The following is a 55,321-nucleotide window of genomic DNA, read 5'->3' on the forward strand; positions in this document are numbered from 1 at the left end:
GCCCCGCGAACGTACGCGTTCGGGCCGACCTCCGAACCGGGCAGCAGTACGACCGGGCCCTCGATGCGGACCCCCTCGCGCACTGTCGCGCCCTCGGCGACGACGACGTCTCCGTCCAACTTCGCGTCCTCCGCGACATCGCCCCGAATATCCCGCTCGATCTCCGCTAAAAGCAACTCGTTCGCGCGCAACAACTCCCACGGGCGGCCGACGTCGAGCCAGCGGCCCTCGTACTCGACGACCGAGATATCGTGCCCGTCCGAGAGCAGCAGCTCCAGCGTGTCGGTGATCTCGTACTCGCCGCGCTCGCTTCGCTGCGTCCGGTCGATGTGCTCGAACACCTCCGGCTCGAACGCGTAGCAGCCCACGTTCGCGAGGTTCGTCGGCGGATCGGCGGGCTTCTCGACGATCGCCGCCATCGAGTTCTCCGAATCCACGCTCACGACGCCGTAGGAGCGCGGGTCTTCGACGGGCGTCGTCGCGATGGCGTAGCCCTCCGCCTCGGCGAGCGCGCGCGGCAGCTCGGGGTCGACGAGGACATCGCCGTTGAGGACGATAAACCGGTCGTCGACGACCTCGCGGGCCTGCTCGATCGCGTGCGCGGTCCCCGCGGGGTCCGTCTGTTCGACGTAGCTGACGGGCGTGCCGCGGTACTCCTCGCCCAAGCGTTCGACGACGTCCGACCCTCGGTAGCCGATCACGACGACGAACTCGTCGACGACGTCGACGCAGGCGTCGAAAACGTGTTCGAGCAGCGGGCGACCGGCGGCGGGAAGTAGCGGCTTCGGCCGGTGATCGGTGAGGGGGTGCATTCGGGTACCCTGTCCGGCCGCGAGCACGACTCCGTACATACGAGTGACAGACGGGATACCGCCGTATAGATTCCGTGGTCGTCGACGGCATCACTCGGGAGTCACTGACTCGCCGGAGTACGCGTCGAGGAGTTCCCACTCTTCTCGCATCAGTTCTCGAACCCCGTGTTCGAGAATCCCCTCACCGAGCGAGGTCGCACGGTAGTATGAATAGAGCCCGTCGCTGGATGATTCCTTGCGCTTTCGGTTTGCGACGAGGCCGACATCGACGAGCGTATCGAGGTGATAATGGAGGGTGTTAGATTCGATATCGAGCGCCTCTTTGAGCTCTGTCGCGCTTTGGTCACCCGATTCAACGAGACGATTCAGTATCCGAAATCGGGTTTCGTTTCCGATTGCCTGCTGCATTTCGAGATACTCTTCGAGCGAGAGCAGGCTGTGCTCAGGGAGCAATCTCGGGTGTTCGCCCGAATCGTGAGTCGATCGGTTCGTCTCGGCCATACCTCGGATTGAACACCACGGGCAATAAGCATTCGCTGACTCAGCGAGTGCTGAATACTACATTTTTTATATATTGAACTGGGTAGTGGCGATATGCGCGAGCGAATCAGGGAAACCCTCGGCGATCTCGCTCACTCGGAGTTTCTGGTGTATCTGATGGGGCCGTACAAGGCATTTGATATTGCAGAAACCATCAAGCTATCCGAAGAGGCTGGTGTAGCAACGAAAATCCCAGAGAGCGTCGATTTTGGGACGCTCGTAGATTCCGATGTTGCCCTCGATCAAGACGAAGCTGTACTCGATCTGCTACTCGATGTTCGGGACCGGCTTCGAACGAATCCCGGTGTAAACGCGTTTCTCGCGATCGATATCGATATTCCCCTCGAAGAGATGGACGCGGGAACACAGAGCATCGAGTTTGCGCTTGCGAGCAATGCGATAATTTACCTCGTACCGAGGGTCGGAGATAATCTCGGGGTCGGGATCGAGACTGGCTCCGTTTTAGAAGCAATCTATCGCGACGGTCAGACGACTGATGAGGAAACAGCGAACAGCCACACCGAACGTGTCGCGTTCGTCCACGAGTCTGGCGTTCGAAGTGCGATGATCGCAGCGCTCCAAGAGCGATGGGACGCACGCGTCTACTCCTACACAGACCGAGACGACCTCACGCGACAGATTCGGCTCTTCGTCCGTGACCTCGCTCGCAGAGAACAACGCGGGGAGCTACCGGAATTATAGTGGCGTTGGCACCTGATCGCGCATCCGACCGCACGCTGTCGTGCGATCCAGTGAACGAAGACGTGCAAACGCTACGATATATCGCTCTCTGCACAGCAATCCGGAACCCCTTTGATGCAGCCCCGTGGCTGTGTCAACGATGGATTACGACGACGTCACGGTCCTCGTACCCACGTACAACGAGGCCGAGACGATCGGCCAGGTGATCGACGACTTTCGCGATCACGGGTTCGACGACGTCCTCGTCGTCGACGGCGGCTCCGACGACGCTACCGACGAGATCGCCGAAGAGCACGGTGCACGCGTCGTCTACCAGTCCGAGTCAGGAAAGGGACAGGCGGTTCGAGAGGGCGTTGACGAACACGTCGACCGCGAGTACGTCCTGATGCTCGACGGCGACGCGACATATCGAGTCGAGGACGCCGACGCGATGCTCGAACCGCTTTTCGAAAACGAGGCCGAGCACGTCATCGGCGACCGCTTCGCAGATCTGCGCGAGGGCGCGATGACGCGTTTCAACCAGATCGGCAACCGGATCATCAATCGCGGGTTCGCGTACGTCCACGGCGAGAACTTCGGCGACATCCTCTCGGGCTACCGCGCGTTCACCCGCGAGTCGTTCCTGCGGATGACGCTCACCTCCGACGGCTTCGGCGTCGAGACGGAGATGGCCGTCGAATGCGCCAAGCGTGGCATCCGCACGACGGTCGTCCCGATCACCTACCTCCCGCGGCCGTCCGGATCGGATACGAACCTCAGACCCGTCCGCGACGGTGGGATCATCTTCTTGGAACTGTACCGCCGCGCGAAGACCAATAATCCGCTCTTTTACTTCGGAAGTCTTGGCGTCCTCTCGACGCTCACCGGCCTCCTCATCGCCGTCTACGTCCTCGTCGAGTGGGTCACCGTCGGGATCTCCCACGAGGTGATGGCGGTCGTCTCCGGCTTCGGGATCATCGTCGGCGTCCAACTGTTGATGTTCGGTGTGCTCGCCGACCTCATCCTGACGCTGCATCGCGACACGCTGCAGAAGATCGACGAGGAGACGCAATCCGAATAAGCGGCTGAAACGCGACTATCGAGCACCATCGTTTGACACCGCGAGGCTCGCGTTGCGAGCCGAGCGGCATTTTTCCCTCTAGGTTTTTGCGCGGAGGGGTCCGCAGGACCCCTCCGTGGAAAAAGGTGGGTTAGAAGGGTAACAACGCCCGAAGCTGCGAGAGAACGCCGCCGCTCGCCGCTCGATACTCCTCGAAGACGGGATGCAGCGCGTCCAACAGTTCCCGTTCGGTGTCGAACCGACTCGGCCCGGTCGCTTCGAGCGCCGCCGAGAGGGGAATCGAGTTCCCGCTGGCGTCGTAGGGGATCTCGGGATCGCCGAGCGCGCGCACGACCTCGTCGCTCGTCGCGGGGAAGGAAAGCTCCGCCTCCGAGAGATACGGCGTGAGCGCCGCGATGCCGAATTCGAGCGAGTCGGGCTCGTCGCCGCCCTGCTGCGGTGGTCTGACAGCCATCGACGCCGGCTACGGCTCGGGGGATGGAAAAACCCCCGGCTCTGTGTCGCGGTCGACTCCACAGGGTTTTGTCCGTTCGTCGCCTCGGATCCGCCAGACGATGACCGAGTACACGACCGTCTCGATCCCGAAAGACCTCGCAGAGCGGGTCGACGAGACCATCGAGGGGACCAGCTTTTCGAGCACCAGCGACCTCGTTCGCTTCCTCCTGCGGAGCATCGTCATCCAGTACCAGCGGGAGGGCGAGCTCACCGAGGCGCAGTTCGAGGACATCGCAGAGCAGCTCGCTGATCTCGGCTATCTGGATCGCTGACGGGACAACATCGTTTTCTGTCCGCTATCCGGCGACCGACTCCTCGGGCGGTTCGACGTCGAGCACGTCCAACGGGAGTTCGCCGCCGTTGCGATCGAACGCCGCGCACGACGCGTCGTCCCACGGCGGCACCGCGACCACGATCGCGGCGGCGAAGGTGTCCTCCCGCGTCGGCTCCAGCGGCCCCTGTGGATGGGAAACGAACCGGGCGCGGCCGCGGCCCGCTGGCGTCCCGAGGTCGACGCCGAAGACGGCCGTGACTGAGCCGCTGGCCTCCGGGAAGTAGAAATGGGTGAGCACCGGCGTCTCGGCGTCGAGAGACAAGTCGGCGTCGAATTCGCCGGCGGGCGTCGACGCGAGGACGACGCTGACTGACGACGGTTCTTCGTCGTCAGCCATCTCCAAGAGCGCGTCGAACAGCCCGCGCGTGATGTAAACCACAACCGGTGTGACGACCGCCCCGGTAAAAACGTCGTCGGCGTCGCGGTCTTCGCGTTAGGACAGCAACTCTCGGAGCGCGCGGCCGTACGCACCGGGGAGGTTCGTCCGCGCGTTCGCGAGGGCGTCGCGGAGCGCGGTCGTCGCGTCGGTCATCACGCCCGCGCCGTGGCCGACGAGCACGCGCTCCGGCTCGAACCGGGACAGCGCGCGTCGCGGCGGCGCGGGTCGGAGCATCGGATGGACGCCGAGTCGCTCCCCGGGCGCGCAGAAGTACGCGACGGTCCCGACGGCCTCGGGAACGACGAGCGTGTCGTCGCCCGAGTGATACAGCCCGACCTCCTGCCACGGCGGGACCGTCGAGTCCCGGACTCGAAACGCCTCGAATCCCGAGTCGGCGAGTTCGGCGTCGAAGCGCTCGACCGGGGCGTCGAGTTCGTCTGCGACGCCGGTCATCCACCGCGGGACGTACACCGGCGCGTCGTGTCGGCGCGCGAACGCGGCCGTGTCGCGCTTGTGTCGGTCGAGGCCGACGATCACGCCGGCGACGTCACCGAATTCCGACACCAACGCGTCGATGTCGGGCGCGTCAACGGGATCGATCAGCCAGACGCCGCCGTCGTCGCCGACGAGCGCGTGGCTCGCGCGCTGCATCGTCTCCTCCGGGTAGGCGATCCAGCCGACGCCCCGATCCCACCGGTCGATCTCGCGGTACCCGTCGGTCTCGTCGCCTTTCATCGGCATACCTGTGCTTCCGGACGGGACACGAATAAAGCTCCTCGCCGATCGGCGGGCCACGAACGGGTTCTCGTCTCGGATTATCGATGCGGGGGGTCTTTGAGGGGATGCCTCGTACCGGGGGAATACGTATGTCTGACGCGCGCCCGGACGTCCCCTCGATGAGACGGGTCCAAAGATCGATGTACGACGTCGTTCGTGAGGCCTTCATCTCCGGGCTCGCGGTCGTGATCCCACTCGTCATCACCATCGCCGTCTTCCTCTTTCTGTTCAACGCCGTCTACGGCTATCTGAACCTGTTTTCGGACGCGGTCGTCGTCCTTCCGGTCGTCTCACACATACCCAACGCGTTGAACGTCAGCACCGAGACGCTCATCGAGGTGTCGGCCCCGATCATCGTCTTCGGCTCCGTCCTCGCTATCGGTCTCGTGGTGAACAGCTCTCGGTACGGCGAACGCGCCGTCGAACAGTTCGATTACGTCATCGCGCAGATCCCGGGCGTCGGTTCCGTCTACGAGAGCTTCCGGCGAATGAGCGACGTGGTGCTCGAATCCGACGCGGAGAACTTCCGCGAGGTCAAACTGGCCGAATTCCCGCACGAGGGAGCGTACACCCTCGGGTTCGTGACCACGGAAACGCCCGAGGTGCTTCGGACGGCCGCGGGCCACGAACGGATGCTCACGTTGTTTCTGCCGCTCGCACCCAACCCGGTGATGGGTGGCCACCTCGTCCATCTCCCCGAGAGCCGCGTGGTGGACGTCGATATGACCGTCGAGGAGGGCGTACAGGCGATCGTCACGAGCGGCGTGGCGATGACCGACCGCGACGACGGGCTCTCGCGGGAGGAACTCAACTCGCTGACCGATGCGAACCTCTGCGGGGACGGAGAAAACGAGGTGTCCTCCAACGATGACGAGACAGACGGGATGCCCTCCGACGAGAACCCACAATCGTCCGCGGCCGCGACCGATCCGGAGTCTCGCTACGACGAGCGAGTCGATCCCGCACACGTCGAGACACCGCACGAGTTGGCTCGTCGCGAGCGCGGACTCGACATCGGGGACTCGACCGCGGAGGCCGAAGACGACCCCGACGAGCACTGATCGGGGAGCGCCCGGCGCGTCCGATCGGAAGACACAGGCCGTGGGGGCGGGTCATTATGGGTATGTCCTTCGAGCTTCGCGAGCACACCGCCGACGTCGCCGTCGAGGCGATCGCGCCCGACCTCTCGACGCTCTTCGGCCACGTCGCAGACGGGCTCGCGGCGGCCTCCTGCGAGAAGATTCCCGACCCCGCGCCCGACGCGGCCGAAACGTTCGCGGTCGACGTCGCCGCCGAGGGCCTGCAGGCGCTGTTGTTCGATTACCTCGATCAACTGATCTACGAGCGCGACGTGCGGAGCGTCCTGCCGGTCGGGAACCGGGTGCGAATCGAACAGAGGCGGGACAGGCAAGCAAGCGGGACTGCGGAAGCGGCGGACTGGCACCTGTCCGGCACTTATCGGGGCATTCCGCTCGAGGACCTCGACGCGCGCGAGGTGAAAGCCGTGACCTACTCCGAAATGCGCGTCGAGGAGGCCGATACGGGATGGGTCGCGTACGTCGTATTCGACATTTAAGTGTTCGTTATCTCACAAAAGGTCACTCGGAACTTGTTTGTGCCCCCCGGTTCGAGATAGCTACGAGATGACCGACCGCGCAGTGCGTGTCTTCTGTGTCGCCCTCGTCGTCGTCGCCCTCGTCGGGGGCGTCGGCGCGGCGACGCAGGACGCGTCGGCGCAGACGACGGAGACGATCGCCGGATCGCAGATCGCGCCGGACGACGTCTCGATGCGAGTCGCGCTCACGCCCGAGGGCACCGCGGCGTGGACGATCGAGTATCGGGTTCGCCTCGACGACGAGAACACCACCGAGGCGTTCGAGAGCCTCCAGACCGATATCAGCAACAACGAAACGGAGTACACCGCGCAGTTCCGCGATCGGATGGCCTCGACCGCGGCCACCGCGGAGAACGCCACCGGCCGAGAGATGGCGATTCAGGACGTCTCGGTCGCTGCGACCCGACAGCAGTTACCACAGGACTACGGCGTGGTAACCTACACCTTCGTCTGGACGAACTTCGCGGTCGCCGACGGCGGCGAAATCCGCGCTGGCGACGCGATTGCGGGGCTCTTCCTCGACGAGGAGACGACCCTGCAGATCTCGTGGCCGGACGGCTACACGCTCGATACGGCACAGCCGGACCCGGACGACACGCGCTTGGGTTCGCGACTTGTCGTCTGGAACGGCCCGCTCGACTTCGGGCCCAACGAACCGACCCTCGTCGCCGTCGAATCGACCGGCGACGGCGTGACCACCACGCCCGCCGACGACGCGGGAGCGGGCGACGGAGCCAACCCGCTCCGCTATGACGTTGTCGCGCTCGTCGTCGTCGCCGCTGGTGCGGGTGGCTGGCTGCTGTACCGACGTCGCGGCGGGAGATCGCACGTCGGCGGCGACTCGACGGGTGCGGACGCGACCGGGTCGTCGACGGCGACCCCGACCGCCTCGACCGCCGACACTGGCGCGGTACCGGATTCCGACGGGAATGCCGCCGAGACGCCCGAGGACGCGACGAGCGACACCACGGCGGAGTCCGCAAGCGCCGCCGCGGCGAGTGGAGGCGAGACCGACGAGACGCCCCCGTGGGAGGACGAACTCCTCAGCAACGAAGAGCGCGTGCTCGCGCTCGTCGAACACGAGGGCGGACGGATCAAGCAGCAGGAAGTCGCCCGTACGCTCGACTGGACCGACGCGAAAACGAGCCAAGTCATCCGGAAGATGCGCGATGCGGACAAACTCGACGCGTTCCGCTTGGGCCGCGAGAACGTGCTCGTCCTCCCCGGGGAGAGCTTGGCTCCGGGCGGTCCCGACGACGAGAGTGGAGACACGAGCGGAAGCGAGGATACGGACGGAGCCGGGGACACGAACGAAAACGGGGACACGTGACTGTGAATCACCCCCGGATCAGGCCCCGAGGCGCTCGGCCCGTTCCGTCGGTAGATGCCAATGCGAGGTGTAGCGGTTCTCTCTGGGCACTCCACTCGGCGTCTTTGCGGTACCCCGCTTCCGTCCCCGAAACAATCCGGATTAACCCGGCGAAAATGGGCCAAAGGATGGTGGAGGTATATGGCGATACGTGATATAGCGATATCCGTGATGCGATCCGAACTGACGCTACTCGTCGCCCTCGTCGTCGTGCTCGCGATGGTCCCCATCGGCGCTGTCGCGACGGCTGCCGACTCGCCGGCGTCACTTGCTGCCGAGTCGACATCGGCGCAGGTGGACGGTACCGACACGGCGACGCCGCAGTCGAATGAGACGGACGAGACGGCGTCCGAGGAGGACGAATCGTCGTCGCTCAGTCCGGGCGCACAACTCGCGGGGGTGGTGGCAGTCCAGCGAACGGAAATCGATAGCGAAGTCGGTTCACGGGCCTTCGGGCAGCGGGTCGCCGCCGCGGCGACGAACGACTCCAAGGCGGCGGTCATCGCGACCGACGTCAACGACAGCCGCGAGCGGATCGATCGGCTCCGCGAGCGACTCGCCGAACTGGAGCGCTCTCGCGAGGCCGGAAACGTCTCGGAGGGTCGCTACCGCGCGAACGCGGCGCAGCTGACCGCCGAGATCAACGCGATCGAGCGGCGACTCGAACAGGCCAACGAGAGCGCTTCGACACTGCCAGAGCCGGTGCGCGAGGCCAACGGCATCAACACCTCGAACATCGAACGCCTTCGGACGGAGGCCCGAAACCTCTCGGGTCCCGAGATCGCCGAGATCGCCCGCGGCATCGCCGGTGATAATGCCGGTCGAGGAATGAGCGCCGCCGCACCGGGGCGGAGCGGTGGTCTCCCCGGGCAGAGCGATAGCTCACCGGGAGAGCGCGGTGACGCACCCGACCGCAGCGGTGACCAGTTGGGAGACGCAACCGGTAACGCAACGAACGACAGCGAGCGTGATGCGGGGGGAAACGGGAACCCGGTCGCCTCCGGCGGCCGTGATCGAGGGAGTCAGTCGACGGACCTCGAACGCGGGTCTGCATCGATCGGTGACGGCGGTGAGGCGGAATCGAACGCGACCCGCGGAGGGGCAGCGAATAACGGTTCCTCGGGCGAGACAGCGCGTGAACGGGAATCCGGTTCCAGCGAGCGAGACGGCATCACGTCGGGCGTTCACTCGTCCGACGATCCCGGCCAAGGCGAAGACGTTCCGGGACAGAGCGGTGACGTTTTCGGACAGCGCGGGAACGCCTTTGCATCCACCGCGACGGATCTACTCCGCGCCGCGGCCTCGGTGATGGATTGATCCGCCGGAGCGCGTGAAACTCAGTTTTGATACCAAAGGAGTAGCGTTATATTCACTCCCGGAGAGAGCAGAACCAATGGAGTATGCGTACCCGATCGTCGGGTTCTTTGTGGGGATGACGCTCATCGCCACGAGCGTCTTCTCCGCGTTCGTCTACACGCCGACGACGTCTTCGATCGTCGATACGGTCCTGACGGCGTTCACCGGCGTCACGCTGCAGATCGGCGACTTTCTGGCCGTTTCGTCGGTGGTCGCAATCGTGTTCAACCTCCTCTCAACCCAACTCGGTGTCCGGTTTTCACTTGCGGTCCCTTTCGTCATCGGCTATACGTTCACTCACGTCATCATCTACTACTCGTCGCTGCGGATTACCGACGTGCAGAGCCAACCGATGGATCCGAACTTCGACATTCGTGAGAATCCGCTCCAACTTGCCACCCTCGCGATTCCGGGCGCGTTGGTACTTCTCCCGGCGGGTAGACGGCGATAAAGCGATGGGTAAAACGGTTCTTTGAACCAAAGGCGCATTTACGTGTGTCTCCCCCGTAGTCGAATCTGCCCCGGTTGGGCCGCCCGCGATTCGGTCCCCGCCGACGCGACCACCCACCCGATTCGGCCCGTCCCTCCCCCCGGCCCTCCACGCCGAATCGGCGGCCGCTTCCGGGCACCCCGCTGACGCAGGCCCTCTCCGCTGACCTTCGCGGCCTCTCCAAACGGTTTCTTCGACGCTGGTGCTCCCGTAACGGCTCCCGCCTTCGAATGTTGTGTACGTTCGAACCCAGTGAACTGCTTTTCTAGTGGGCTTCGAAACGCCTGCCTCGACGTGAGTCTGCGGTGTCGCGGTCGAGAAGAGCCAGGGGTGGGATTCGAACCCACGAAGTCTCGATTACAAGTCGAGTGCATGAACCGCCCATGCTCCCCTGGCGCGTGTCGACGTACTCGGTCCTCTTTTGAATGTGTGTCGTTTTCGGCGGACGGCTCGACAGCCGATCACTCCGACGCCGAGTCCGCTGTCTCTCCTTTTTCGATCCGCTTCTCGAACTGTATCCGGTGGGGACTGTACCCCCGTCCGCGGTAGAACTCGCGGGCCCGTCGGTTCGCCGCCATCGCTTCTAGGGAGATGACAGTCGCGTCGGCCTCCCGAAGCGCCGCTTCGGCCTCGTCCATCAGCGCGGTCCCGACGTCGGCACCGCGGTACTCCGGGTCGACGTAGACGTTCCGGACGACGCCCCGCGTCTCGTCCTGCGCGTACGCCCCGCGCTCGATATCGAACGTCACGAAGCCGACGACCTCGCCTCCGCTTCGGGCGACGCGGACACCGCCGCTCACCGCCTGTCGCGCGATCGTATCGCGGACGACAGGCCGGTTTTCCTCCGGGAGGATATGCGAGTCGTGCGCCCGCTGGTCGGTCGCGAGCGCGACCCACAGGTCGACGAGCGCGTCGACGACCGACGGGTCCGGACGGTCGATCGACACGGCGGATGCGTCGCTCACGGCGTCTGTGGCCGGTCCGCTTGCGTCGGATCCCTCCATACACCCGATTCGGTCGACGAACGGATATATCCGTCTGCTCGGGGAGCCGACGACGACTTCGCCGCTTCGAGTGCGACACAGACGACGGCGCGCCGAGTGCGACACAAACCACCGCGAGCGACGCGTCTTTGTCCGCCCGCTCCCGACTGTCCGTCGATGGACCCGATCCGGACCGACCCGAAGCTGGGGCCGTTGGTGGAAACGCACGGCGAGCTGCCGATCGGCACCGCCGACGACGAGTTCGAACGCTTCGTCGTGTCGATCGTGAACCAGCAGCTCTCCGTCGAGTCGGCGGCGGCGATCCGCGAACGGCTGTTCGATCGCGTCGACGTGACGCCGGCGGGCGTGCGGGACGCCGACGACGCGACACTCCGGGACGTCGGGCTCTCGGGGCAGAAGATCGAGTACGTACGCAACGTCGCAAACGCGTTCGAAGAGCGGGATCTGACGCGCGAGGGGCTCGAAGGAGAGCCCGACGGAGCAGTGCTCGATACGCTGACCGAGATCCGCGGCGTCGGCGTCTGGACCGGGAAAATGTACCTCATCTTCGTGCTGGGTCGCCCGGACGTGTTCCCGGTCGAAGACCTCGGGATCCGAAAGGGGATGGCCGAACTCTACGGCTTCGACGAGGACGACCGTGACGGGATGAACGAGCACGCCGAGCGGTGGCGGCCGTATCGGAGCCACGCGAGCAGGTATCTCTGGCGCGTCGTCGACTGACTGCAGACCCCTACATCGTCGACTGGTTGACTGCCCTGCTCCTGACGAGTCGTGGACGATTCGCCGAGTCTCCCGCCCATTTGAAACGCTTGTTGAGTTTATTATCCGGGTTAAGGAAACGTTGAAACCCCGAGCGGCCCAGATTCAGTGTATGGATATCGACGACGTCAACGCCGTCGCGGTTCTCGGCGCGGGGAGTATGGGCCACGGGATCGCCGAGGTAGCCGCGCTCGCCGGGTTCGAGGTCCGCCTCCGCGACATCGAAGAGGAGTTCGTGCGAAACGGCTACGAGCAGATCGAGTGGTCGCTGGATAAACTCGTCGAGCAGGGACAGATATCGGAGTCCGACGCCGAGTCGACGCTCGATCGTATTTCGACGCACGTCGACATCGCGGAGGCGGTCGACGATGTCGACGTCGTCATCGAGGCCGTCCCGGAGAAGGTTTCGATCAAGAGAGACGTCTACGCAGACCTCGCTGCGGCCGCTCCCGACGAAGCGGTCTTCGCGACGAATACGTCGAGTATCTCGATCACCGAACTGGGCGAGATGACGGATCGTCCGGCGCGATTCTGCGGGATGCACTTCTTTAATCCGCCGATTCGGATGGAACTCGTCGAAGTCATCTCCGGCGAGGAGACGAGCGAGTCGACGCTCGATCTCGTCACCGAACTCGCAGAAGAGATGGGAAAGACGCCCGTCCGAGTGCACAAAGACAGTCCGGGATTCATCGTCAACCGCGTGCTCACGCCACTGATGAACGAGGCGGCGTGGATCGTCGAGGAGGGTGACGCGACCGTCGCCGAGGTCGATTCCACGACGAAGTACGGCCTCGGGCTCCCGATGGGGAGCTTCGAGTTGGCCGATCAGGTCGGCATCGACGTCGGCTATCACGTCCTCGAGTATATGCAAGAAAAAATCGGCGACGCCTACCGACCGTGTCCGCTCCTCGAAGCGAAGGTCGAGGCGGGCGACCTCGGCAAGAAAACGGGAGCCGGGTTCTACGACTACGAATCGGGCGATGGCGCGCAGGTGCCGTCCGATCAGGTCCGCGAGGACGTCGCCGACCGGCTCTTGGCCGTCCTCGCCAACGAAGTGGCCGGGCTCATCGAGAACGAGGTCGCCGAGGCTGAGGCGATCGACACGGCCGTCAAACTCGGCGGCCGATGGGCTGACGGCCCCGCGCTGATGCTCGACGAACGGGACCTCTCGGAACTTCTCGACGTGCTCGACGAGCGTTACGAGGAGACGGGCGAGGAGCGCTACGAGGCCGTCTCGTACCTCCGCGAACTCGTCGACGCCGGGAGCAGTTTCCACGGGTCGGCCGAGGTGGAAGACGCCAACGGCGACGACGGCTACGACTACGACGCGGTCACCGTCGAGGTCCGCGAGCGCGTCGGTCACGTCGTCTTGGACCGACCCCACCGGATGAATACGATCACCGACACGATTCTCGAAGAACTCCGCGACGCGGTCGAGCGCTTCGAGGACGACGAGGAGGTTCGATCGGTGCTCATCACCGGCGCGGGTGACCGGGCGTTCTCCGCCGGGGCAGACATCCAGGCAATGGCGGGCGGCGCGGGCGACGTCAATCGCGCGGCCGACCTCTCGCGGCTCGGACAGGAGACCTTTGGCCGACTGGAGTCCTCGGAGCTCCCGGTCGTCGCGGGCGTCGACGGCTACTGTCTCGGTGGTGGGATGGAACTCGCGACGGGCGCGGACCTCCGCGTCGCCTCCGAGCGCTCGGAGTTCGGCCAGCCCGAACACGACCTCGGGCTCATCCCCGGCTGGGGCGGCACCGTCCGACTCCAGCGCATCGTCGGAATGGGTCGTGCGAAGGAGATCATCTTCACCGCGGATCGCTACGACGCCGAGACGATGGCCGACTACGGCTTCGTCAACGAGGTCGTCGCCAACGAGGAGCTCGAAGCGCGCGCGTTCGAGTTGGCGCGGGACCTCGCGGCGGGGCCGCCGATCGCCCAGCGGTACACGAAGCGCGCGATGCACCGCGGCTGGGACGACGTCGACGCCGGACTGGACGTCGAGGCGCAGTCGTTCGGCCTGCTCTTCGACACCGAGGACCTGATGACCGGAATGACGGCGTTTATGGGCGACTCGGAGCCCGAATTCGAGGGGAAGTGAGTCGGTCTGTACCGCCAAGTCGCGCGCTGAGACGTGCGCGAAACAGTGCCGCACCGCCTCTGTAACGGAATCTTTAAACGAATATACCCGCCACGTAGGGATGCAGGCTCGGTTGGTGTAGTCCGGCCAATCATCTTGGCCTTTCGAGCCGAGGACCAGGGTTCAAATCCCTGACCGAGCACTTCTCCCGAAGCAAGTCGCCGAGCGACAGCGAGGCGGCTTGCGAAAACAGAAGCGCGCAGGGAAGGGATTTGAATCAGGAAGCAGCTTCGCTGCGACCGTGGTTCAAATCCCTGACCGAGCAGCCGTTTCTGCGAACGAAGTGAGCAGTACGGTGTCTAAGAAGGAATTTGAACCCTACCAGTCGCGCACAGCGAGCGTAGCGAGCGCGCACGTCTGGTTCCGGTTCAAATCCCTGACCGAGTAGCCGTTTCTGCGAACGAAGTGAGCAGTGCGGTATCGACGAAGGGATTTGAGCAGCGAGCAACTCCGTTGCGAGTGAGTTCAGAATCCCTGACCGAGCATCTCTTCGTGAAATTTTCTCCGACGAACCTCGGTGTCGTACCCTAAATTAATCGGAGTTCGCTCACTCCCGAAGCCCGTCGGCGACCCGTCTCGCCCGCTCGCGGATGCCGTCGGCGTCGCCAGTCTGGAGGCCGCCGAAGGCCTCGTCGTAGACGACGTCGCCGTCGACCATCGCGAACGTCACGTCGTCGCCGTGCGCCGAGAAGACGAGATGCGAGAGCGGGTCGTACAGCGGCGTCGCGCGCGTTAGGTCCGTATCGAGCGCGATCACGTCCGCCTTCCACCCCGGGCGGAGCGCGCCGACGTTCTCAAAGCCCGCCGCGCGAGCGCCGCCGAGGGTCGCCATCTCGAAGACGACCTGCGCGGGCGTTGCCTCCGGATCCAACTGATCGACCTTCTGGAGGAGGCTCGCCTGTTTCATCTCGGTGAAGGGATCGAGCGTGTTGTTGCAGGGCGGGCCGTCGTTGCCGAGTGCGACGTTGATCCCCCGGTCGAGGTAGTCGACGATCGGCGCGATCCCGGAGGCGAGTTTCATGTTCGAGGAGGGGCAGTAGGTGACGTGCGTGTCCGTCTCCGCGAGGATTTCCCGCTCGCGTTCGTCCGTGTGGACGCAGTGGGCGAGCACGACGTCCTCGCCGGTCAGGCCGACCTCGTCGAGCCACTCGACGTTCCGCATTCCGGTGTCGGCCTCGACGGTCGCGATCTCCTCGGCGTTCTCGCTGGCGTGGGTGTGGATCCGGACGCCGTCGTAGCGGTCGGCGATCTCGCGCGCGCCGCGGAGGCACGCCTCGGTACAGCTCACGGCGAATCGCGGCGTGACCGCGTACTGAATCCGGCCGTCGGCCGCGCCGTGGTAGGTTTTGAGCAGGCGCTCGGTCGAGGCCAGCGCCTCGTCGGCGTCCTCGCGGAGTCCCTCCGGGGCCCGTTGGTCCATCAACACCTTCCCGAGTCGACCGCGGATCCCGAGATCGAGCGCGGCCTCGAACGCCGCTTCGGCGTGGTGGACCGACAGGTGGTCGATGGCGGTCGTCGTTCCGCTTTCGAGCAGTTCGAGGTACCCGAGTTCGGCCGCCGTGCGCATTTCACCCTCCCCCAGCGACGCCTCCATCGGGAGGACGTGCGCCGAGAGCCACTCCAAGAGCGCGGTGTCGTCGGCGATTCCACGCCCGACGCTCTGGACGGAGTGGATGTGTCCGCCGACGAGCCCCGGTGAAATCAGGTCGAACTCCCGAACGGAGTGGTCGGGGTGAGCGGCTTCGATCTCCGATCGCGGCCCGACTGCGACGACCTCGCTTCCCACGACGACGACTGCTCCCTCCTCGTAGACGGTCTCCGGATCGGCGACGACCGTTCCTGCCAGTAGCATCCCACCGCTCGGAGTGGACGCGTCGACAAGTGCCTTCCGTTCGACGCGGCCGCGAGTCGCCGCCGATTCGGCCGTTCAGCCCAAGAACGCGGGCGTCACCGTCGGCAGCGAGATGAGCCACAGGCTCGCGGCGGTGTAGCCGATCATCACGAAGACGAACGGGTACTGGCTCCGGATCGCCTGCAAGCGACTGGGGAAGAGTCGATAGGCGATCGAGTGCGCCACCCAGATTGCGACGAGATGCCCGCCGAGCACGAAGACGATATTCAACGCCGACACCCACGCGGGGAGCGTGAGAACGACGGGGTTCGTCGGTGCAGACAGCGGCGAAGCGAGGACAGTGGAGAGGGATGGAGAAAGCGACAGGAAGAACGCGAAGTAGTGCGCGAGGTGATAGCCCGCGGCGACGACCAAGAGCGGCGGGGCGAAGGCGACGGCGAGCTCCCGCGGCGTTCGCGTCGTCAGCACCCGTCGCACGGAGACGTGCGCCGCCGCGAGGTACGCGCCGTAGAACAGTCCGAAGCCGCCGACGAAGAGCACGGCGTACACGAGCGTCGGCGGAAGTCCGACGCCGACGACGCTCCGCACCGTCGCCGCCCCCTGCTCGGTGGTGACGAAGCCGCTGAACGTGAGTTCCCAGACGAGCGCGACGGCGACGGCGACGTCGCTCAGTCCGGTCACGACTCGCTGCCGGGTCCGCCCCGACCCATCGGTCGCGGTCGCCTGTTCGTCCGCGAGTGTCGGGTCGCCCGCGACGGATCCAGTCCGTTCGTCGATCTCGACGAGGCGCATCGCCGGCAGCGACGCGCGGAGCCGACCGCCCTCCCACGCGAGGGGGGCGACCCGGCCGTAGAACCGGAAGAACGTCGCGACCGGGTCGACGTTTCTGAACCACGCGTCGCTCCCGACGAGCACCGCGCCGGCGACGGTGAGGACGCCGTAGACGGCCGCGAGCGCCGCGAGCGTCCGGGGCGTGTCGGTGACGCCGGTCGTCGTCTCGATCCACACGAGTAGCAGGATACCGGCGACGGCGGGCCAGCGACCGAGTCGGTCGGGATACTCCACGAACCCGTTCGGCAGCCGCGAGGCGACCGTCTCGAAGGGATTCAGTGCGGGCCAGACGTTACCGACGGCGTATGTAGCCATCGTCAGTCCCGTGCGACCACCCGCGAAGACGACCACGACCGCGAAGTTGATCGTCGAGAGCTGCGGACCGGTGACTCCGCGGTAGACCACGAGCGCGAACAGGAGCAGGCCGACGAGCGCGCCGACCGCAACTCCGACGGGGCGAACGCGGTCGCTCGCAGCGAGATCCTGCCGCCACCCGTGCACGCGCTCGACGAACCCGCGGTCGGTCACGAACCCGGCCAGAAGCGCCGAGGCACCGATCGCCGCCCCGCCGGTGGCGACGTAGAGCCACCGCGGTATCGCCAATCCGCCCTGCGATGCCTCCGACAGCCCCACGGCGGCGTTGCTCGCGGCGACGCCCCGCGCGAGAAGGAGCGCGCCGACGAGGGCGAGCCCCAGCGTCGCGGCTCTGGCGGTCCATCGGGTCGCCGCGCCGCGGGAGGGTCCGTCACGAGGCATAGAACACGTAGAGAAAGAGGAATCCGAAGTACAACAGCACGAGGATTCCGAGCGCGCGGAGGCGGAACGAGCGGATCGCGCGTTCCTCGGCGGCGTAGACCTCGCGGTAGGCGTCGCGCTCAGCCTCGTCGAGCGCGCTCGGGTGGGTGACGCCGCGGTGTAAGTTCAGTAAGTCCTCGGTGTAGAACCGACGGCCGCAGTCCTCGCAGGCGTAGTCGGCTCGCTCGGGGCGGTCCGCAACGGTTTCGGTGGAGTGAGTTTCCGTCATTGGTTCCGTCGTCAGCGTGGTCGGAGTCGTCGTCAGGGTGATCGAAACCACCGTCAGGGTACCGTGACGCTCGCGCGTTCGTCCCTCGTGCGTCCCTACGTCCACGGCACCGAACGCTGCTGCAACTCGCCCGCCAGCGGGCGTCCCATCGCGTCGGCCGGGTCCTCGCAGTGTTCGAGTGCCCACATCAGCTTCACCTTCGCCGTGCCCGGGAGCGTGTCGCCGGTCTCGACGACCCCGGCGTCGATGAGGTCGCGACCGGTGTCGTAGACGCGGTCGCAGACGCGGCCCTCCAGACACTGACTCGTCATCGCGACGACGACGCCGTCGTCGACGAGACCTTTGAGCACCGGGATCAGATCGGTGTGGACGTGCCCGAGACCGGTCCCCTCGACGATCAGCCCGTCGAGGTCGGCCTCTCGGAGCGTCGCCGCGTAGCGGTCGACGTCCAGTCCGGGCGTGAACTTCAGGAGGTCGACGCTCTCGTTCAACTCCGTGCTCACGTCGAGGTCGACGGCGTCGCGCTCGGCGTATTCGCGATGGAACTCGACGGTTTCGGCGTCGTAGTCTACTTCCCCCAGCGGCTCCGCGCCGACCGTCTCGAAGGCGTCGCGTCGGGAGGTGTGGTTCTTGCGGACGCGCGTGCCGCGGTGGAGCGCGCAGACGTCGTCGGACGTGGAGCCGTGCATACAGACGAGCACCTCGGCGGCGTCGGCCATCGCGGCCTCGACGGCGCAGACCGCGTTCATCACGTTGTCCGAGGAGGGGCGATCCGCCGAGCGCTGGCTGCCGGTGAAGACGATCGGAACGGGCGTGTCGAGCATGTACGACAGCGCCGACGCGGAGAACTGCATCGTGTCGGTGCCGTGCATCACGACGACGCCGTCGGCACCGGCGCGGATCTCCTCGGCGACGGCCTCGGCGAGCTCTTTCCAGACCGCGGGTGTCATGTTCTCCGAGAGGATGTTCGTGACGACGCGGCCGCGGTAGTTGGCCCGGCCCGCGAGGTCGGGGACGGCGCGCAGCACGTCCTCGGCGTCGAACTGCGCTGTCACCGCGCCGGTGCGGTAGTCGACCGTCGAGGCGATGGTGCCGCCGGTCGAGATGAGTGAGACCGTCGGCAGGTCGTCGTCGAAGGCGATCTCGCTTTCTTCCGATTCCGACTGTGCGGCTTCGACGTCGTAGACGTTCGATTCGACGACGTCCACGTCGGCGTCTTCGCGCGCGATCCCCACGTTGTACCCGCCGTCGAGCTTGACGACGAGGTGTTCCGGCGTCGAGGAGGGCATCAGGACGCCCTCGTTCGTGACGCCCGCGCGTTCGACGCGGACGCGGTCTCCGGCGTTCATACCCGTCGATACCGGGGGCGCGGACTTGAATCCATTCGTTCGCACCGGCGCGTTCACGACGCAACGAGAAAGGTGGATATAGGGTGCCGCAGATGAAACGTCCCGCAGAGACAGATGTTCGAGCGAATCTTACTGCCGACCGACGGAACTGACTCGATGGACGCGGTCGTCGAGACCGCGGCCGACATCGCGGAGCGACGCGGGGCCGAGGTGCACGTTCTCTACGTCATCGACGATCGGGCGTTCCTCACGCTCGAAGAGCAGATGAAGACCGACGTGCTCACCGAACTCGAAGTCGAGGGCGAAGCCGCGACCGACCGCGCCGCCGCGCGCCTGCGGGACGCCGGACTCGAAGTCACGACCGCGATCCGCGAGGGCGACCCGGCCGACGAGATCCTCGCGTACGCGGATGTCGTCGGGGCGGACCTCATCACGATGGGCACCCGACGGGGCGACTACGCGAAGAATATGATGGGCAGCGTCTCACAGGAAGTCGTCGCGCGCTCGGCGGTACCCGTTCTCACGACGAATCTCGTCGCCGAGGAGTGACGCGCTCTCCGCCGGCCAACGACGCCCTCGCCGACACGAAATAACGCGTTCCACTCGTTGCTGCACACGTCGCTCCGTCGGTGACTCACTCGTCGGGATCGAACTCCAACGCCAGCGAGTTGATGCAGTAGCGCTTGCCGGTCGGCTCCGGGCCGTCGTCGAAGACGTGTCCGAGGTGGCCGCCGCAGTTCCGACAGCGCACCTCGATCCGCCGCATCCCGTGTCGGGTATCCGTTTTCGTCTCGATGGCGTCCTCGTCGGCGTCGAAGAACGAGGGCCACCCCGAGTTCGAGTCGAACTTCGTGTCGCTGTCGAACAGCGCCGCACCGCAGCCCGCACAGCGGAACGTCCCCTCGTCGTCGACGTCGAGGTACTCGCCGCTGAACTTCGGCTCCGTCCCGCGCTCTCGCAGGATCTCGTACTGCTCGTCGGTGAGTCGCTCGCGCCACGCCGCCTCGGAGTCAGGTAGGTCTTCAGTCGTCTCGTTCGCCATACTTGCTCTTGGGCTCGGAGCGTGAAGAACCTCGCCCCGTGGATTCCCAACGCCTTTCGAGTCCGACGTTCGCTTCGACGCCCCTCACTCGTCGTCGCGTTTGAGAAACGACGGCAGCCGGAGCCGTTCGAGCTCGTCGATATCGTAACCGTCGAGCACCGACGGCTGTTCGACCGCCTCCGGGAGGTCGCGCGAGCCGCGGTCCGCCTGCAGCGACTCCGGAGACGGTGCCGTCGAATCGCCGGCTTCGACGAGTTCCTCCCACGTCTCCTCGTCGCTGTCGTGCAGCGGCCGGACGTCCTGCACCTTCCGCTTTCCCTCCTCGAACGCGAGGTCGAGAACGCTCCGCTCGTAGGCGCTGGAGGCGAGCGCGCGAATGCGCGAACGCTCCTCGGGGTCGCCGTATCCGAGTTGTGCGGCGATGCCGAGCGTGTACGTCCGTCGGACCGCCTCCTCGCCGGAGAGCGATTCCCAGTCGGTGTCGAAGACGCGTTCGTACATCTCAGAAGTCCACGCGTTTCGTCGGATCGACGGTGAGGCCCTCGTCGGTGAACCGGAGCGATCGGATGTCGCAGTCGATGTCTGTGCCGCGCATCTTCACGACCTGTATCCCGCGGGTCATTCCGGTCGCCTCGAGGTAGTTGTGGAAGAAGACGACCCCGTGTGCGAGGAAGTGCTCGTCGGCGTAGGCGCTCGGATCGGTCATCTCCGAGATGAGAAGCGTCGTCGCGTCGCAGTCTTTCAACGCCGTCAGAAACCGCGCCATCTCGTCCTCGCCGTCGGTGAAAAACAGTTCGAGAAGCATCGTCGAGTCGATGACGAGCCGATCGATCTCTCTGGAGTTCACGAACGCGACGACCTTGTCGGTCAGCCCTTGGACGCTGGAGGGGGAGCCGCTCTGTGAGAACTGATTCAACAGCCGCTTGCCCTTCTTGTTCGCCAAGTTGACGAAGCGGAACTGCTCGGAGGCCGCGAGCGTCTCGAACCCGAACTCGAAGCTCGACATGTCGTCGACGAGTTCACCTCTGGATTCGTGCATCGTGATGTACAGGCAGTTCTCGCCGTTTCGGAGTCCCTCGGCGACGAACTGCGCGGTGAACGTCGTCTTGCCGCTTCCCGGCGGGCCTGACAGTACGTACAGCCGTTCCGGGAGAAACCCACCTTGGATGAGGTGATCGAACCCGCTGACGCCGCTCGGAATCCGCATATCGGTGCGTCGACGGACGGCCGTATAACGGTTCCGGGCCGATTCTCACGGAGAATAACGGCGGTGCGCGTGAGCCGCCGGCCCGAACGGTGATGCCGTTACGATCCCTCAATCGGGTATGGCTCAGCGAGACGGTCCGCGACGTTCGCCGACGCGCGTCGGAATCGTCGGGGCGGGCGCGGCGGGCGTCGGGGCGGCGTACGCCCTGCGAGAGACCGACGCCGAGGTGACGATATTCGAGAAGAGCGGCGGCGTCTGCGGGCGCGCCGCCACGCGCAGGAAACACGGCTGTCACTACGACCACGGCGCGAACTACGTGCAGGCGACCGACGACCGGACCGCGGATCTCCTCGAACGCCTCGGCCGGTCGGGCCTCGTCGAGATCGACGAACCGGTCTGGACGTTCGACGCCGCCGGAACCGTCGCGCCGGGCGACGACCGCGAGTCACGGAAGTACACGTGGACGGCGGGAATCACCCAGCTGGCGAAGCGCCTGCTGGCCCGCACGGACGCGACGGTTCACCGCCGGACCCGGATCGCCGAAATCCACGTCGACGGCGACGCCGACCCGCGAGTGTGGTCGCTCGTCGCCGCCGACGGCGACGTCCACGGACCGTTCGACGTCGTCCTGTTGACGCCGCCCGCACCGCAGACGGCGGCCCTCCTCCGCGCGACCGCGTGGGACGATCCCCGCCGCGAGAGACTCGCGGCGGCCGTCGACGCCGTCCCGTATCGGACGATCCGGACCGTCGTTCTCCACTACCCGTTTCGCGAGACGTACCCGTGGTACGGCCTCGTGAACACCGACCGCGAGCACGCGATCGGCTGGCTGTCCCGCGAGGAGTGCAAGCGCGGGCACGTCCCCGACGGGGAGAGCCTGCTCGTCGTGCAGATGAGCCCCGAGTGGTCGAGGCGGCGGTACGACGATCCGCTCTCGGCGGTCGTCGACGACGTTGCCGACCGTGTCGCGACGCTCATAGAGGACGACCGCTACCGCGACCCGGACTGGACGGACGACCAAGGGTGGCGGTACGCCCTCCCGGACGACGCCGCTGACGAGTCACCCATCGACGACGCCGCTGATGAGTCGCCCATCGACGACGTCGCCACCGAGTCACTCCTCGACGAGGCCGCCGACGCTGGTCTCTGCGTCGCGGGCGATTGGGTCGCCGGCGAGGGCCGCGTCCCAGCGGCGCTCTGGAACGGATACGAGACTGGTGAACGGATCGCAGCGCGTCGGTGATAGCAGACAGGCTTTACTCCGAGCGGCACCAACGCCCGCACGTGTCGCTCACTGTTCGAATCGATCCCCACGTCCACTCCGAAGCCTCTTACGACAGTTCCGCGCCGACGGAGCTCCTCTTAGAGCAGGCGGCGGAGATCGGACTCGACGCCGTCGTCATCACCGACCACGACGTCCTCCACGAGTCCGTCCGCGCGGCGGAACTGGCCCCGATTTACGGGCTCGTCGGTATCCCCGGCGTCGAGGTGTCGACCGCCGACGGGCACCTTCTCGCGCTCGGCGTCGAGGAGATGCCGCCGCGGCGTAAACCGATGAGCGAGACCGCGGCGTGGATCCGCGAACGTGGCGGCGTCGCAATCGTCCCGCATCCCTTCCAGCGCAGCCGACACGGCGTCCGTCGGAACCGACTGGAGACGGTCGACCCCGACGCCATCGAGGTGTACAACTCGTGGGCGTTCACCGGCTGGAAGAACCGCCGCGCGCGGCGGTACGCCGATACGTTCGGTTACCCCGGCGTCGCCGGGAGCGACGCGCACAAGGTCGGGTTCGTCGGCCGCGCCTACACCGAAATCGAGATCGACGACGTCACTCGCTCGGGGTTGACCGCGGACGTCGTGTTGGACGCGATCCGCGACGGCGCGACGCGCGTCGAGGGACGGCGGACGCCCATCCCGACGTCCGCGCGCCACTACGCCGGTGCGGGCGTCAGAAAGAGCGGCTTCTACGCGAAGTACGGCGCGTACCGCAGCGGCGCGCTCGCGAAGTACGGTGCCTATCGAAGCGGTGCGCTGGCGAAGACCGGCGTCGTGCAGGCCGTGCGGACGCTGTATCGGCTCTCGCCGTTGTCGGGATGAGCTGAGCGGTCGTTTTAGACGAGGTCGCCGTCGACGCGACATCGGAGGCGTCGGTTGCCGCGTCGCAGTCGGACAGACCTGATTGTATCAGAATTCGATTAGTTCGGCCGCCCAGTCAGCGAGTGCACGCCCGCGACGATAACCGCTAAGTGGCCCGCGGCCGCGCGTCGAGGTATGCTCGACGAGTTGCTCGGCCGCGCGGAGCTCAAAGCCCGGATCGAGGAACTGGAGGAGGAGAAGCGCCACCTCGAACGCCGGGCGACGGCCGAGGAGGAGCGACGCTCGGAGGCCGCCCGGAAGCGACAGGAGGCCGAAGCCGAAGTCAATCGGCTCGAAGACAAGATCGAGGGGCTCGAAGAGCGCGTCGAACGGCTTTCGGGCTCCGGCGATGCCGACGTCGACTTCCGCGGGACCGAAGCCCTTCGCTGCGGCCGCCGCGACGGAATTCTCAACCGACTGTCGTCGTTCGAGACCGACGCGGAGGGCGCGCTGACGGCGATGGTTCACGAGGACGTTCCGGATTCCGTCTCGGGGGCGCTCGGCGATCGCGCGGCGCTCGTTCACCGGGCTGCGCCGTGTCTCGTCTGCGTCGACGACGCCGGACTCGTCGCGGCCGCGCTCGACCCGCCGACCCCGCCCGCGGCGTTCGACGAGTGGGGCTCGTCCTTCCGGATCGAGCGCTCGTGGTTCGCGCCCGTCGAGCCCGTCTGGGTCGCCCTCGTCCGCTCGGACCTGTTCGCTCTCGGCGTCTACGACGGCGAGTCGGTAGCGCTCGTCGACGAGGTCGAATCCGACGTGATGGGCGCGCACTCGAAGGGCGGGTTCTCGCAGGCGCGGTTCGAGCGGCGTCGCGACCAGCAGGTAGACGAGCACTTAGAGCGCGCGCGCGACGCGATCGAGGCGCACCTCGACGCAGACGGTCCAGCGACGACCGAAACGGACGTCGACACCACCGACGCCTCGACCGACCGCGAGCTGATCGTCCTCGGCGAGAAGACGGTTCTCGGTCGGTTCACCGATCTCGCCGACCGGACGGCCGCCGTCGATGCCACCGGCGACCCCGACGAGGCGCTCGACCGCGCAGTGCGGGAGTTCTGGACGACTCGGCTGTCGCTGTTGTGACCGGCGGCGTCGGCCTTCGCGGCACGTCGTTCGGATGCGGACCGCTCGGATCAGGACCGTTCGGATCAAGAGCGTTAAAACGACAGTCGCCGTCCGTTCAGGTATGACCGAAGCCGCAGCGGACTCCGACGCGGAGCGGGTCGTCGTGCTCGCACACGAGAAGTTCCCCGAGCGCGCGAAGACCGCCACGGGCGTCCTCAAATACGCCGACTACGACGTCGTCGCCGTGCTCGACCGTGACCAAGCCGGGACAGTCGCGAGCGACCACCGGCGGGATCTCCCCGATGTGCCGATCGTCGAATCGATGACGGACGCGCCCGACGCCGACACGCTTCTCATCGGGATCTCGCCGATCGGCGGCGAGTTCGACGACTCTTGGCGGCCGGACGTCAGAACGGCGATCGAGCGCGGCTGCGACGTCGTCGCCGGGCTCCACTACTTCCTCTCGGGGGACGAGGAGTTCGCGGCGCTCGCCGAGCAGCACGGCGTGGCGCTCCGCGACGTGCGAAAGCCCAAGGACGATCTGACGGTGGCGGGCGGTCGCAGCGCCGACATCGACGCCGACGTCGTGCTCACCGTCGGCACCGACTGCTCGGTCGGGAAGATGACCGTCTCGCTCGAACTCGTCGAGGCCGCCCGCGAGCGCGGCATCGACGCGGGCTTCGTCCCGACCGGCCAGACCGGGATTATGATCGCCGGCTGGGGCAACCCGATCGACCGCGTCGTCTCAGATTTCACCGCGGGCGCGGTCGAGGAGATGCTCTTGGAGATCGGCGACGACTACGACGTCCTGTTCGTCGAGGGACAGGGCAGCATCGTCCACCCCGCGTACTCGGCGGTCACCTGCGGGATCCTCCACGGCGCGATGCCCGACTCGATGGTGTTGTGTCACACCGCCGGACGAGAAGCGATCCACGGCTACGAGTCGTTCCCGATCCCGGAGATCGAAGCGTGCGTCGACCTCTACGAGGATCTGGCCGCGCCCGTCCACGAGGGCAGCGTCGTCGCCGGCGCGTTGAACACCGCGGGGATCGAAGACGACGACGCGGCTCGGGAGGCCGTCGACGCCTACGCCGACGACCTCGGCCGTCCCGCGACCGACGTCGTCCGCTTCGACGCCGACGAGATCCTCGATTCGATCCTCGGGAGCGAGTGACCGATGCGCTCGACGAGACGAGGTGTGAGAATGCGCTCGGAGGACCTGTGACGATGCTCTCGACGGAGTTCGAGCGCGTCTCGCTCCCGCTCGCGGACGCGTTCACGATCTCTCGCGGGACCCAAGAGGTCGCCGAGAACGTCGTCGTTCGGATCTCCGACGACGAGGGACGGACGGGCGTCGGGAGCGCGGCCCCGGCCGGCCACTACGGCGAGACACCCGAGACGGTCGAGGCCGTCCTGCCGGAGCTTCTCACTGTCGTCGAATCGATCGGCGACCCCCACGCGATCGAGCGGATCGAGCGCGGACTCCGCGGCGTCGTCGAGGACAACCCCGCCGCGCGGGCCGCCGTCGACGTCGCGCTGCACGACTTGGCCGCGAAGCGTCTGGACGTCCCCCTCTACCGCCAGTGGGGACTCGACCCCGAACGGGTCCCGAAGACGTCGTTCACGATCGGACTCGACACCACCGAGCGAATGCGCGAGAAGACCCACGGCGCGGTCGAGGCCGGCTACGACGTCCTGAAGGTGAAGCTCGGGACCGATCGCGACGCGGAGGTCGTCGCCGCCGTCCGCGAGGAGGCCCCCGAAGCCAGAATCCGCGTCGACGCCAACGAGGCGTGGACGCCCCGGGAGGCGGTCCGGATGACCGAGCGACTCGACGCCCACGACGTCGAGTTCGTCGAACAGCCCGTTCCGGCGAGCGATCCCGAGGGGCTCAAATTCGTCTACGAGCGTTCGTCGCTGCCGATCGCCGCGGACGAGTCCTGCGTGACGCTTCCCGACGTCCCGGCGGTCGCCGACCGGACGGACATCGTGAACCTGAAGCTGATGAAGACCGGCGGGCTCACCGAGGCTCGCCGGATGATTCACACCGCGCGGGCGCACGGCCTCGACGTGATGCTCGGCTGTATGATCGAGTCGAACGCGTCGATCGCGGCCGCCTGCCACCTCGCGCCGCTCCTCGATTACGCCGACCTCGACGGCGCGCTACTGCTCGACGATGACGAGTACGCGGGGGTTCCGATCGAGAGAAGCGAGATCCGACTCGCCGACTGCGACCGCCCGGGAACGGGCGCGCGGCGAGCGTAACGCACAGGCGAGCCGACCACGCGGCAGCGATATCGCAGTCGACGACACGCGCGACCGTGACGACTGACTGATTCCTCGGCGAGTGTTTATATACGAACGCGCGGCCAACGGCGGTGTGATCTGACCCGGGCCCCGTATCGAGACGCGGTTGTGCGGCACATCGACGGGGTAGCGACGGCGACGACGCTGGCGAGGGCGTCGTCGCGACGGGTGCTGCCTGTTCACCAACGCCGATCAGCGATGCGACGATGCCGAACTCCGCGCTATCGGGCGAAAACGTTTTACTTGTTGTCGGTGAGTTGTCGTGACGCGTTCGTGGCTTGCCCACGGACGCGAGGTCGGGGGCCGCTCACCGGATGGCACCAGTAGCGGTCCTCCCGGTCCTCCGAGAGAACGCCGAACGGGCGGCTGTTACACGGGCACGTACGGCGTCGCCGCTGCGCTCGAAAAGCGGGGTGTATAGCCGCGCGTCCGAGTGCCCGGAGACGCCGTGGCCGGCTACTCGGCCAGACTGTCGAGCAGTTCTTCGGCGACGACGTCGGGGGCGAGGAGCGCGGGGTCGACCGCCAAATCGGTCTGTCCGCGCGCGAACTCGGGCAGCGAGTCGCGGCTGTAGGTGAGGACCCGGAGTTCCGGGCGCAACTCCTTGGCGACGGGGATCGCCGACGCGTCGTCCATCTCGGTGAGCACGAGCGCCCTCGCGTCGTCGATTCCGGCGTCGACGAGCGACTGCTTCGTGGCGGTTCCCTCGACGCGGACGACGTCCGCGCCGAGCGCTTCGAGCGCGTCGCCCAGCCCGTCGTCGTCGGCCCCTGCGAGCAGAATCATTCGTACTCGATGGTCGCGGGCGGTTTGTGCGTCACGTCGTAGACGACGCGGGCGACGTTCTCGTTCTCGCCGGTGATCCTCGATTGGATGCGTTGGAGCGTCTTCCACGGGAGCTCTTGGGCGCGGGCGGTCATCCCGTCGCGGGACTCCACCGAGCGGACCGAGACGATCCAGCCGTGGACGCGGTTGTCGCCTTTCACCCCCGTTGCCTTGCCGACGACGGCGGCGAACGCCTGCCACGGGTCGTGTTCGGCGGTCTCCTCCTCGACGATGTGACACGCTTCGCGGGCGACCTCGACCTTCTCTCTCGTCGCCTCGCCGACGACGCGGATGGCGAGCCCCGGGCCGGGGAACGGCATCCGCTCGGAGATGATCTCTTCGAGACCGAGTTCGCGAGCGACCTCGCGGACCTCGTCTTTGTACAGTTCGCGGACGGGCTCGACGAGCCCCTCGAAGTCGACGACCTCCGGCAGCCCGCCGACGTTGTGGTGGGACTTGATGTTTCCCTCCGACTCGATGCGGTCGGGGTAGATCGTCCCCTGTACGAGGTAGTCTGCGTCGGCCTCGATCGCCTCGCGCTCGAACTCGCGGATGAACTGCTCGCCGATCGCGTGGCGCTTCTCCTCGGGGTCGACGATGCCCGAGAGCGCGTCGAGGAAGCGGTCCTGCGCCTCGACGACTCGCAGCGACTCCATATAGTCGAACGTCTCGCGGATCTGCTCGGTCTCGCCCTTTCGCATCAAGCCGGTATCGACGTAGACGGGCGTGAGTCGGTCGCCGATCGCGCGGTACGCGAGGGCTGCGGCGACCGACGAGTCGACGCCACCGGAGAGGGCGATGACCGCGTTCGCGTCGCCGACCTGTTCGTCGATCTCTGCCACCGCGTCGTCGATGAAGGAGTTGACGTTCACCATCAGGCTTGCACCTCGGTTTCCCCGGAGAGTTTACGGGCGTCCAAGTCCCCAGTAATCGCGTCGAGCAGGCCGACGAAGGGCGGACTGGCCCGGTCGGGTCGCGATCGGAACTCGGGGTGGAACTGCGTGCCGAAGAAGTACGGATGGTCCGTCCGTTCGAGGATCTCCATCCGGTTGTTCGCGCGTCCAGAGAACGAGAGCGGGCCGTCCTCCAGTCGCTCGATGTACTCGGGATTTACCTCGTAGCGGTGCCGATGCCGCTCGGTACAGACCGTGTCGCCGTAGACGGCCTCGGCCAGCGAGCCCGCCTCGATCTCGGTGTCGTGTGCGCCGAGACGCATCGTCCCGCCCATATCGTCGATTTCGTACTGCTCGGGGAGGATGTCGATGACCGGATGCGGCGTCTCCGGTTCCAGTTCCGCGGAGTGTGCGCTCTCTAGTCCGAGGACGTTCCGCGCGTGTTCGACGACCGCCATCTGGAAGCCGAGACAGAGCCCGAGGAAGGGCACGTCGTTCTCGCGACAGTACTGGATCGCCTTGATCTTCCCGGCGGTCCCGCGGGAGCCGAACCCGCCTGGGACGACGACGCCGTCGGCCTCCTTTAATCGATGCTCGTGGCGGTCGAGCATCTCGTCGGAGTCGACCCACAGGACGTTCACCTCCGTCCGGCGTTCGATCCCGGCGTGCTTCAGCGCCTCGTGGACGGACATGTACGCGTCTTCGAGGTCGTATTTCCCGACTAAGGCGATGTCGACCTCCTCGGTCCGCTCGCGGGTCACGAGCTCGCGCCAGCGGTTGTCGCGCTCGGGTTTCGGCAGCGCCTCCGGTCGGAGGTCCAGTCGCTCCATCACGTACTCGTCGAGTCCCTCCTCTTCGACCATCAGCGGGACGTGATAGACGTCTTCGACGTCGGAGTTCGAGAACACCGCCTCCGTCGGCACGTCGCAGAAGAGCGCGATCTTCTCCTTCGTCTCCGGGTCGAGTTCGTTCTCGCAGCGCCCGACGAGGACGTCAGGTTGCAGGCCGATCGAGCGGAGTTCCTTCACCGAGTGCTGCGTCGGCTTCGTCTTCTGTTCGCCGTTCTTCGAGTACGGGACGAGCGTTACGTGCGTAAAGAGGATGTCGTCGTCGTCCTCCTCGTGGGCGAACTGCCGGAGCGCCTCGAGGTAGGGCATCCCCTCGATGTCGCCGACGGTGCCGCCGACCTCGACGATACAGACGTCCGTTCCCTCGGCGGCCTCCCTGATTCGGCGCTTGATGTCGTCCGTGATGTGCGGAATGATCTGGACGGTCTTTCCGAGGTAGTCGCCCGCGCGCTCCTTCTCGATGACGTGCTGGTAGGTCTTCCCGGTGGTGACGTTGTGATCGGAAGTCATGTCGACCCCGAGGAAGCGCTCGTAGTTCCCCAAGTCGAGGTCGACCTCGCCGCCGTCTTTCAGTACATACACCTCGCCGTGCTGGTACGGGTTCATCGTCCCAGCGTCGACGTTGAGGTACGGATCGATCTTGACCGCGGTCACGTCGAAGCCGGCGTTCGACAGGAGGCGACCGGTGCTCGCCGCGGTGATTCCTTTGCCCAGTCCGGACATCACCCCGCCGGTCACGAAAATGAACTTCCGACCCAGTGTCGGGTCGTACCCAGTATCGGGTTCCTTCGGCATACCGAGTGTGCGCGAGGGCCCATCAAAACCGTTTCGGAGCGACCGATCCCCTGCGAGAACCTCGCACGCATTCTACACGATCGTTCGCTCGCGCTACCGGGCCGAACACGCTGATTGCGACACCGAAAGTGACGTTGGTGTCGCGTGCGACGGTCCGAGTATGGCACTCCCACCGCTCGGTTTCGGCACGTACAAACTGACCGACCCGGAAGCGGCCCCGACCGCCGTCTCGACGGCCGTCGACCTCGGTTACGACCACGTCGACACCGCCCAGAGCTACGGTAACGAGGAACTCGTCGCCGAGGGGCTCGCACGCGCCGATCGCGACGCCGACGACGTGTTCGTCTCGACCAAACTCGACACCGCGAACCTCGCGTACGACGACGTGCTCTCGACCGCGCGTGAGAGCGCCGACCGGCTCGGTGTCGACTCGATCGACCTGCTGTACGTCCACTGGCCGATCGACACCTACGACCCCGAGGAAACCCTGCCCGCCCTCGACGAACTCGTCGACGACGGCGTCGTCGACAACGTGGGACTGAGCAACTTCCGCCCCGACCAACTCGAAGACGCCATCGAGCGACTCGACGCGCCACTCGCGGCCCATCAGGTCGAGATGCATCCGCTGCTTCCGCAGCGGGAGCTCCACGAGCTGGCCGTCGAGTCTGGCCACCGACTGGTCGCGTACTGTCCGATCGCGCGCAACCGGGTCGCGGAGGTCGATGCGATCGTCGACGTCGCAGAGAAACACGACGCGACGCCCGCGCAGGTGTCGCTCGCGTGGCTGATGGCAAAGGAGAACGTCACGGCGATTCCGAAGTCGGGGACGCCGGCGCACATCCGGGAGAACTACGGCGCGCTCGACGTCGACCTCGACGCCGAGGACGTCGCCGCCGTCGACGCGGTCGAAGAACGTCACCGCATCGTCGACTTCGAGGCCGCGCCCTGGAATCAGCGCTAGGATTCGCGAGACGTCGGTACGTCCGCGGGTGCAACGGACCCGAGACGTCCGCGCCGACTATCCCGTGTTCTTCATCCCGGCGGCGATCCCCTTGACCGTCAGCCGCAGCGTCTGCTCCTCGTCGTCGGTGCGGTACTCCTGTTCGAGCAGGTGCGTCTGCAGGAGGTTCAGCGGATCGACGTAGGGGTTGCGGCGGCGGAGGCTCTCGTCGAGCCACTCGCGCCTGAGCAGCGAGTCGTGACCGGTGACCTCGAGGACGGCGTCGCGGGCGCGCTCGTACTCCGCCGAGAGGTGCGGGAAGAACTCCTCGCGGAGTTCCGGGTCGGCGAGGTCAGCGTAGTACTTCGCGATATCGAGATCAGTGCGCGCGAGCGCGAGCGAGGCGTTGTCGAGCGTCGTCCGGAAGAACGGCCACGAATCGTACATCTCCTGCAGCATCTCGAGGTCGCCGCCGTCGTCGAGATACGTTCGGATACCGGTCCCGAGAGCGTACCAGCCGGTGATGATGCAGCGCGACTGGGTCCACGAGAACACCCACGGGATCGCCCGGAGGTCCTCGACGGTGCGTTCGCCTGAGCGCGACGCCGGACGGGAACCGAGGTTCAGGTTCTCGATGACGCCGATCGGCGTCGCCTGCCCGAAGTACGTCACGAACCCGTCTGATTCCAGCAGATCGCGGTACTGCGCCCGCGCGGTCGCCGCCATCTCGTCCATCGCGTCGAGCCACTCCTCGCGGACGTCCTCCTCGGGCTCTCGAATGGCCTGATGGCGCGAGCGGACCTGCGCGTTCAGCATCTGTTCGACGTTGCGCTCGGCGATCTGGGGGTTCGCGTACTTCTCCGCGATGGCCTCGCCCTGCTCGGTGAACTTGATCTGGCCCGTGACCGTCTCGTTCGGCAGCGCGAGCATCGCCTCGTTCATCGGACCGCCGCCGCGGGAGATCGATCCGCCGCGGCCGTGGAACAGTCGCATCTGCACGTCGAAGTCGTCACAGATCGTCGCGAGGCGGCGCTGGTTCTTGTAGAGGTCCCAGTTCGCAGCTAAAAAGCCGTTCTCCTTGTTCGAGTCCGAATACCCGAGCATAATCTCTTGGACGTCGTCGCGCGCGGCCAACGCCTGCGCGTACGCCTCGTTCTCGAACAGCGTCCCCATGATCCGACGCGCGCCGTTGAGCGCGGACTCGGTCTCCAAGAGGGGGACGACGTCGAGGCCGCAGTGGTCCGGCAGTGAGACGACGCCCGCCTGATCGGCGAGAAAGAGCACTTCCAGCACGTGGCTCGGCTCCTCGGTCATCGAGATGCAGTAGGTGTCGATGGCGCTGACACCGAACTCGCGCTGCCACTCCCCGAGCATCTCGAAGCGTTCGAGGACGCGTTCGGCCGTCTCGGAGATGTCGCCGGGGTCCTCGAGATCGATCACCGGCTGCTCCTGAAGGATCGCCTCGGTCAGCACGTCGATTCGCTCCGATTCGTCGCGGCTCCGGTAGTCGATGCCCTCCTGCGTGAGCGCCTCGTGGACCGCTTCGGTGTGGTTCTTCTGGTGGTCTCGGAGGTCGAGACTCGCCAGCGTGAACCCGAACGTGTCGACTTGGCGCATCAGCGGCTCGACGTACTCGTCGGCGACGACGCCCGCGCCGATCGAGCGGAGGCTCCCGTCGATCACGTCGAGGTCGGAGAGCAGGTCCTCGGGTTCGCCGTACCCGTCGGGGCGGACGTCCTCGATGCGCCGGAGCCGCTCGCGCATCAGTTTCAACTTCTGTCGATACGGCTCGCCGGGGTAGCGTTCCTCGGCCTCGTCCGCGACGCCCGGCAGCCGCGCGCGGTCCGCCTGCAGCGACCGTTCGAGGTCGGCACCGACGTCGACGCGTCTGCCGTCCTGACTCAGGACGCCCGAGAGTCGCTTGAGCGCTTGGCTGTACTTTTCGAGGACGACCGCCCGCTGCCGTTCGAGCGTGTCGGTCGTCACGTCGGTCGTGACGAAGGGGTTGCCGTCGCGGTCCGACCCCGCCCACGAGCGGAACTCGAAGAGCTTTGGGACGTCGACGTCGGGGTACTCCTCGGCGAGGAGATCCTCGAACTCGGCGTACACCTCGCCGACGACGTCGAAGAGGATCGATTCGAGGTACCACTGGACGTTTCGGGCCTCGTCCTGCGGTTCGGGACGGCGCTCGCGCACCTGTGAGGTCTGCCAGAGGCTCGTGACCTCGGAGTCGACCTTTCGCCACAGTTGATCGTGCTCTCGATCGGTGACGCGGCGCTCGTCGAGTTCTTCCAGTCGGCTCGCGATCGATCGGAGCTTCGCCTTCACGGTCTTTCGACGCGCCTCCGTCGGGTGAGCGGTGAACGTCGGTTCGATGAGGACGTCGTCGAGCACCCGCTGGACGGTTTCGGCGTCGGTGTCGGCGTCGACGAGCGTCTCGACGGTCGCGACGAGCCCATCTTCGAGTTCGCCCGCCTGCGATGACTCGCGGACGACGCGTGCGCGCTCGCGCTCCTCGGCGAGGTTGATCAGTTCAAAATAGGTCGTGAACGCGCGGGCGACGACGCTCTCGTCGTCGGGGTCGAGCCCGTCGAGCAACCGGTCCAGTTCGGCTCTCGACTCTCGTTCGCCCTTCCGGTAGTCGATCGCCGCGGTCCGAATGTCTTCGACCGTCTCGAAGGACCGGTCGGAGGTCTGCTCGGCCAACACGTCGCCCAGCAGTGCCCCGAGTTCACGGACGTCCTGTTTGACGTCCCTGCTGTGTAATCCCATACCCAGACGTATACTCTCACCCGAGTAAAAAGCACCGTGTTGTCGAGAGAATTGCAGTCGTCGAAAGCGGGTGTTGACGCTGGAGACTGACGTTTTCGGTCGACGATCGTTGAGACAGCTCTCGACGACCAACGTTTCGAGATCGGTAGCCGCCGTGACGGCCCTTGTTTGACTCGGTGGAATCGGACCCCTCCTCGGTCGGGATCCAGTCGGTGTGAGAAGACGATCGCGGACCGGGGGTTTCGTCATCCTTTTTACCGGCGGGTCGAAGTATCTCGTATGAGCGAGCGCGACAAGTATCCGGCGGAGTCGGGTCGACGCCGGTTCGTGAAGGGTGTCGTGGGGGGTGCGACGCTCGCGGGCGTCGGCGCAACGGGCGCGACCGCGATCAACTCCGCGACGCAGGCCGCCGGAGCGGGCGGCGGATCGACCGTGGCGTACGCGATCGAGAACACCGACGGTCCCGCGCCGCGCGGTATGCCCCAGATTCCGGTCGAGATCGACGACGAGGGGTACCTTCGCGGCGTTTGGCCGGAAGTGAAGACAGTCGACCAGAACGGAATTCAGGTCACTATCGCCGAGACCGCGGACTTCAAAGGCTCGGGCGTGACCTACGGGTCCGACTGGTTCCAGTACTGCGGCGTCGAGTCCTACGGCGGGATCGACCCCGAGTACGACTCGGACAACTACTTCCGATCGGGGTCGGAGCCGGGCTACGAGTGGCAGAGCGAGGCGTACTCCGAGGGCGATCGGCTGCACGTCGACGACTTCGACGACTATCAGGACTGGTCGAACGGTATCGGTTCCGATGGGCTCGGAAAGCCCGCGACCGGCCGCTGGCGCTCCGAGGACGCCGAGGACGTCATTCCGATTCAGGTCATCAAATCCGACCGAGTGATGGAGTTGGCGCAGAACAATCCGTGGCTCGAAGCTTCGACCGAGGAGGGCTACATCGCGTGGCTGAACAAGTGTACGCACTTCTGCTGTGTGCCGAAGTTCAAGTCTGAGGGGTCGGCGAAGTTCAACGCCGAAGACGACGTCTACTGTCAGTGCCACCAGTCGGTCTACGACCCGTTCAGCATCGTCGAGACGCTGTTCATCGCGCGGCCGCGTCCGACCGGATAACCGCACGCGCGCCCGACTGACCTCACGCACGATCGGACGCGAACCGATCGGACGGTGATCGCACACCCGGACATCCGCGCCGCGCGCGTCTGCCGATTAGGACAGTTTCATGTAGTGCGGCTTCCGAGAGTACAGTAACATGACCGGACCCGAGGACGACCCACCGCCCGGCGACGGGACGCTGGACGCCTCCGAGATCCACGACGTGCTCCGGAACGACCGTCGTCGGCTCGTCCTCGAACGACTTCGTTCGGGAGCGGGGACCGAGGCGGTATCGGATCTCGCAGAGCGCATCGGGGCCGTCGAAGCCGGGGAGTCGCCGCCGCCCCGAAACGTCCGCCAGAGCGTGTACGTCTCACTGCACCAGACGCACCTGCCGAAACTGGACGAACTGGGCATCGTCGAGTACGACCCGGACGCGAAGACGGTGACGATCGCCGACAACGCCGCCGACGTCGCCGTGTATATGGAAGTGGTTCCGCAGTACGGGATCTCGTGGGCGGAGTACTACCTCGGGTTGGGACTGCTCGGTGGCCTCTCGCTGCTCGCTGTGGCCGTCGGCGTCCCGTTCTTTCGGACGTTGTCGCCGGGGATCATCTCCGCGGGGATCTCCGTGGCGCTCGTCGTGTCGGCACTGTATCAACTGCTCGACCAGCAGAGTTCGCTCCTCCACCGACTCAGAGACGACTGACGAAGGGCGACTGGTGGAAGGCAACTGATAGAGGGCGACTGGTGGAAGCGGTTCGTCGAGCGATACGATGATTACGGAGCCCGCGCCGACACTCACGCGTCCGCGCGAGTCAGCCACACACCGACGGACAGCCCCGTCACGAGGACGAACGCGATCAGCGAAAGGCGCGGTATCGTGAGCAGGCCGCCGAGCATCGGATACAGGACCGCGGAACAGCCGCCGTCGACCGAGCAGGTCGCCCCGATGGTCGGCCGGACTTGGAGCACGACGTGGTAGGCGGCGACGACGACGCCGAGTCCCGAGAGCGGGAGCACCGTTAGAACGACTCGCGGTCGGTCTTCGATCGTCGCCACCCCGAGGACGACCGTCAGCGGATACAACAGAATCCGTTGATACCAGCACAGTTCGCACGGAACGAGCCCGAGCACGAGACTGAACCAGAGGCTCCCGATCGTTCCGACTACCGCGACCGCCGTCGTGACGCCGAGGAGTCGCTGCGTCCGAGTCGACACGGGTACGTCGAAGCGCCGAAGTAGCTTGATACTGTCGACGAGTCGTCTGTTCTCCCGATTATTTTGTGCTATTTTACCGCTCGATGGGAAGCGGGAAGAAAGACTTATCATCGCTTCCCGACGGCAACTACCGTGAGGATAGTTATCAATGGGTATCGCCGAGACATATACACGCGGACGGCAGTTCGCGGTCGCACGACCGGGCACCGTACTGCTGGCGCTCGTGGGGGGCGTGCTGCTGGCGGATCTGCTCACGGGTCTCGCAACGGGACGGCAGTCCTTCAGCGGCGTCGGGTCGCTCGTCTGGGACGGGCTGATGCGGGGGCTGGTCGTCGGTCTCGCGGGCATCGGGCTCTCTATGACGTACAGTATTCTGAACTTCGCGAACTTCGCGCACGGTGATTACATCACTGCGGGCGCGTTCTCCGGTTGGGCGACCACGTATCTCATCGCCGGATTCGGGCGCGCCGACGTGGGGGCGCTGTTGCTCGTCGGCGCGGGCGGGTCCGTCTTTGGCGGGTCGCTCGGTATTGGAATCACGGGGACGCCGATCGCGGTCGTCGCGGGCATTCTCGTCGCCGGGATCGTCACCGTCGGACTGGCGCTTTTCATCGACCGAACCGCGTTCCGTCCGATCCGCGACGCCGACGGGATCACGCTTCTCATCACCAGTATCGGCGTGGCGTTCGCGCTTCGCTACCTGATGCAGTTCGTCTTCGATTCGAGCGTTCGGGGGACGACGTCTCAACCCCCCGCCCTCGGGCTATATCTCGTCGACGGGTTCGTCCGCATCAACGCACACGATATCGCGCTCGCCGTGGTCGCGGGCGGGTTGATGCTCGGGGTGCATCTCCTCCTCCAGCTGACGAAGCTCGGCAAGGCGATGCGGGCGATGGCGGACAACGAGGATTTAGCGCAGATCACGGGAATCCCGACCGAACGCGTCGTCCGCGCCGTGTGGGTGATCGGCGGCGGACTGACGGGGATCGCGGGCTATATGTTCATTCTCTGGAAGGGGACGCTCGGCTTCAACGACGGGTGGCTGCTTTTGCTCTTGATCTTCGCGGCCGTCATCCTCGGCGGAATCGGCTCGATCTACGGGGCCATCGTCGGTGGTCTCGCAATCGGGCTGACGGCGTCGCTATCTGTCATCTGGATCCCCTCGGCGTTCACACGCGCGGCCGCGTTCGCGGTGATGATCGTCTTGCTCTTGGTGAAACCTGAGGGGCTCTTCTCCGGGAGGACGACCGCATGAGCGTCCGAAACGACATCGCCGACCGCATTCCGGGAGGCGACGCGGGGCTGATCGTGGCCGTCTTACTCACCGTCTACGCCACGTACGTACTCGCCGGCGTGGTGCTCGGCTACTCACTCCGCGGGCAACTGAACACAATTGCGGTCCTGACGTTCTACATCGCCGTCTTCGCGATGCTCGCGCTCGCACTCAATCTCCATTGGGGGTACACGGGGCTGTTTAATATCGGGATTGTCGGGTTTATGGCGGTCGGAATCTACGTGATGGCGCTGGTGTCGAAACCGGTGTACACCCCCGGCGGTGCAGCACAGGTCGGCGGGCTCGGGCTCCCGCTCATCGTCGGAATCATCGCCGGGATGGCGGCCGCCGCGCTGTTGGGGTTGGTGATCGCGTTACCGGCGTTGCGGTTGCGTGCGGACTACTTGGCGATCGTCACGATCGCGATGTCCGAGATCGTGCGCTTTTCGTTCCTCTCCGGGGACTTAGGCAAGTTCCAGCTGTTCGGCAAGCGCGTCGGGTTCGGCGGCGGCTCCGGACTCATCCTCGATTTCACCGATCCGATGGAGGCGTTCTTCCAGTTCTTCGGCCTGTGGGACGCGTATCTCGGGTTCGTCGGTGCGTTCGAGATCATCATTCCGAACAACCCGAAGCCCGTCGTCGACGGACTCGTCTACGGCGTGGTCCTCTTGGGTTTCGTCGGTAGCTACTACTGGCTGCTCAAGCGGACCGGCGAATCGCCCTTCGGACGCGTGTTGAAGGCGATTCGCGAGGACGAAGACGCCGCGAACTCTCTCGGAAAGAACACGAACCGCTTCAAGATCAAGGCGTTTATGCTCGGGTGTGCGCTGATGGGACTCGTCGGAATCCTGTGGCTGATGACGAGCGGCTCGATCACGCCGAACTTCTTCCGGCCGCGCGTTACCTTCTTCATATGGATCGCGCTCATTATCGGCGGTTCGGGGTCGAACACCGGCAGCATCCTCGGCGGAGCGGTCTTCGCCGCGCTGCTGTTTCAGGGACCGCGGTACGCGAAAAACCTTATCGATACCGTGCTGCCGAATGCCGACGCACCGTCGAGCTTCGGTCCGGCGGTCGCCCCGCTGTTCACGAACTTCGATCCGGCACCGCTGTTTTTCTACACCATCGACAGCGTCAGACAGCTTCAGTTGGTGTTTATGGGGCTCGTGCTCATCTGGTTGATGCATAACCGCCCCGAGGGGATGCTCGGCCACCGCAAGGAGACGGCCGCGGGCATTCCGTTGACGGCATCGCGAGCCCGCGGTCCGGCGAGTGCAGACGGCGGCGAACGTGGAGGTGAGGTCGATGAGTGATGCGGACGCCTCGAACGCCGACGTTACGGTCGACGAGTCGACCGAAACGGCCGGGTCCGGAAGGAATCCTGCGGCGTCGAGTAGACTGGATCTCGGCTCCGGCGGCCCCGACGTCTCCGAACAGTACCCGCTGCGGGTCGACGATCTCCGGAAGACCTTCGGCGGGATCACCGCCGTCGACGACGCGTCGTTCCGAGTCGAACGCGGGACCCTCACCGGTCTCATCGGTCCGAACGGGGCCGGTAAGTCGACGACGTTCAACCTCATCACCGGGATGTTGGCCCCGGACTCGGGCACCGTCACGTTCGACGGCGAGGAGATCACCGGTCAGCGGCCCCACGCGATCGCGAACAAGGGACTCGTCCGGACGTTCCAGATCGCGAGAGAACTTCGGGATATGACCGTCTTGGAGAACCTGATGCTCGCACCGAAGGGGCAGCGCGGAGAGGAACTGTGGCGCTCCGTCACACCGGGCTTTCGCGACGACGTCATCGAGCAGGAGGAGGAACTCCTCGAACGGGTCTGGAACGTCCTCGAGTTCTTCGATATCGATCACATCGCCGAGGAGTACGCGGGGAACCTCTCGGGCGGACAGCGAAAGCTGCTGGAGATGGCCCGAGCGCTCCTCACCGATCCGGATATGCTCCTCCTCGACGAACCGTTCGCGGGCGTCAATCCGTCGCTGGAGAAACGCCTGCTCGAACACATACACGAACTGCGCGAGCAGGGCTACACGTTCCTGCTCGTCGAACACGATATGGACTTGATTATGGAGAACTGCGAGCGAGTGATCGTCCTGCACCAGGGGCGCGTCCTGACTGAGGGAACCCCCGCGGAGATTCAGGCGGACGAGGAGGTTATCGAGGCCTACCTCGGAGGGAACGTATGAGCGCCGACGCGGAGCGAGAGCCGTCGCACGACGCGGACGTGTCCCAAGAGACCATCCCGGATCGAGAGGGACAGTCGCTCCTCGAAGTTCGCGACCTCGACGCGGGGTACGGTGACCTGCAGATCCTGACCGGCGTCGATATGGACGTCGCGGGGGGCGAGTACGTGACCATCGTCGGCCCGAACGGCGCGGGGAAGTCGACGGTGATGAAGTCCATCTTTGGGCTCACGTCCCTGATGGGCGGAACGGTGACGTTCAAGGACAGAGACATCACCGGACTCCGACCCGAGGAGGTCATCCACGAGGGGATCGGCTACGTTCCGCAGAACGATAACGTGTTCCCCTCGCTGACGGTTCGGGAGAACTTGGAGATGGGCGCGTACATCCTCGATTCGGTGCCGCAGGACGCGCTCGACGCCGTCTTCGAGCGCTTCCCGATCCTCGAAGAGCGGCAATCGCAGAAGGCCGGGACGATGTCCGGCGGCCAACAACAGATGCTCGCGATGGGCCGCGCGCTGATGCTGGAGCCCTCGCTGCTCCTGCTCGACGAACCGTCCGCGGGGCTCGCGCCCGACCTCGTCGACGATATGTTCGACCGAATCGACGCGATCAACGACGACGGGACGGCGGTCCTGATGGTCGAACAGAACGCCAAGGAGGCGCTGCGACGGTGCGACCGCGGCTACGTCCTCGCGAACGGACGGAACCGGTATATGGACGACGGCGACGCGCTCTTGAACGACGAGCAGGTCCGAAAGGACTTCCTCGGCGGGTAGACCGATACTGGACGAATCAATCGATCTTGGACCGGTTCGTCCATCCTCGACGAGACCGATCGAGCGATCGTTTTCGAGACGGTTCCGGCAGCGCGGTCGCCCCGGGCAGACAGGTCGCAAAGAATCGAACGTTCCGAGAGCAGCGCGTTACTCGCCCGAGCTGGACAGCGCTTCGCTAATGGCGGAGGAGTACGAGGACTCGCCGATGTTGATCCCGAGTTGGTCGTACACTGCGCCATCGAACTCGTCTTCGAACACGTTACTGAAGCGCTCGGAGAGCTGCTGGCCGTAGTCGTTGTTAATGTAGATCGTCGCGACCGTGCTCACTTCCAGCCGTTCGGCCATCACTTGCGCCATCACGCGGCCTTGGAGTCTGTCGGAGGGGGCCGTCCGGAAGATGTAGTCGTCGTCTTCGAGGTTCGACACCGATAGCGCGGTGGAGGACGGAGACATTCCCACGATCTGGTTCGGAATGAAGACCTCCTGAGCGACGGCGACGTTCACACCCGATGACGCTGAGCCACAGACGCTCGGTACGCCCGCGCTCGCGAGCGATTCGGCGGCCGCCGTCCCGGCGCTCGGCGAGGTCTGGGAGTCTTCGACCTGCGCATCGACCGAGAGACCGGCCGGATTCGCGTCGTTGACCTGCGTTACGGGCAGTTCTGCGGCTTGGATCATCGGTCCGCCCACGGAGGCCAGATCGCCCGTCTCGGGGAGGAGAATGCCGACCGACATCTCGCGGTCGCTCCCGCCGGACGCGCTGTCGGCGGCGGGACCGCTGCCGTCGGGGTTCGCTCCCTCGAAGTTCTGCACTTCGAGTGTCTCGTCGGTTTCGTTGTTGAACTCCCAGACGGCGTAGGCCGCAGAGGCCGGATCGCCGTTCTCATCGAAGTTCGTCGCCGACGATGCGCCCTGATAGTTCACGTCATCGCCGTTCGCGGCCGCCTCGATTCCCTCAACGAGGTTCTCCGGTGTGACTTCCATCCCGCCGGGGTTGGCGATCCGACGCATCTGATCGCGGACCGCGGTCCCGCTGTTCTCGCCGGCCGCGGCGTTCGCGAGCAGTTGGAGCGCGACCGAGTCGTACGATTGGGACGTGAACACGCCCGGTGAGGCGTCGTACTCCTCCTCGAAGAGGGAACTGAAGGCCTCTTGGCTCGGACCGCCCGCCGCGGGCGCGGTCCCGGTGACGTTCGCCATCTCGTTCCCGACCTGTCCCGGCAGGTCCCCGTCGCGAAGCCCGTCTGGAACGAGGATCGTTTCGCTTCCGTCCGACTGACTGTAGTAGTCGCGGAACAACTGAATTCCGCTTTCGGGGTAGCAGATGAAGACGAGACCTTCCGGCCCGTCTCCGGATCCCCCGCTGTCGCCGCCACTGTCGCTGTCGCCGCTGCTGTCTCCACCGCTGTCTCCGCCACTGTCGCCGCCGTCGTCTGGGCTACCAACACACCCGGCGATTCCGCTCGCGCCGATCGCTCCCGCCGCGCCCACTCGCTTCAGGAATCTACGCCGTACGATATCACGTGCCATAAACACGGAATTGATTCACCTCATTATAAATGTATCCGTCACGACACTGGGTACAACGGATCCTTGACGAACGATAAGTGACGTCTTCCGGCCATAATCCAGTTTCACTACGGATTCGATCCCCGGAAAGAAACGTCCCCTTTCACATTTTATCAGAAAATATAGGTGATCTGTTCGCGATTTCGCCTTGCGGTCGCGCCCCGCTGCCGGTTCCGACGGGCGTTTCGTCGGCGTTTGAAGGTCGGGTTTCGGAGCCATCGTTCGACGAATCGCCACGCTCAAGCGCTCGGAGCCTCCTCTTTCAGAAAATGACTATCCCCTCGTTCGTCATCGGGATCGCCGGCGGCACCGGCGCGGGGAAGACGACGGTCGCGCGTCTCATCACGCGGAACGTCGGCGACTCCGTCACGAGGATCCCGCTGGACAACTACTACGAGGATCTGAGCCACCTCGATCTCGAAGCACGCGAGGACGTGAACTACGATCACCCCTCGGCGTTCGAGTGGGAACTCCTCCGTGAGCAACTCGGGACCCTGCTCGAAGGACAGTCGATCGAGATGCCGACGTACGACTTCGAGATCCACAACCGAACCGACGAATCGGTCCGCGTCGAGCCGACGGACGTCATCATCTTGGAGGGGATTCTCACGCTCTACGACGAGGAGATCAACGAGATGCTCGATCTCAGGCTCTACGTCGAAACCGACGCCGACACTCGCATTCTGCGTCGGATCCAGCGCGACGTCATCGAGCGCGGTCGGGACCTCGAAGGCGTCATCGACCAGTACCTCTCGACGGTCAAACCGATGCACGAGCAGTTCGTCGAGCCGACGAAGAAGCACGCGGATCTCATCGTCCCCGAGGGCGCGAACTCCGTCGCGGTCGACCTGCTCGAAGAGAAGATCCACGCCGAGGTCGACGGCACGTCCGGACGCGACTGGGAGCGGACGTCGACGGAGGAGTTCGCAGACCAACTCGTCGTCGACCCCGACGAGTGACCGTCCGCGATCGCGACCGGCACGCTCGGTCGAGGCCGCGCGGCCTGTTCCCGAACGACGTCGATATCGACGCCGACTCGCGGTTCGTCGACGTCGGCGAGGTGACGCTGCACGTCGTCGACGCCGGTCCCGAAACCGGCGAGCCCGTTGTCCTCTTGCACGGCTTTCCGGAGTGCTGGTACGGCTGGCACGAGTACGTCGAACCGCTGGCCGAGGCCGGCTATCGGGTGCTCGTGCCCGACCAGCGCGGCTACAACGCGAGCGAGAAGCCCGCCGAGGTCGGCGCGTACCACGTCGATTCGCTCGCGGACGACGTGACGGGACTGCTCGACGCGCTCGACGTCGACGACGCCCATCTCGTCGGTCACGACTGGGGCGCGTACGTCGCGTGGTGGGTCGGGCTCCATGCGCCCGCTCGGCTCCGAACGCTGTCGGTTCTCAACGTCCCGCATCCGACGGCGTTCCGACGGGCGCTCACGCGCGAGCCGCGACAGCTGCTGCGGAGCTGGTACGTGCTCTTTTTCCAACTGCCGCGCCTCCCGGAGGCGCTCGCCCGGGTCGGAAACTGGCGGACGCTCACGGACCTGTTCGAGCGTAGCAGCCGGCCGGGAACGTTCGACGAGGCCGACTTCGCGCGCTATCGGACCGCGTGGGAGGTCGACGGCGCGTACCGCTCGATGCTGAACTGGTATCGAGCGATTGTCCGCGCTGATCCGCGTCCGCGGGCGATGCGCGTGCGGCCGCCGACGCTCGTCTGCTGGGGAGCACAGGACGACTTCCTGCTCGAATCGCTGGCGAGCGAGAGCGTCCGGTTCTGCGAGGAGGGCCGGCTCGTCGTCCTCGACGACGCGACGCACTGGCTGCACCACGAGTTTCCCGAGCGGGTTCTCCACGAGCTCACGGACCAGTTCGAGCACGACGCGTAGGTTCGATCGCGACGCGTAGATGCGTTGCCGCCCACGAGCGAGCTGAGCGCGGGATCCACTACCGACCGCTCCGCCGTACTATATATCAGTCCGGACGGCTCTTAGCGAGCTTCTTGTCGTAGAGGCGGAGACTACCACACGACGCGAGACCAATCACGTGCCTACCGTCGCCTCCGATGAAATGAGCTCCGTCGGGGTCGCGCTCGCGTCACTTCGTGAGCCGGTGGGTCGAGCTCCCCCAGCTCGGCCGACCGCCGTTCTGAGCCGCTCTCCGTTGATCGAGGACCCCAGCGTCGCACAGCGCTACGTTCAAACCGTCCCACCGAGACGAACGCGTATGACGGATCTCGGGAAGGTCGACCGGGAGTTCTTCGACGAGCACGTCTTCCCGCGGCTCGGAGCCGACCGCGACGATGTCGCCGTGGGACCGACACACGGCGTCGATTTCGGGCTCCTCGATATCGACGGAACCGCGGTCGCCATCGCGACCGATCCGGTATCAGTGCTGCCGGGGCTCGGATTCGAGCGTGCCGGTCGCTTCGCGCTCGACTTCGTCCTCGCCGACGTCGCGGTTTCGGGGCTCCCGCCCTCGCATCTTGCGATCACCTTCACGCTGCCGCCGACGATCTCCGACGAGTCGTTCGCGACGCTCTGGGAGTCGATGCACGCGGAGGCCGAAGACCTCGGCGTCTCGATCGTCACCGGTCACACCGCCCGCTACGCCGGCTGTTCGTTCCCGTGGGTCGGCGGCGCGACCGCACTCGCCGTCGGCGAGTTCGACTCGGTGATCCGCCCGGACGGCGCGCGCGTCGGCGACGACGTGCTCGTGACGAACGGCCCCGCCGTGGAGGCGACGGGGCTGCTCACGACGCTGTTTCCCGACCAGTTCGATCTCGACGAGGCGACGCTGTCGGCGGCGCAGGCCCGACTCGACGAGGCCTCCTGCGTCCGCGACGCGATGACCGCCGCGGCGGTGGGCGGCGTCCACGCGATGCACGACGCGACCGAGTGCGGGCTCTTCGGCGCGTTCGTCGAGATGGCGGCGGGCGCGGATGTCCGGCTCGACCTGTCGACGGCGGAGATCCCGATTCGACCGGGCGTCCGCGAGACCTGCGAGGCGCTCGGCATCGATCCGTGGTCGGCGACGACCGGCGGGACGCTGGTGCTGGCGGTCGATCCCGACCGCACGGCGGACGTGGTCTCGGCGCTCGAAGCCGAGGGGACGCCCGTCGGCGTCGCCGGACGCGTCGAATCCGGATCGGGCGTCGTCGTCGACGGCGAGGCGGTCGACCACCCCGAGGTCGACCCCTCGTGGGCGGCCTACGACCGCCTCGCCGACGCCAGTGGTGAAGAAGACAGTTAATCGAGCGCTTCGGCGTACTCGCGGTCCAGTTGGTCCGCCTCCGGCCGTCCCCCGTCGAGTTCGATCTTCCACCCCTCCAGCGTCGACGGCTCGTCGAGAGCGGCCTCGATCGTCGCTCGAACGTCGGCGACGTCGACGCCGTAGTAGTCGTCCGGGACGCCGTCGAGGTACTGCAGCGCCGTCCGAAAGAGCGAGCGCATTCCGGTATCATCCTCAAAGTCGAAGTGCTTGTACGCGCCCGCGGCGACCTGCACCATCCCGTGGAGGAACGCGCTCTCGATCGTGCCGGAGCCGTAGTTGTACCACTCGTCCTCGAAGCAGTCGTGCGATTCGTGGAACTCGCCCGAATTGTAGAGCCGGACGCCGTGGACCGTCGCGCGGCGGAGCGTCCCGTGCTCCCACCCGTTCGACACTCGTCGCTCGCGGTCCCAGCCGGTTGGCGCGCCGGTCATCGGCGGCGCGACGGTGTCGTCGCGGGTGTGCTCGTTCACGGCTCGCCTTTCGTCCCGACAAATAAAGAGATTTGACCCTTCACCGCTTGCCGGGTACCAATGCGAATCTACGAACTCGGGGAGGGGACACCCGAGGTCGCCGTCGTCGGATCGGTTCACGGGGACGAACCCTGCGGAAAGCGGGCCATCGAGCGCCTCCTCACCGCCGAGCCGGACGTCGAGCGACCGGTCAAACTCGTCGTCGCGAACGAGGAGGCGCTCGACGCCGGCGTCCGCTACCTCGATGAGGACCTGAACCGCGCGTTTCCGGGCGATGCGAACGCCGAGAACCACGAGCGTCGCCTCGCGTACGACCTCGTTCGCGAGCTCCGCGGGACGACGGTGCTGTCGCTGCACTCGACGCAGTCGTACGCCGAACCGTTCGCGCTCGTCGACGAGGTGGATGCGGTGTCGCGGTCGATCTGTCCGCACCTGCCGATGGAGTACCTCGTCGAGACGGGCGCGTTCGCGGCCGGGCGGCTCATCGACCACGCGCACACGATCGAAGTCGAGTGCGGGCTGCAGGGAACCGACAGCGCCGCCGCCAACGCGTACTGGATCGTTCGCGCCTTCCTGTCGGCGACGGGTGTCCTTCCAGCGCCGGTCGAGGGCGAGGAGGAGCCGCCGCTGTCGCTGCACCGCCGCGACGCGGCCGACGTGACCGTCTTCCGGATGCTCGATCGGATCCCGAAGGGGCCGGCCGAGGAGTACCGCGTCTTCGTCGACAACTTCCAGCGGGTCGCGCCGGGCGATCTCGTCGCCGCCGCCGACGGCGACGAACTCAGCGCCGACAGCGAGTTCTACCCGGTGTTGCTCTCGGCGAACGGTTACGAGGACGTGTTCGGCTACGCGGCCGACCGGCTCGGGACGCTGGCGTGAAACCGACTGCTGGCTAGCCTTCTGCCGGCTACTCTTCTGGCGGCGCGAGTTCGACGAGCGTCAGCTCCCGGTCCAGATAGCAGAACTCGTGGGGCGGGTCCCCGACGATCTCGTCGATCCGGTACTCGGTCTCGAAGTCCGCGCCCTCGGGGACGCAGTACTCGTGGCTCGGGCACTCCGTGTGGGGGCACGGACCAGGAAGGCTCACCTTACTTCCGGCGTATGCGCCCTTCGCGGCGACGTTGGCGGTGATCGACGCGGGCTCGACCTCGACGGCGCGGACCCCGGTGTCGTGGACGGCGCAGTCTAAGAGCTGTCCGGCCTCGCGGACGCCCGTCACCTCGTAGCGGACGCCCTCCGTGAGATTCAGACACTGCTGTCGGTACGGACAGCCCTCGCACGCCGTCGACTCGCCCTCGTAGACGAACTCCGTTCCCGGGGAGGCGAGTCGGTCGCCGATGAGCGTGACTTGGGTCATTGGGTGGCGGTAGTCGTCGCTCGCTGTTAAGCCTGTGCGTCGATCATCGCGATGTCGTTACGAGGAGTACAGATCAGCCGTGATCGGTGACGAGACGACTCCGGAAGCCCCCGCGCTCTCGACTCGGTGCGCTCGCTGTGCTCCTCGCTCACTGCGTTCGCTGCGGTGCTTGCGTCGCGCGCCTACGCCGAGAGCGCGGCCCCTTCCATTCCCTCCCGTGGCAGTTCTTTGCTAGCAAGTGCGCCTCCAAGATGGGGCGTCCGATCACAACAACACGTCTTTGACGTCCGACGAGCCCGCGCGGCGGACGACCGCGCGGACGACGTCCTGCGCCCCGGCGAGGTTGTCGGAGTCGCCGTCGAGGACGAGCAACTTGGCGTCGCGGCCGGGTTCGATGACCCCGCAGTTCAGGTCCGCGATCTCCGCGCCGTTGACGGTCGCCATCTTGAGCACCTTCCGCGCGGGAACGTCGGCGAGTTTGGCGGCGAACTCCATCTCGCGGAACATCGACGGCGAGTTCAACATCACGTTGTCGGTGCCGAGCGCGACGGTCGTCCGCTCGACCAGCTCGCGGATCGGTGGGACGCCGACGTCGGTAACGAGGTTCGAACGCGGGCAGACGACGACGGGGATGTCGTTGTCCGCCAGCCGCTCGTAGTGGATCGACTCGGGGTGGACCATATGGACCACGAAGTCGGGGGCGAGATCCAGCGCGGGGTTGATGTCGTGGGGGTCGCGCTCGCCCGCGTGGATGCCGAACAGCTTCCCGGCCTCTCGGGTCGCGTTCCGCAGTCGGTCGAAGTCGGCGTCACGCGCGCCCGACGCCCCGAATCCGTCGGACTCGTGCATCGCGTCCTCGGACTCGCGGCCGAGGACGACCGGATCGATTGGCAGGCCTTGCGCCGCCTCGCGGATGTACTCGACGCCCTCGACGCCGCCCTCTCGGAATTCGAGACACGCGGCCGTGCCGGTATCGGCCATCATCCGGAGCGATCGACGCATCGCATCGACGGTCTCCCCGCGGCTGGCGGCTCTGAGCAGCCGGTGTTTCAGGCCGTCCGGCGGCGCGACGAGCTCGTCGAGCGAGAGCCCCGCGCCGGCCTCCTTGGCGATCGAGTCGCCGATGTGGGTGTGTGCGTTGACGAACGCCGGGAGCACGATATCGTCGGAATACACGTCAGCCTCCTCGACGGCGACGATCTCGCCGTCCTCGACGACGACGCGTCCCCGGATCGGTTCGAGTTCGGGGCCACGCAGTACGGTTCCCTCGACGATCATTGCTTCCCCGTCGCCGGTACAGCGGCTTGAAACTCCCGGAGGGAGACGGGCGTCGGTTGACGACGGGATATCGCGGTCACGATTCCGTATTCGTCGAGCGTCACGGTCACGATTCCGTGAACTCGTCGAGCGTCGCGGTCACGCCGGGGCGAACGTCGGAGACGAGCGCGCCGTCGATATCGAGCCCGAGCGTCTCGACGGCCGTTCGCCCGACGGCGTCGGTCTCCGCCTCGGGGACGTAGACGCCGAGTCGCCACTGCTGGCGCTGCGCCGTCCGGAGCGCAGACACCAGCGGCGACTGCTTGCCCAGTCGGCGCATCTCGCCGCTCACCATCACCCGCGAGGTCGACTCCGTCATCGCGGGCCGCGCCGGAACGTCGACGACGACCCGTTCGGGCGGGAGGTCCGCACGGGCCGCGATCTCGGCTTCGAGGTCGCGGATCGTCTCGTAGTCGGCGTCGACGACGTCCGCCGGCACGGCGTCGATTTCCGCCCAGACGGCCCGCTTGTACAGGTCGCGAGTGCGGAGGCGACGCGCGGTCTCCGCGGTCGCGTCCGTCGTCCGAAGCGCGACGAGGAGGTCGTGATCGTCCATCCGCCGGAGCGCCTCGGGCGAGGTGTCGGTGACGTCGAGCAGCCGCTCCGCGCCGCGCCGGAGCATCGTCTTCGAGATGCGGGCGACGTGGTGCTGATAGACGGTCGGATTCATCAACGCACGCGCGAGCAACAGCGACTCGGCGGTCTGGACGTTCCCCTCCGCGAGCACGAGCTCGCCGTCGACGAACGTGAGTTCGCGGACGAGTCGCCCGTGGTCGATCGTCCCGTAGGGAACGCCCGTGTGGTGGGCGTCGCGGACGAGGTAGTCCATCCGGTCGACGTCCAGTTCGCCGGAGACGAGCTGGCCGTACTGGCCCTCGCCCGCGACGAGATCGGCGACGCGGCCCGGATCGATGTCGTGCTCGCGAAGGATGTCGCCCACCGATCCCGCCGCGAGCAACTCGGTGACGTCGTCGTGGTACTTGCCCGTGTACCGGTGCGTCACGGGTTCGACGTTGTGGCTGTACGGCCCGTGGCCGACGTCGTGCAATAGTGCGGCGGCGCGGATCTCCTCGGCGCGTCGCCCCTCGATTCCGAGGTGCGAGAGCGCGCGGTCGGCGAGGTGGTAGACGCCCAAGGAGTGCTCGAAGCGGGTGTGGTTCGCGGAGGGGTAGACCAACTGGACGGTGCCCAACTGCTTGACGTGTCGGAGTCGCTGGACCGGCTCGGTGTCGAGAAGGGCGGCGGCGACGCCCTCGACCTCGATGTGGTCGTGGACGCTGTCCTTGATCGTCGTCATACGTCGCGTTGGCGCGGCATCGTACAAAAACCGTCGGGCGTACCGGCAAGCGACCGCCACGGTTCACCCCAATTTAGCCGGATTTAGCCCCCGTCTAAGGTGTGAATTCGGATTGACTGTCGGCCCGGTTGAAGTCCCCTCGCACTCACAATCTAGTTGCGACGTCGTGCCGCGCCGCGCGGCGTCGCTGCGCGGTCGAACCGATGGATGGTCGGTGACGCCGCACGCCCACATGGACGGCTTCGGACGCTCCCCCACTGGCGTTCGCGGCCTCCCCCGTGGGATAGCGCACCGACGTCGACCGATTCTCCCGTCTCGGTCCGTCGGTGCGCTCGCGAGCGGGTATGACCACCCGCTCGCAGACACCTCCGCTTCCGATCGGCCGACGCCACCCGGCGACCGGTCGACAGAGGCACCCGAACGCGGATGGCTCACCATCCACGCGATCGACACCCCTTTTGCTCGTAGTCGGCGTCGACGACACGAGACAGTAGCTGGGTTCGACAGCTGACTCGAACCGAGAACAGTCCGGTGAGTCACGCGATTCGGTGGGTTGATAGTGATCCCGGCTAATTCGGGACTACGACTGGTCCGGATGCTCTCGTTGTCCTCGCAAAGCGCGCTGTACGGCGCGTACGTCTTCGCTTTTGCGGCCGCTGCTGTCGTCTGCTTTGCGATGGTGCCGCAGGCACGTCGAATCGAACACGAGGAGACGAGACGGGGGCTCTTCTGGCTCCTCGTCACGAGCGGCGGTTGGGCGGCGGCACACGTCGGATACCTCACGCTCCCGACGATCGGACTTCGGTACGGTTCGTACGTCCTTGGTCTGGTCGTCGGCATCGCCTCGGTCGGACCGTGGCTGTACTTCTGTTCTGCGTACACCGGCCGGTCGATCCACCGCGACCCGGCAATCAGACGGGCGTTTCTGGTCGTCTTTCTCGTGATCGTCGGGGTGAAGCTCACGAACCCGATCCACCAGTGGTACTTCGTCGCCGAGTGGGCGACAGAACCGTTCGCGTACCTCGAAATGCGTCACCGGGCGTTCCACTGGATCGTGATGGGGCTGGCGTACGCGCTCGCGTTCGTCGGATTCTTCATGCTCTTCGAGCTGTTCGTCCGCGTCAACTCCGACACCCGACCGCTGTTCGTGCTAATCGGACTGACCGGCATTCCGGTCGTTCTCGACGTCGCCGGCGCGGTCTCGCCTAACATCCTCGACATCACCTACTCCTCGATCGGCGTGGCCGCCTTCTCCGTCGGCGTGTTCTCGCTGTACTTCGATCAGTTCCAGTTCGTCCGCGTCGCGGGCGAAACAACCGATCCGATCGTCGTCGTCGACGAGAGCGGCGACCTCCGAGATTACAACCAACGCGCCGCTGAGCTGTTCCCCGAACTCTCGAACTCGATCGACGAGCCGCTCTCGACGCTGGCCCCCGACCTCGCCGCTGCGATCGACGAACAGGATTCGATACTCCAACTCGAGGATAGCGACGGGACCCGCTACTACAACGTCTCCTCGAACCCGTTCATGACGGGGGGTGCCCAGACCGGCCGCTCCATCGTCCTGACGGACGTGACCCACCGCGAACAGTACCGCCAAGAGCTCGAAACGAAGAACCAGAAGCTCGAACAGTTCGCGAGCATCGTCTCGCACGACCTCCGGAATCCGCTGCAGGTCGCGAAGGGACGCGTCGAACTCGCGATCGAGGATCAAGACGTCAAGCACCTCGAACCGGTCGTCCGGGCACACAAGCGGATGGAGCAGCTGATCGAAGAGATGCTGACGCTCGCCCGCGAGGGCGTCGCAATCGACGAGACCGAGGCCGTCGACCTCCGGCGACTCGCCGAGCAGTCGTGGGAGATGGTCGCCGCCACCGATGCGTCGCTCTCGGTCGATATCGGCGACGGGACGACCGTTTCAGCGGATCCCGAGCGACTCCAGCAACTGTTCGAGAACCTCTTCCGAAACGCCGTAGAGCACAGCTCTACGAGCCCTCCGTCGCAAACTCCGGAGGACGCCGTGGAACACGGCGGAAGCGACGTGGTCGTGACCGTCGGCGTCCTCGCCGACGGCGCGGGTTTCTACGTCGAGGACAACGGCCCCGGCATTCCGCCTGACGATCGCGAGCAGATCTTCGAGACGGGCTATACGACCTCAGAGGGCGGCACCGGGTTCGGTCTCGCTATCGTCTCCGAGATCGTCGACGCTCACGGCTGGGACATCCGCGCGGTGGAGGGGAGCGCGGGCGGCGCACGCTTCGAGATCCGGACAGAGTGACCGCCGTGATGGAGAACCGAGAATGGCCGTGAGAGTCGAAGATGGCTGTGAGAGCCGACGACGTTCGAGACGATTGACTCATTCTCGGACTGACGCGTTCGCGGCGACCGACATCCTATAGGCGGTTCCGCCACACTGGCTAGGTATGACGACACTCGACCTGTACGACGACGTCCGCTCGACGCTCGACCCCGAGGAAGGGGAGATCCAGACCGCGGAACTGGTCGTCACCGACGACGTGCTCGTGAAGGCGTTCGCGCTCGGCCCCGGAGCCGAACTCGAACCGCACGAGCACGCCGAGAGCACGAACGTCTTCCACGTCCTCGAAGGATCGGTTATCGTCCTGCGCGACGACGAGCGCGAGACCGTCGACGCGCCCGGCGTCGTCCGACACGATCGCGGCGCGATCCACGGCGCGCGAAACGAGACCGATGAGGTCGTCGTGTTCACTGCGAGCCTCTGTCCACTCCCCTGATACTGCGTCGATCTTGCGCGGACACCTCGCATCGTAGTCACGGCCGCACACGGCAGCGGTGACCGCCCGAAACGATTAACGGCACCCCACGAGACGGGCGCGTATGGATCGCATCCCGTTCGGCGTGTCGCGCTTCGACAGCGTCGTCGGCGGCGGCGCACCCTCGGGAACGGTCGTGCTCCTCGTCGGCGAACCCGGCGCGGGCGCACGGGAATTTATGTACACGAGCGCGACGATGAACGCGGTCGCGCACGCCGATCCCGAACTGTTCGAGCTCCACTACGGCGACCTCCACGAAACCGCGCGGCTCCCCGATGCAGTGCAGTACCTCTCGTTCACCGACGACGAGGAAAAGCTGCGGCGTGAGATGTCCTACGTGCTCGACGACAAACTCGTGAATGCCGCGGCGGACCGCATCGAAGTCCGCGATTTCTCCCCGGAGTACTTCCAGTTGAGCCCGGTCCCCCGCGAGTGGTACCTCGGCGAGACGACGAAGCTACAGGATCTCGGCGGGCGCGAGGAGCGATCCTCGGTGCTCACCGCGCTCGGCCGCCACCTCAACGCGCACGCGCCGGAGAACCTCGTGGTCATCGATTCGATAACCGATCTGCTCGCGGCGATCTCCGACGAGATGGCGTGGAACGACATCGCGATGGTGCTGCGCGGGCTGGCGAAGGCCGCGCACCGCTGGGACGGCCTCGTGTTGGCGTACGCGAGCCGAGAGGCGATCGGCGAAACGCAACTCGGCCACCTGATGGACGCCGCCGACGGGACGCTGCAGTTCGAGTGGGAATCGGGCGGGTCGAAGCGAGCCCGCACGATGGTCGTCCAAGAATTCCGTGGCGTCCTCTCGCAGATCGAACGCGAGGACATCGTCCGATTCGAGACGGAGATCCACGAGGGCGGCTTCGACGTCAGCGACGTGCGGAAGATCAGGTGACGTCGGCGACTTCGACTGCAACTGATGCGCCGGTCGAAGAGACATTCACTCTTTGATGTCGACGCCGGTGATCTCGAAGCGAGCACCGCCGTCTTTCCCTTCGACCGCGTGGATTTCCCACCCGTGCGACATCGCGCACTGTTGGACGATCGAGAGGCCGAATCCGGTTCCCTCGTGCGTCGTCGAGTAGCCGTACTCGAAGATCTGCTCGCGATCGTCGGGCGGAATGCCGGGGCCGTTGTCCTCGACGTAGAAACCCGCGTCGTCGGCGAGGACGCCGACGGTCACGACCACGTCGCTTCCGCCGTGTTCCACGGCGTCCTCCGGAGTTTGCGACGGAGGGCTCGTAGAGCTGTGCTCTACGGCGTTCCCCTGAGTCTGCGACGGAGGGCTCGTGGAACCGTGTTCCACGGCGTTTCGGAAGAGGTTCTCGAACAACTGTCTGAGCTGCGTCTCGTCGGCGCTGATCGTGCCGGAGACGTCGACAGCGAGGTCGGCGTCGCCGGTGTCGACGTTCCGCCAGCACGCTTCGACGAAATCGGCCAGCGAGACGGGCGTCAGGTCGAGGTCGGTGTCGCGATCGCGAGCGAGGATGAGTAAGTCGTCGATGAGTTCGGCCATCCGCTCGTGGGCGTTGGCGACGTGTTCGAGTTCCTCGCTGTCGCATTCAGATCTGGCCAGCTCCAAGCGCCCCTCGGCGACGTTCAGCGGGTTCCGGAGGTCGTGTGAGACGACGCTCGCGAACTCCTCGAGCCTCGCGTTCTGTTTGGTCAGCTCGCGCTCGCGTTCGCGAAGTCGTTCGTTCCGCTGGACCTGTTCGAGCGCGGTGACGATGTTGACCCCGAGGATCTCGCCGAGGACGACGTCCTCCGGACCGAAGGCGTCCGGCGTGGGCGACCCCGCGATGAGAACGCCGTACTCGTCGAGTGGAACGTACAGCTCACTTCGGATCTGTGTGTCCGTGTTGTAGACGTCCGGGTCGGTGAGGACGTTCCCGATGGACTGTGCCTCGCCCTGTTCGTAGACGCGCCACGCGATCCCCTCTCCCTCGGAGAACGTCGGCAGATCGCCGACGAGTTCCGTCGCCGTCTCGCTGTAGGCGATCGGCACGAGTCCGACGCCCTCCTCGTGAAAGTTGATCACGCTCGCATCGAGGTTGAGGACGGTCTCGGCGGCCTCAACGCCGATCTCGGCCACTTCGGTACAACTTTCGGCCGTCATCAGCTCTCTGGCGGTCTCGTTCAGCGCTTCGAGGCGCTGTTCGCGTCGTTTGCGCTCCGTGACGTCGTAGTACACCCACAAGTGGCCCTGTCCGTCGGGGAGTTCGATGGGTCGGTAGTTCCGCTCGTATGCGCGGCCGTCTTCGAGCAGGAGTTCGTCGTTCCAGATCGACTCGCGCGCGTCGATGAGCTCCTCGGTTCGCGAGACGAATGCCTCGGGATCCGCAAAGCGGTCGCTGATCTGTCGGGCGAACGCTTCGCAGTCGGTCCCGATCACGTCGTCCGGGTCGGCGGAGATCTCGAAGAGTTCTAACAGCCGCTCGTTGACCCGGAGGACGTTTCGGTCCGCGCCCTCCGCGAGGACGCCGACCGGAAGCGTCTCGAAGAGCGTCGAGCGGAGGATGTTCGTCTGTTCGAGCTCCTCGCGCTGTCGCTGTTCCTCGGTGATGTCCTCGAACTGCGAGAAGATCGTGATGATGTCGCCGTCGTCGTCGGTGACGACCCGGTTGTGCCACGCGCACAGCCGCCGAGTGCCGTCTGCTCGAACGATGTCGTTGACGCTCTGGTAGCCGCCGCGATTTGCGAGCAACTGGCGCTCGACCTCGGCGACGTGCCGCCGTTCGTCCTCGGGGACGATCGGCAGCCACGTGCCGCCGACGAGTTCGTCCGCTGAATACCCCGTGATCTCGGCCGCCGCCTCGTTGACGCGGACGATCGTGAACGACTCGTCGTACTCGATCGTCCCCAGTGGAGACTGCTCGATGAACCGCGAGAGCCGCTTTTCGCTCTCGGCTAACGCCTGTTGCGAGCGGGTCTGCTCGACGGCGTTCTC

54 protein-coding genes and 2 tRNA genes (2 of these 56 only partly in view) are annotated in these 55,321 nt (G+C 66.0%); 31 read left to right on the forward strand and 25 right to left on the reverse strand.

All coding sequences use genetic code 11. The features are described from left to right. Both glmU and U5919_RS13270 read right to left on the reverse strand, forming a co-directional pair. A protein-coding gene (gene glmU / locus U5919_RS13265) for a bifunctional sugar-1-phosphate nucleotidylyltransferase/acetyltransferase (protein ID WP_336024901.1) crosses the window boundary here: on the reverse strand, nt 1-851 show its 5' portion. The gene continues 349 nt to the left of window position 1, outside the view; 851 of the gene's 1,200 nt are visible here — the first part of the coding sequence; it begins with the start codon at nt 849-851; its stop codon lies beyond the left edge, outside the window. 51 nt (nt 852-902) lie between these two features. Further along, on the reverse strand, nt 903-1,313 hold the full coding sequence (locus U5919_RS13270; protein ID WP_336024902.1) for an ArsR/SmtB family transcription factor: 411 nt from the start codon (nt 1,311-1,313) through the stop codon (nt 903-905). Nucleotides 1,314-1,406: 93 nt separating this feature from the next. On the opposite strand from U5919_RS13270, the gene U5919_RS13275 reads away from it, so the two are divergent. Further along, nucleotides 1,407-2,054 carry a DUF7509 family protein gene (locus U5919_RS13275; protein ID WP_336024904.1) on the forward strand — a complete coding sequence of 216 codons (648 nt, stop codon included), beginning with the start codon at nt 1,407-1,409 and terminating at the stop codon, nt 2,052-2,054. 139 nt (nt 2,055-2,193) lie between these two features. Beyond that, nucleotides 2,194-3,114, forward strand: a complete 921-nt coding sequence (aglJ, locus tag U5919_RS13280) for an S-layer glycoprotein N-glycosyltransferase AglJ (protein WP_336024905.1) — start codon at nt 2,194-2,196, stop codon at nt 3,112-3,114. Between the two features lie 130 nt (nt 3,115-3,244). On the opposite strand, the gene U5919_RS13285 is transcribed toward aglJ, so the two are convergent. Continuing rightward, nucleotides 3,245-3,568, reverse strand: a complete 324-nt coding sequence (locus U5919_RS13285) for a DUF5789 family protein (protein ID WP_336024907.1) — start codon at nt 3,566-3,568, stop codon at nt 3,245-3,247. Between the two features lie 100 nt (nt 3,569-3,668). On the opposite strand from U5919_RS13285, the gene U5919_RS13290 reads away from it, so the two are divergent. Further along, nucleotides 3,669-3,881: a ribbon-helix-helix domain-containing protein gene (locus U5919_RS13290; RefSeq protein WP_049985763.1), complete on the forward strand. Its 213-nt coding sequence runs from the start codon at nt 3,669-3,671 to the stop codon at nt 3,879-3,881. Between the two features lie 24 nt (nt 3,882-3,905). Here the strand turns inward: U5919_RS13290 and U5919_RS13295 are convergent, their stop codons facing one another. Together U5919_RS13295 and U5919_RS13300 are read right to left on the reverse strand one after the other, a co-directional pair. Continuing rightward, complete coding sequence (locus tag U5919_RS13295) at nt 3,906-4,322, reverse strand: JAB/MPN domain protein-containing protein (RefSeq protein ID WP_336024909.1); 417 nt, start codon at nt 4,320-4,322, stop codon at nt 3,906-3,908. A gap of 54 nt (nt 4,323-4,376) precedes the next feature. Further along, on the reverse strand, nt 4,377-5,063 hold the full coding sequence (locus U5919_RS13300; RefSeq protein WP_336024910.1) for an MBL fold metallo-hydrolase: 687 nt from the start codon (nt 5,061-5,063) through the stop codon (nt 4,377-4,379). Nucleotides 5,064-5,188: 125 nt separating this feature from the next. On the opposite strand from U5919_RS13300, the gene U5919_RS13305 reads away from it, so the two are divergent. From U5919_RS13305 to U5919_RS13325, 5 genes are all read left to right on the forward strand, one after another. Continuing rightward, entirely contained in the window at nt 5,189-6,160 is a 972-nt protein-coding gene (locus U5919_RS13305) for a DUF502 domain-containing protein (RefSeq protein ID WP_336024911.1), read from the forward strand. A gap of 62 nt (nt 6,161-6,222) precedes the next feature. Beyond that, nucleotides 6,223-6,675, forward strand: a complete 453-nt coding sequence (locus U5919_RS13310) for an archease (RefSeq protein ID WP_336024912.1) — start codon at nt 6,223-6,225, stop codon at nt 6,673-6,675. A gap of 67 nt (nt 6,676-6,742) precedes the next feature. Next, a complete protein-coding gene (locus U5919_RS13315; RefSeq protein ID WP_336024913.1) occupies nt 6,743-8,044 on the forward strand; it encodes a helix-turn-helix transcriptional regulator in 1,302 nt (433 codons plus the stop codon). Between the two features lie 210 nt (nt 8,045-8,254). After that, nucleotides 8,255-9,400 (forward strand): DUF7096 domain-containing protein, encoded by a 1,146-nt coding sequence (locus tag U5919_RS13320; protein WP_336024914.1) that lies wholly within the window; start codon nt 8,255-8,257, stop codon nt 9,398-9,400. A gap of 76 nt (nt 9,401-9,476) precedes the next feature. After that, a complete protein-coding gene (locus U5919_RS13325) occupies nt 9,477-9,890 on the forward strand; it encodes a DUF8133 family membrane protein (RefSeq protein WP_336024915.1) in 414 nt (137 codons plus the stop codon). Nucleotides 9,891-10,251: 361 nt separating this feature from the next. Here the strand turns inward: U5919_RS13325 and U5919_RS13330 are convergent. Next, nucleotides 10,252-10,325 (reverse strand) — tRNA-Thr (locus U5919_RS13330). Nucleotides 10,326-10,390: 65 nt separating this feature from the next. Continuing rightward, complete coding sequence (locus U5919_RS13335) at nt 10,391-10,933, reverse strand: GNAT family N-acetyltransferase (protein ID WP_336024916.1); 543 nt, start codon at nt 10,931-10,933, stop codon at nt 10,391-10,393. Between the two features lie 156 nt (nt 10,934-11,089). Here U5919_RS13335 and U5919_RS13340 point away from each other — a divergent pair, with 156 nt between their 5' ends. The 3 genes from U5919_RS13340 (at nt 11,090) to U5919_RS13350 (ending at nt 13,974) form a co-directional block, all read left to right on the forward strand. Beyond that, on the forward strand, nt 11,090-11,653 hold the full coding sequence (locus U5919_RS13340) for a DNA-3-methyladenine glycosylase family protein (RefSeq protein ID WP_336024917.1): 564 nt from the start codon (nt 11,090-11,092) through the stop codon (nt 11,651-11,653). 151 nt (nt 11,654-11,804) lie between these two features. After that, on the forward strand, nt 11,805-13,793 hold the full coding sequence (locus U5919_RS13345) for a 3-hydroxyacyl-CoA dehydrogenase/enoyl-CoA hydratase family protein (protein ID WP_336024918.1): 1,989 nt from the start codon (nt 11,805-11,807) through the stop codon (nt 13,791-13,793). A gap of 106 nt (nt 13,794-13,899) precedes the next feature. Then, nucleotides 13,900-13,974: transfer RNA gene (locus U5919_RS13350), tRNA-Glu, on the forward strand. A 405-nt stretch (nt 13,975-14,379) separates the two neighbouring features. On the opposite strand, the gene U5919_RS13355 is transcribed toward U5919_RS13350, so the two are convergent. The 4 genes from U5919_RS13355 to gatD all read right to left on the reverse strand — a co-directional run bounded on the left by U5919_RS13355 (nt 14,380) and on the right by gatD (nt 18,888). Continuing rightward, nucleotides 14,380-15,684: a 5'-deoxyadenosine deaminase gene (locus U5919_RS13355; RefSeq protein ID WP_336024919.1), complete on the reverse strand. Its 1,305-nt coding sequence runs from the start codon at nt 15,682-15,684 to the stop codon at nt 14,380-14,382. A gap of 75 nt (nt 15,685-15,759) precedes the next feature. After that, nucleotides 15,760-17,271, reverse strand: coding sequence for a hypothetical protein (locus U5919_RS13360; protein WP_336024920.1), 1,512 nt, complete (start codon nt 17,269-17,271; stop codon nt 15,760-15,762). Then, nucleotides 17,261-17,539, reverse strand: coding sequence for a DNA-binding protein (locus U5919_RS13365; protein WP_336024921.1), 279 nt, complete (start codon nt 17,537-17,539; stop codon nt 17,261-17,263). Before U5919_RS13365 ends, U5919_RS13360 begins: the two co-directional genes overlap by 11 nt. A gap of 95 nt (nt 17,540-17,634) precedes the next feature. Next, complete coding sequence (gene gatD / locus U5919_RS13370) at nt 17,635-18,888, reverse strand: Glu-tRNA(Gln) amidotransferase subunit GatD (protein WP_336024922.1); 1,254 nt, start codon at nt 18,886-18,888, stop codon at nt 17,635-17,637. A 114-nt stretch (nt 18,889-19,002) separates the two neighbouring features. Between gatD and U5919_RS13375 the strand changes: the two genes are divergently transcribed. After that, a complete protein-coding gene (locus U5919_RS13375) occupies nt 19,003-19,437 on the forward strand; it encodes a universal stress protein (RefSeq protein ID WP_336024923.1) in 435 nt (144 codons plus the stop codon). Between the two features lie 85 nt (nt 19,438-19,522). Here the strand turns inward: U5919_RS13375 and msrB are convergent, their stop codons facing one another. From msrB to U5919_RS13390, 3 genes are all read right to left on the reverse strand, one after another. Next, nucleotides 19,523-19,930: a peptide-methionine (R)-S-oxide reductase MsrB gene (gene msrB / locus U5919_RS13380; protein WP_336024924.1), complete on the reverse strand. Its 408-nt coding sequence runs from the start codon at nt 19,928-19,930 to the stop codon at nt 19,523-19,525. A gap of 84 nt (nt 19,931-20,014) precedes the next feature. Continuing rightward, nucleotides 20,015-20,431: a DUF8057 family protein gene (locus U5919_RS13385; RefSeq protein ID WP_336024926.1), complete on the reverse strand. Its 417-nt coding sequence runs from the start codon at nt 20,429-20,431 to the stop codon at nt 20,015-20,017. 1 nt (nt 20,432) lies between these two features. Continuing rightward, nucleotides 20,433-21,137, reverse strand: a complete 705-nt coding sequence (locus tag U5919_RS13390) for an RAD55 family ATPase (RefSeq protein ID WP_336024927.1) — start codon at nt 21,135-21,137, stop codon at nt 20,433-20,435. 118 nt (nt 21,138-21,255) lie between these two features. On the opposite strand from U5919_RS13390, the gene U5919_RS13395 reads away from it, so the two are divergent. From U5919_RS13395 to U5919_RS13415, 5 genes are all read left to right on the forward strand, one after another. Beyond that, nucleotides 21,256-22,380: an NAD(P)/FAD-dependent oxidoreductase gene (locus U5919_RS13395; RefSeq protein ID WP_336024928.1), complete on the forward strand. Its 1,125-nt coding sequence runs from the start codon at nt 21,256-21,258 to the stop codon at nt 22,378-22,380. A 41-nt stretch (nt 22,381-22,421) separates the two neighbouring features. Continuing rightward, nucleotides 22,422-23,234, forward strand: a complete 813-nt coding sequence (locus U5919_RS13400; protein WP_336024930.1) for a CehA/McbA family metallohydrolase — start codon at nt 22,422-22,424, stop codon at nt 23,232-23,234. A 174-nt stretch (nt 23,235-23,408) separates the two neighbouring features. Next, nucleotides 23,409-24,356 (forward strand): Vms1/Ankzf1 family peptidyl-tRNA hydrolase, encoded by a 948-nt coding sequence (locus U5919_RS13405; protein ID WP_336024932.1) that lies wholly within the window; start codon nt 23,409-23,411, stop codon nt 24,354-24,356. Between the two features lie 103 nt (nt 24,357-24,459). Next, a complete protein-coding gene (locus U5919_RS13410) occupies nt 24,460-25,512 on the forward strand; it encodes an N-acetyltransferase DgcN family protein (RefSeq protein WP_336024933.1) in 1,053 nt (350 codons plus the stop codon). A 53-nt stretch (nt 25,513-25,565) separates the two neighbouring features. Next, nucleotides 25,566-26,603, forward strand: a complete 1,038-nt coding sequence (locus U5919_RS13415; protein ID WP_336024935.1) for a dipeptide epimerase — start codon at nt 25,566-25,568, stop codon at nt 26,601-26,603. A gap of 498 nt (nt 26,604-27,101) precedes the next feature. Here the strand turns inward: U5919_RS13415 and U5919_RS13420 are convergent, their stop codons facing one another. Genes U5919_RS13420 through pyrG form a run of 3 tightly spaced genes read right to left on the reverse strand, consistent with a single transcriptional unit; the run spans nt 27,102 to nt 30,006 of the window. Further along, on the reverse strand, nt 27,102-27,431 hold the full coding sequence (locus U5919_RS13420) for a DUF7126 family protein (protein WP_336024936.1): 330 nt from the start codon (nt 27,429-27,431) through the stop codon (nt 27,102-27,104). Further along, nucleotides 27,428-28,345: a glutamine-hydrolyzing GMP synthase gene (gene guaA / locus U5919_RS13425; RefSeq protein ID WP_336024937.1), complete on the reverse strand. Its 918-nt coding sequence runs from the start codon at nt 28,343-28,345 to the stop codon at nt 27,428-27,430. The genes U5919_RS13420 and guaA overlap by 4 nt, the downstream gene beginning before the upstream one ends. Further along, the gene (gene pyrG, locus U5919_RS13430) at nt 28,345-30,006 is read right to left on the reverse strand and encodes a CTP synthase (protein WP_336024938.1); all 1,662 of its coding nucleotides are present in this window, start codon (nt 30,004-30,006) and stop codon (nt 28,345-28,347) included. The genes guaA and pyrG overlap by 1 nt, the downstream gene beginning before the upstream one ends. A gap of 160 nt (nt 30,007-30,166) precedes the next feature. Between pyrG and U5919_RS13435 the strand changes: the two genes are divergently transcribed. Beyond that, the gene (locus tag U5919_RS13435; RefSeq protein WP_336024939.1) at nt 30,167-30,967 is read left to right on the forward strand and encodes an aldo/keto reductase; all 801 of its coding nucleotides are present in this window, start codon (nt 30,167-30,169) and stop codon (nt 30,965-30,967) included. A gap of 57 nt (nt 30,968-31,024) precedes the next feature. Here the strand turns inward: U5919_RS13435 and ppc are convergent, their stop codons facing one another. After that, entirely contained in the window at nt 31,025-33,718 is a 2,694-nt protein-coding gene (ppc, locus tag U5919_RS13440) for a phosphoenolpyruvate carboxylase (RefSeq protein ID WP_336024940.1), read from the reverse strand. Between the two features lie 279 nt (nt 33,719-33,997). Between ppc and U5919_RS13445 the strand changes: the two genes are divergently transcribed. Beyond that, a complete protein-coding gene (locus U5919_RS13445) occupies nt 33,998-34,843 on the forward strand; it encodes a ubiquinol-cytochrome c reductase iron-sulfur subunit (RefSeq protein WP_336024942.1) in 846 nt (281 codons plus the stop codon). Nucleotides 34,844-34,982: 139 nt separating this feature from the next. Further along, nucleotides 34,983-35,534 (forward strand): DUF7344 domain-containing protein, encoded by a 552-nt coding sequence (locus tag U5919_RS13450; protein WP_336024944.1) that lies wholly within the window; start codon nt 34,983-34,985, stop codon nt 35,532-35,534. 92 nt (nt 35,535-35,626) lie between these two features. Here U5919_RS13450 and U5919_RS13455 read toward each other — a convergent pair whose 3' ends face one another. Then, nucleotides 35,627-36,046, reverse strand: coding sequence for a disulfide bond formation protein B (locus tag U5919_RS13455; protein ID WP_336024946.1), 420 nt, complete (start codon nt 36,044-36,046; stop codon nt 35,627-35,629). Nucleotides 36,047-36,194: 148 nt separating this feature from the next. Between U5919_RS13455 and U5919_RS13460 the strand changes: the two genes are divergently transcribed. The 4 genes from U5919_RS13460 to U5919_RS13475 are packed head-to-tail and all read left to right on the forward strand — an operon-like array spanning nt 36,195 to nt 40,297. Next, nucleotides 36,195-37,301: a branched-chain amino acid ABC transporter permease gene (locus U5919_RS13460; protein ID WP_336024947.1), complete on the forward strand. Its 1,107-nt coding sequence runs from the start codon at nt 36,195-36,197 to the stop codon at nt 37,299-37,301. Beyond that, nucleotides 37,298-38,632: a branched-chain amino acid ABC transporter permease gene (locus U5919_RS13465; RefSeq protein ID WP_336024949.1), complete on the forward strand. Its 1,335-nt coding sequence runs from the start codon at nt 37,298-37,300 to the stop codon at nt 38,630-38,632. The genes U5919_RS13460 and U5919_RS13465 overlap by 4 nt, the downstream gene beginning before the upstream one ends. Further along, entirely contained in the window at nt 38,625-39,521 is an 897-nt protein-coding gene (locus U5919_RS13470; protein ID WP_336024951.1) for an ABC transporter ATP-binding protein, read from the forward strand. Before U5919_RS13465 ends, U5919_RS13470 begins: the two co-directional genes overlap by 8 nt. After that, nucleotides 39,518-40,297 (forward strand): ABC transporter ATP-binding protein, encoded by a 780-nt coding sequence (locus U5919_RS13475; RefSeq protein ID WP_336024953.1) that lies wholly within the window; start codon nt 39,518-39,520, stop codon nt 40,295-40,297. Before U5919_RS13470 ends, U5919_RS13475 begins: the two co-directional genes overlap by 4 nt. A 147-nt stretch (nt 40,298-40,444) precedes the next feature. Here U5919_RS13475 and U5919_RS13480 read toward each other — a convergent pair whose 3' ends face one another. Beyond that, nucleotides 40,445-41,827, reverse strand: coding sequence for an ABC transporter substrate-binding protein (locus tag U5919_RS13480; protein WP_336024955.1), 1,383 nt, complete (start codon nt 41,825-41,827; stop codon nt 40,445-40,447). Nucleotides 41,828-42,135: 308 nt separating this feature from the next. On the opposite strand from U5919_RS13480, the gene udk reads away from it, so the two are divergent. The 3 genes from udk (at nt 42,136) to U5919_RS13495 (ending at nt 45,114) form a co-directional block, all read left to right on the forward strand. Next, complete coding sequence (udk, locus tag U5919_RS13485) at nt 42,136-42,825, forward strand: uridine kinase (protein ID WP_336024956.1); 690 nt, start codon at nt 42,136-42,138, stop codon at nt 42,823-42,825. Continuing rightward, entirely contained in the window at nt 42,822-43,751 is a 930-nt protein-coding gene (locus U5919_RS13490; protein WP_336024957.1) for an alpha/beta fold hydrolase, read from the forward strand. The genes udk and U5919_RS13490 overlap by 4 nt, the downstream gene beginning before the upstream one ends. Before the next feature lie 337 nt (nt 43,752-44,088). After that, the gene (locus U5919_RS13495) at nt 44,089-45,114 is read left to right on the forward strand and encodes an AIR synthase family protein (protein WP_336024958.1); all 1,026 of its coding nucleotides are present in this window, start codon (nt 44,089-44,091) and stop codon (nt 45,112-45,114) included. Here the strand turns inward: U5919_RS13495 and U5919_RS13500 are convergent. Then, nucleotides 45,111-45,605 carry a DUF309 domain-containing protein gene (locus U5919_RS13500; protein ID WP_336024959.1) on the reverse strand — a complete coding sequence of 165 codons (495 nt, stop codon included), beginning with the start codon at nt 45,603-45,605 and terminating at the stop codon, nt 45,111-45,113. The two genes, U5919_RS13495 and U5919_RS13500, sit on opposite strands and share 4 nt — an antisense overlap. 60 nt (nt 45,606-45,665) lie before the next feature. On the opposite strand from U5919_RS13500, the gene U5919_RS13505 reads away from it, so the two are divergent. Then, nucleotides 45,666-46,484 (forward strand): M14 family metallopeptidase, encoded by an 819-nt coding sequence (locus U5919_RS13505; protein WP_336024960.1) that lies wholly within the window; start codon nt 45,666-45,668, stop codon nt 46,482-46,484. Between the two features lie 28 nt (nt 46,485-46,512). Here the strand turns inward: U5919_RS13505 and U5919_RS13510 are convergent, their stop codons facing one another. The 3 genes from U5919_RS13510 to U5919_RS13520 all read right to left on the reverse strand — a co-directional run bounded on the left by U5919_RS13510 (nt 46,513) and on the right by U5919_RS13520 (nt 49,576). Beyond that, a complete protein-coding gene (locus tag U5919_RS13510; RefSeq protein WP_336024961.1) occupies nt 46,513-46,962 on the reverse strand; it encodes a UPF0179 family protein in 450 nt (149 codons plus the stop codon). A gap of 264 nt (nt 46,963-47,226) precedes the next feature. After that, on the reverse strand, nt 47,227-48,240 hold the full coding sequence (locus tag U5919_RS13515) for an amidohydrolase family protein (RefSeq protein ID WP_336024962.1): 1,014 nt from the start codon (nt 48,238-48,240) through the stop codon (nt 47,227-47,229). Between the two features lie 106 nt (nt 48,241-48,346). Beyond that, nucleotides 48,347-49,576 carry an HD domain-containing protein gene (locus tag U5919_RS13520; RefSeq protein WP_336024963.1) on the reverse strand — a complete coding sequence of 410 codons (1,230 nt, stop codon included), beginning with the start codon at nt 49,574-49,576 and terminating at the stop codon, nt 48,347-48,349. 559 nt (nt 49,577-50,135) lie between these two features. On the opposite strand from U5919_RS13520, the gene U5919_RS13525 reads away from it, so the two are divergent. From U5919_RS13525 to U5919_RS13535, 3 genes are all read left to right on the forward strand, one after another. Further along, a complete protein-coding gene (locus U5919_RS13525) occupies nt 50,136-51,854 on the forward strand; it encodes a sensor histidine kinase (RefSeq protein ID WP_336024964.1) in 1,719 nt (572 codons plus the stop codon). Nucleotides 51,855-51,999: 145 nt separating this feature from the next. Further along, the gene (locus U5919_RS13530) at nt 52,000-52,329 is read left to right on the forward strand and encodes a cupin domain-containing protein (protein ID WP_336024965.1); all 330 of its coding nucleotides are present in this window, start codon (nt 52,000-52,002) and stop codon (nt 52,327-52,329) included. Nucleotides 52,330-52,432: 103 nt separating this feature from the next. Further along, the gene (locus tag U5919_RS13535; RefSeq protein WP_336024966.1) at nt 52,433-53,269 is read left to right on the forward strand and encodes an RAD55 family ATPase; all 837 of its coding nucleotides are present in this window, start codon (nt 52,433-52,435) and stop codon (nt 53,267-53,269) included. 45 nt (nt 53,270-53,314) lie between these two features. Here U5919_RS13535 and U5919_RS13540 read toward each other — a convergent pair whose 3' ends face one another. Next, nucleotides 53,315-55,321, reverse strand: partial view of a hybrid sensor histidine kinase/response regulator gene (locus tag U5919_RS13540; RefSeq protein ID WP_336024967.1) — the 3' portion only. It continues 393 nt past the right edge of the window; the window shows 2,007 of its 2,400 coding nt (coding positions 394-2,400); its start codon lies off the right edge, out of view; it ends in the stop codon at nt 53,315-53,317.

Origin of the sequence: Halobellus sp. LT62 (assembly GCF_037031285.1) — an archaeon.
Classification (GTDB): domain Archaea; phylum Halobacteriota; class Halobacteria; order Halobacteriales; family Haloferacaceae; genus Haloquadratum; species Haloquadratum salinisoli.

Excerpts from the sequence above, each read along its gene's own strand:
- U5919_RS13285 (WP_336024907.1), bottom strand. The coding sequence starts at position 3,568 with ATGGCTGTCAGACCACCGCAGCAGGGCGGCGACGAGCCCGACTCGCTC.
- U5919_RS13365 (WP_336024921.1), bottom strand. The coding sequence starts at position 17,539 with ATGACGGAAACTCACTCCACCGAAACCGTTGCGGACCGCCCCGAGCGA.
- udk (WP_336024956.1), top strand. The coding sequence starts at position 42,136 with ATGACTATCCCCTCGTTCGTCATCGGGATCGCCGGCGGCACCGGCGCG.
- U5919_RS13345 (WP_336024918.1), top strand. The coding sequence starts at position 11,805 with ATGGATATCGACGACGTCAACGCCGTCGCGGTTCTCGGCGCGGGGAGT.
- U5919_RS13300 (WP_336024910.1), bottom strand. The coding sequence starts at position 5,063 with ATGCCGATGAAAGGCGACGAGACCGACGGGTACCGCGAGATCGACCGG.
- U5919_RS13480 (WP_336024955.1), bottom strand. The coding sequence starts at position 41,827 with ATGGCACGTGATATCGTACGGCGTAGATTCCTGAAGCGAGTGGGCGCG.
- U5919_RS13465 (WP_336024949.1), top strand. The coding sequence starts at position 37,298 with ATGAGCGTCCGAAACGACATCGCCGACCGCATTCCGGGAGGCGACGCG.
- U5919_RS13505 (WP_336024960.1), top strand. The coding sequence starts at position 45,666 with ATGCGAATCTACGAACTCGGGGAGGGGACACCCGAGGTCGCCGTCGTC.
- U5919_RS13530 (WP_336024965.1), top strand. The coding sequence starts at position 52,000 with ATGACGACACTCGACCTGTACGACGACGTCCGCTCGACGCTCGACCCC.
- U5919_RS13470 (WP_336024951.1), top strand. The coding sequence starts at position 38,625 with ATGAGTGATGCGGACGCCTCGAACGCCGACGTTACGGTCGACGAGTCG.
- U5919_RS13435 (WP_336024939.1), top strand. The coding sequence starts at position 30,167 with ATGGCACTCCCACCGCTCGGTTTCGGCACGTACAAACTGACCGACCCG.
- U5919_RS13450 (WP_336024944.1), top strand. The coding sequence starts at position 34,983 with ATGACCGGACCCGAGGACGACCCACCGCCCGGCGACGGGACGCTGGAC.
- U5919_RS13340 (WP_336024917.1), top strand. The coding sequence starts at position 11,090 with ATGGACCCGATCCGGACCGACCCGAAGCTGGGGCCGTTGGTGGAAACG.
- U5919_RS13395 (WP_336024928.1), top strand. The coding sequence starts at position 21,256 with ATGGCTCAGCGAGACGGTCCGCGACGTTCGCCGACGCGCGTCGGAATC.
- pyrG (WP_336024938.1), bottom strand. The coding sequence starts at position 30,006 with ATGCCGAAGGAACCCGATACTGGGTACGACCCGACACTGGGTCGGAAG.
- U5919_RS13460 (WP_336024947.1), top strand. The coding sequence starts at position 36,195 with ATGGGTATCGCCGAGACATATACACGCGGACGGCAGTTCGCGGTCGCA.
- U5919_RS13405 (WP_336024932.1), top strand. The coding sequence starts at position 23,409 with ATGCTCGACGAGTTGCTCGGCCGCGCGGAGCTCAAAGCCCGGATCGAG.
- U5919_RS13415 (WP_336024935.1), top strand. The coding sequence starts at position 25,566 with ATGCTCTCGACGGAGTTCGAGCGCGTCTCGCTCCCGCTCGCGGACGCG.
- U5919_RS13310 (WP_336024912.1), top strand. The coding sequence starts at position 6,223 with ATGTCCTTCGAGCTTCGCGAGCACACCGCCGACGTCGCCGTCGAGGCG.
- U5919_RS13535 (WP_336024966.1), top strand. The coding sequence starts at position 52,433 with ATGGATCGCATCCCGTTCGGCGTGTCGCGCTTCGACAGCGTCGTCGGC.
- U5919_RS13305 (WP_336024911.1), top strand. The coding sequence starts at position 5,189 with ATGTCTGACGCGCGCCCGGACGTCCCCTCGATGAGACGGGTCCAAAGA.
- msrB (WP_336024924.1), bottom strand. The coding sequence starts at position 19,930 with ATGGCGAACGAGACGACTGAAGACCTACCTGACTCCGAGGCGGCGTGG.
- U5919_RS13495 (WP_336024958.1), top strand. The coding sequence starts at position 44,089 with ATGACGGATCTCGGGAAGGTCGACCGGGAGTTCTTCGACGAGCACGTC.
- U5919_RS13385 (WP_336024926.1), bottom strand. The coding sequence starts at position 20,431 with ATGTACGAACGCGTCTTCGACACCGACTGGGAATCGCTCTCCGGCGAG.
- U5919_RS13390 (WP_336024927.1), bottom strand. The coding sequence starts at position 21,137 with ATGCGGATTCCGAGCGGCGTCAGCGGGTTCGATCACCTCATCCAAGGT.
- U5919_RS13520 (WP_336024963.1), bottom strand. The coding sequence starts at position 49,576 with ATGACGACGATCAAGGACAGCGTCCACGACCACATCGAGGTCGAGGGC.
- U5919_RS13355 (WP_336024919.1), bottom strand. The coding sequence starts at position 15,684 with ATGCTACTGGCAGGAACGGTCGTCGCCGATCCGGAGACCGTCTACGAG.
- U5919_RS13410 (WP_336024933.1), top strand. The coding sequence starts at position 24,460 with ATGACCGAAGCCGCAGCGGACTCCGACGCGGAGCGGGTCGTCGTGCTC.
- U5919_RS13515 (WP_336024962.1), bottom strand. The coding sequence starts at position 48,240 with ATGATCGTCGAGGGAACCGTACTGCGTGGCCCCGAACTCGAACCGATC.
- U5919_RS13270 (WP_336024902.1), bottom strand. The coding sequence starts at position 1,313 with ATGGCCGAGACGAACCGATCGACTCACGATTCGGGCGAACACCCGAGA.
- U5919_RS13375 (WP_336024923.1), top strand. The coding sequence starts at position 19,003 with ATGTTCGAGCGAATCTTACTGCCGACCGACGGAACTGACTCGATGGAC.
- U5919_RS13315 (WP_336024913.1), top strand. The coding sequence starts at position 6,743 with ATGACCGACCGCGCAGTGCGTGTCTTCTGTGTCGCCCTCGTCGTCGTC.
- gatD (WP_336024922.1), bottom strand. The coding sequence starts at position 18,888 with ATGAACGCCGGAGACCGCGTCCGCGTCGAACGCGCGGGCGTCACGAAC.
- aglJ (WP_336024905.1), top strand. The coding sequence starts at position 2,194 with ATGGATTACGACGACGTCACGGTCCTCGTACCCACGTACAACGAGGCC.
- U5919_RS13360 (WP_336024920.1), bottom strand. The coding sequence starts at position 17,271 with ATGCCTCGTGACGGACCCTCCCGCGGCGCGGCGACCCGATGGACCGCC.
- U5919_RS13510 (WP_336024961.1), bottom strand. The coding sequence starts at position 46,962 with ATGACCCAAGTCACGCTCATCGGCGACCGACTCGCCTCCCCGGGAACG.
- ppc (WP_336024940.1), bottom strand. The coding sequence starts at position 33,718 with ATGGGATTACACAGCAGGGACGTCAAACAGGACGTCCGTGAACTCGGG.
- U5919_RS13325 (WP_336024915.1), top strand. The coding sequence starts at position 9,477 with ATGGAGTATGCGTACCCGATCGTCGGGTTCTTTGTGGGGATGACGCTC.
- U5919_RS13290 (WP_049985763.1), top strand. The coding sequence starts at position 3,669 with ATGACCGAGTACACGACCGTCTCGATCCCGAAAGACCTCGCAGAGCGG.
- U5919_RS13445 (WP_336024942.1), top strand. The coding sequence starts at position 33,998 with ATGAGCGAGCGCGACAAGTATCCGGCGGAGTCGGGTCGACGCCGGTTC.
- U5919_RS13335 (WP_336024916.1), bottom strand. The coding sequence starts at position 10,933 with ATGGAGGGATCCGACGCAAGCGGACCGGCCACAGACGCCGTGAGCGAC.
- U5919_RS13475 (WP_336024953.1), top strand. The coding sequence starts at position 39,518 with ATGAGCGCCGACGCGGAGCGAGAGCCGTCGCACGACGCGGACGTGTCC.
- guaA (WP_336024937.1), bottom strand. The coding sequence starts at position 28,345 with ATGGTGAACGTCAACTCCTTCATCGACGACGCGGTGGCAGAGATCGAC.
- U5919_RS13320 (WP_336024914.1), top strand. The coding sequence starts at position 8,255 with ATGCGATCCGAACTGACGCTACTCGTCGCCCTCGTCGTCGTGCTCGCG.
- U5919_RS13420 (WP_336024936.1), bottom strand. The coding sequence starts at position 27,431 with ATGATTCTGCTCGCAGGGGCCGACGACGACGGGCTGGGCGACGCGCTC.
- U5919_RS13275 (WP_336024904.1), top strand. The coding sequence starts at position 1,407 with ATGCGCGAGCGAATCAGGGAAACCCTCGGCGATCTCGCTCACTCGGAG.